Genomic DNA, 40,995 nt, shown 5'->3' with positions numbered 1-40,995 from the left:
GACGAACTATCGCACTGAAACGCATGCAGAATGCACTGGATGAAACCATGATTGATGGAATACGCACAAACATTCCACTGCACATGGAAATTGTCCGCGATGCCAACTTTGCCAAAGGCGGTGTTAACATTCACTACTTGGAGAAAAAGCTCGGACTGTAACGTCCAGCCTACTCCTCTGAAAGCCCGCTACTGCGGGCTTTTGTTTCAGGAAAACACCTTATGTCATGGTTGCAAATTAAGATCCCTCCTCGCCAGAACAGGCCGAGCTATTTGAAGACCTGCTACTTGAAGCTGGCTGCGCAGCCGTTACTTTTCAGGATGCCGAGGACAACCCGATTTTTGAGCCTGATCTGGGCACCACGCCCTTATGGCAGTCCACAGTCGTCACCGGACTCTTCTCCGCTGAGCATGATTTGGAAGCTACACTGAGCTATATACGTTCCGGCTTGAGTATTCTCCTGCCTGATGAACAACAAATCCCACAGGTATGTGCCGAAATTCTTGAAGACAAGGACTGGGAGCGTGCATGGATGGATACCTACCACCCAATGCAATTCGGTCAACGCTTGTGGGTCTGCCCCAGTTGGCGGGATGTTCCCGATCCGACAGCCGTTAACCTGTTGTTAGATCCTGGCCTAGCCTTCGGCACAGGCACCCACCCGACCACAGCGCTGTGCCTGGAATGGCTGGATACTCAAAAGCTTGAAGGTCTTCAAGTGATAGATTATGGCTGCGGCTCAGGTATTTTAGGGATTGCGGCACTGCTGCTGGGTGCAGAAACTGTCATTGCGGTGGATATCGATCAACAAGCACTAATGGCAACCCGTGACAACCTGTCACGCAACCAGTTACCGGATAGTAAATTAACCGCCTACCTGCCGGAGCAGGTTCCGGAACTACAAGCCGACCTGCTGATAGCCAATATACTGGCTGGCCCTCTGGTTCAGCTCAAACGGGTATTTGCACAACTACTCAAGCCCGGTGGTAAACTACTACTATCTGGCCTGTTAAACCATCAAGCTACCGAAATCCACCAAGCCTATAGCGATAGCTTCATTGTTGATGAGCCGGTAGAAAAAGATAACTGGATCCGTATTACAGCCACCCGCCGGTAAATAGTCATGAGCAAGCTGGTCGCACAATGCCCTTCCTGTCAAACACGTTACAATGTCACACCGGGGCAGTTGAAAGTTGCTGATGGACGAGTCAGATGCGGCCAGTGTCTGACCGTATTTAGTGTGCTCAATAAAATCGAAACAGCCAGTCAAATTCAAACCAAACCATCCAGCCCTGACATCAGCCTGAAATCACAGCCAGTTAAGCCTAAACATAATGCAGACCCCCTGACACTCCTCCGTCAGATGCGCTCCGAGCCGCCAGAATTGACACCCGCTGCCAACCTGCCAGCGCCCAGACAGACATTAGCTGTTGCAGGATCTGTTCTGGCTCTGGTGTTATTAGCTAGTCAGTACCTTTGGTTTGAGCGAGCCAAACTGGCACAAGACCCGCTACTGTATCCGCTGTACGCCTCGTTATGCGTACAGTTCGATTGCACACCGCCGAGTAGCCAAAGCTTAGCATGGTTGCAAACGTCACACTTGCTAGTACGCCGTCAGCCAGAGCAACCAGACACTTTGGAAGTCCTGACAGGACTGATCAATACCGGCCCACTAGCTGCTCGTCTACCTGTAATGCGTTTACATTTTACCGATGCCAGTGGGCGCATAGTAGCCGCCGATGATTTCTCTCCCGACATTTACCTTACTGACAAACAAATAAACCGATTGCAGCCGGGACAACAGCATCAGATCCGCTTGCTACTTCAACGTCCTGCCCCAGGACAGCTGGGTTACGAGCTGGCCTGGCTACCCGCAGCAGCTCACTGAAACGGGAAGCAGATCAAAAAATCATCAGATTCGACTTGGAGCACTCGCGCTTAAGGGGTATCATTGTCCCCCTTCCGAGAAACGACCCTGTTACGGCACGCAAGTGTCGGATGATTTCTGACCCATTAAGGTATTGCATGTTCCGGATCGGCCCCTACAGCATCAACAGCAAGGTGATCCTGGCTCCCATGGCAGGAATTACTGACCGGCCATTTCGGCAGCTATGCCGTCGGCTGGGCGCGGGTATGACTGTATCTGAAATGGTCATATCCGATACCGCTTTCTGGAAAACCCGGAAATCGGCCTACCGACTGGATCATACCGGTGAAGTAGCCCCTCGCTCTGTGCAAATTGCCGGGTCCGATCCGGCCATGATGGCGGAGGCTGCTCGAATGAATGCCGCGCGTGGTGCTCAGATTATTGATATCAACATGGGCTGCCCGGCAAAAAAAGTCTGCAACCGGGCTGCAGGATCTGCATTAATGCGGGAACCTGAGTTGGTGAAGGATATTCTGGAAGCGGTGGTCAAGGCGGTTGAGCTTCCGGTTACGCTGAAAATGCGTACAGGCTGGTGTCAGGATAGCCGCAATGCAGTGGAACTGGCCCAGATGGCGCAAGCTATAGGCATTCAGGCCCTCGCGGTGCATGGCCGAACCCGTGCTGATGGCTATCGGGGTGATGCCGAATACGACACGCTTGCACGTATTCGTGACGTCATCGATATACGCTGTTTGCCAATGGCGATATCCGCTCTCCTGAGAAAGCCAAAGCAGTGCTGGAAAAAACCGGTGCCGATGCGGTTATGATAGGACGTGCAGCACAAGGTCAACCCTGGCTGTTTAGGGAAATAAGCCACTATTTGCAAACCGGTCAGTTGTTGCCTTCAGCCAGTCTAAATGAAATCAGTCAAATCATGCAGCAACACCTGCAAGAACTGCATCTGTTTTATGGTGAGCTACTCGGTGTGCGAATTTCCCGCAAACACATCGGCTGGTACATGCAACACTTTGAGCAGGGACAGGCTTTTCGGAAGCATTTTAATACAATCGAATCAGCAGAACTCCAGAGCAGCGCCCTGGCTGAGTTTTTAGCGGCCCAGTGCCGCGCTGCTGCCTGACATCAGGATAAGTTTATGAACGCAATGGATAACAAAGTTGTGAAAAACGCCGCTCTCACACAGCAGACAACACCACCGCAAACACTACGTGACAATGTTCACCAGTCCATGACTAGCTACTTCAAGCAGCTTGACGGGCAACCCGTTACCGATGTGTATCAAATGGTACTGTCTGAAATTGAAGCCCCTCTGTTTGAAAGTGTTATGCGCTACACCAAAGATAACCAGACCAAAGCCTCTGAGTTGCTCGGTCTGAATCGTGGTACCCTGCGAAAGAAACTCAAGCAATACGGTCTCCTGTAATTTCTGAACCTACAATCTGGTCTGAATAACTTATGTCACAGCTCTCTGTCACCCAAGTTCGCCGTGCGCTGATCAGCGTATCCGATAAAACTGGCATTACTGAATTCGCCAAAGCGCTCAGCGATAGAGGCGTAGAAATTCTGTCCACTGGCGGCACCTATAAACTGCTGCGTGAGCATAAAATCCCAGCTATTGAAGTATCTGATCACACCGGCTTTCCGGAAATGATGGATGGACGCGTTAAAACGCTGCACCCAAAAATTCACGGAGGTATCCTCGGGCGTCGTGGTCAGGATGATGCCATTATGGCGGAGCATGCCATCGCGCCGATCGATATGGTTGTCGTCAACCTTTATCCCTTTGCCGAAACCATTGCCCGCCCGGACTGCGATCTGGCCATGGCGATAGAAAATATCGACATTGGTGGTCCGACTATGGTGCGTTCGGCGGCTAAAAATCACAAAGATGTCGCCATAGTGGTGAATGTCCAGGATTATGACGATATTGTTCACGAACTGGATGCATCCCAGGGACTCACCCACGCAACACGCTTCGATCTTGCCATCAAAGCCTTTGAACACACAGCCGCCTACGATGCATGATTGCCAATTACCTGGGCACAGTAATTGAAGGTGATGAACTGGAACCCGCCAGTTTTCCGCGTACCTTCAATACACAGTTCATCAAGGCTCAGGAGATGCGCTATGGTGAAAACCCACATCAGAAAGCGGCCTTCTATGTTGAAGCCAACCCAGCTGAACCATCCATCGCCACCGCACGCCAGGTACAGGGCAAGGCGCTGTCCTATAACAACGTAGCTGATACAGATGCGGCTCTGGAGTGTGTGAAACCTTTCCGCGAGCCAGCCTGCGTGATAGTCAAACATGCCAACCCTTGTGGTGTAGCTATCGGCGACAATCTGCTGGAAGCCTACAACCGGGCTTTCCAGACCGACCCGACCTCAGCCTTCGGCGGCATTATTGCCTTCAACCGGGAGCTGGATGGAAAAACGGCTCAGGCTATTGTGGATCGCCAGTTCGTTGAAGTCATTATTGCACCAACAGTCAGTGCGGAAGCGTCAGAAATTGTCGCAGCCAAGCCGAATGTACGCTTACTGGAGTGCGGTGAATGGAGTGAGCAGCGCAGTGCCGCCTTTGACTACAAACGTGTCAACGGCGGCCTGCTGATTCAGGACCGTGATATCGGCATGATTGATGTTTCACAACTGAAAATTGTCACTGAGCGCCAGCCTTCTGAGCAGGAAATTCGGGACCTGTTGTTCTGCTGGGAAGTGGCAAAATTCGTCAAATCCAATGCCATAGTCTATGCTCGCGATGGACAGACCATCGGCATAGGTGCAGGCCAGATGAGCCGTGTTTATTCAGCCCGTATCGCCGCCATCAAAGCCGCTGATGAAGGACTCGAAGTCAAAGGTTCGGTCATGGCTTCGGATGCTTTCTTCCCCTTCCGTGATGGCATAGACTCAGCGGCAGAGGCTGGCATTTTGGCAGTAATACAGCCAGGCGGCTCCATGCGCGATCAGGAAGTGATCGATGCGGCCAATGAACACGGTATGGCGATGGTCTTCACCGGTATGCGCCATTTCCGTCATTAATCCGGTTCAGGAGACAAGATGAAGGTATTAATTATAGGCTCCGGCGGACGTGAACATGCACTGGCCTGGGCCGTTGCGCGTGACACACAGGTAACACAGGTGTTTGTCGCACCAGGCAATGCCGGTAGTGCGACTGAAGCCAAGGTCAGCAATGTCGATGTGGATGCCATGGATACTCAAGCCTGATCAATTTCGCCCAGGCCAACCAGATAGATCTGACCATCGTCGGCCCAGAGGCCCCGTTGGTTGAAGGTGTTGTGGATCAGTTCCAGGCCGCTGGCCTGAAAATTTTTGGTCCCAGTGCCGCTGCGGCCCAACTGGAAGGTTCCAAAGCCTTCACCAAGGACTTTCTGGCGCGCCAACAGATTCCTAGCGGCAGCTACAGTAACTTTACTGAAATCGAACCTGCGCTTGCCTATCTGCACAAGCAGGGAGCCCCGATAGTGATCAAGGCGGACGGACTGGCGGCGGGTAAAGGTGTCATTGTCGCTATGACGTTGGAAGAAGCCGAAAACGCTGTAAAGGACATGCTGGCAGGTAACGCCTTCGGTAATGCCGGACACCGGGTGGTGATCGAGGAGTTTCTGGAAGGAGAAGAGGCTTCCTTTATTGTCATGGTGGATGGTGAACATGTATTGGCGATGGCGACCAGCCAGGATCACAAACGTGTCGGAGATGCCGACACCGGCCCCAACACCGGTGGAATGGGCGCTTATTCACCAGCCCCTGTTGTTACTCCAGCCATTCATAATCGCATCATGCAGGAAGTGATTCTGCCCACTGTTAAAGGCATGGCGGCTGAAGGCAATCCTTATACCGGGTTTCTCTATGCGGGCCTGATGATCAGTCCAGCCGGTGAGCCCAGGGTGATCGAATACAACTGCCGCTTTGGTGATCCGGAAACCCAACCGATCATGATGCGCCTGAAAACCAGTCTGGCGGAACTCTGTCTGGCCGCTCTGGATAAACGACTTGATCAGGTCACGGCTGAGTGGGATGACCGTCCCGCCGTAGGTATTGTGATGGCAGCCGGAGGATACCCCGGCGACTATCGCAAGGGGGATGAAGTTGAACTACCGGCAAGTGATACCAGTGACTGTAAAATCTTCCATGCTGGCACCGCACTGAAAGGCCATCAGGTGGTTACTGCAGGGGTCGGGTACTCTGTGTTACTGCCCTGGGAAACAGTGTCAGTGATGCACAGCAACGTGCTTATCAAACAGTACGCCAGGTTCGCTGGCAAGATGCCTTCTACCGTCATGATATTGGCTATCGTGCTATAGCCCGTGAACAACAGGACTAGCCTGCAGGAGAAGATGATGGACTGTTTATTTTGTAAGATTGTCAACAACGAAATTCCGGCAGATATTGTCTACCAGGATGAGAAAGTCATAGCCTTTAAGGATATCAATCCACAGGCTCCCTTTCACGCCCTCATCATTCCACGCAAACATATTGCCACGCTTAACGACATCACAGCAGAAGACTGTGAAACCGTTGGACACCTGCAATGGGTCGCTGCAAAGCTGGCTACAGATAATGGCTTTGCCGAAGACGGCTACCGTACCGTATTCAACTGCAACAGCCATGCAGGGCAGACTGTCTACCACATTCACCTGCATCTTCTCGGCGGCAAACCGCTGGGATGGCCTCCTTATCAAGACACCCTGAAGGTTAACCTTAATAACTAAAGTGACTCTTATGCTGCAGTGCGTCATAATAGCCAAAAGTCTGCTATGATGACGCACAGTGACTAACCAAGGAGTCAGACAATGACTGAGAAGAATCCATCCGCTAACTTGCGTAAAGAACGCCCGCCAGTGCATGATCAACTGGAGTTTTTCATTGAGCAGGCACGCCAGGCAACCCCTATCCGCACCGCCGTTGTCCATCCGGTTGATCACAATAGTCTGATGGGTGCCATAGAAGCCGCTGAGCAGGGCTTGATCGAACCATTGCTGGTCGGTCCAGAGCACAAAATTCGTGCCGCCGCTGAGGCTGAAGGCATTGACCTTTCCCCTTACGAAATTGTCAGTACCGAGCATAGCCATGAAGCGGCTGAACGCGCCTGTGGACTGGTCCGTAGCGCAGAAGCCGTTGCGCTGATGAAAGGCAGTCTGGTACTTCTGAACTACTTGCTGCGGTTATCCATAAAACCAAAGGCATACGCACAGAGCGTCGTCTCAGTCATGTTTGGGTGTTCGACATCCCTAATTACCATAAGCCACTGGTTATCACCGATGCCGCTATAAACGTTGCACCGGACCTGCTGACCAAGCGCGACATTATTCAGAATGCGATCAATTTCTGTCACTCTCTGGGAATCCACAAACCCAAAGTAGCTATTCTGGCCGCTGTCGAAAAAGTAAAACCGGCCATGCAGAGCACCATTGATGCCGCGGCGCTGTGCAAAATGGCTGACCGGGGCCAGATTACCGGTGCCATTCTGGATGGACCACTGGCGTTCGACAACGCCATATCCCTGCAGGCGGCGATTGACAAACATATAGACTCTCCTGTTTCGGGCGAAGCCGATATTCTGTTGGCACCTGACCTGGAATCAGCCAACATGATTGCCAAACAGCTGATCTATCTGGCGGGCGCCAAATCTGCAGGGCTTGCCGTGGGCGCCAAAGTGCCGATCATACTCACCAGTCGCGCCGAGGGCACACTGGGACGCTTAGCCTCCTGCGCCATGGCTTCGCATATGGTTCACCATCCGGAAAAGGACGCCTGAAATGAAAACGCTGCTGACCGTTAACGGTGGATCGTCCAGCCTGAAATGTGGTCTTTACCAGGTCAATCAGGAGGGTCTGGAAAATCTCTGCGTAGTCAAACTTGGCAATCTGCTGGGTGACGGCGTTCGCTTTAGCGCTGCCGATGCCCAGGGAAATCCACTGGATACCCGAACCCTGGATATGGGCGACTGTGGACGGGAGCAGCGTCATCAGGCCGCACTCAATGAAGTACTTAACTGGCTGCAGGTACAATACCCTGGCCATGAGTTGATCGCGACAGGTCACCGTATTGTGCACGGTGGCAATGACTTCAGCCAACCAGTATTAATGACTGATGAAACCAGCAGCCAACTGTTGCAGTTTATTCCACTCGCGCCACTGCATCAGCCATACAATCTGAAGCTGATAGAGGCGATTAAAAACCTGCTACCCTCCTTACCAGCGGTGGGTTGCTTTGACACCATGTTTCATACCAGCCAGTCACGCCTTGAGCGTCTCTATGCTATTCCTAAGCATTTAACCGATGAAGGTGTGACCAAATATGGCTTTCATGGGCTGTCTTATGAATTTATTCTGCATCAACTGCAGCAAATGGATAGCAGTCAGTTGAAAACCGTTGTGTGTCATCTGGGTGCGGGTGCCAGCATGTGTGCTATCAGTGATGAAAAATCCGTGGCATCCAGCATGGGCTTTACCGCGGTGGAAGGCCTGCCAATGGGAAGTCGCTGCGGTAATATAGATCCGGGTGTCATTCTGTATCTGATGCGCGAATATGCCATGGATATCGATGCCATTGAAAAGCTGCTTTACAAAGAAAGCGGCTGGTTTGGGGTATCCGGTGGTATCAGTTCCGACATGCTGGAACTGCACAAAGCCGGTCATCCGGACGCAGAAGAAGCCATCGATTTATTCTGCTTGAGAATAGCAGAAGAAGCCGGGCGCCTTGCTGCTGCCATGGGTGGTATAGAGCAGATCGTATTCACCGGTGGTGTCGGCGAAAATGACGCTGATGTGCGTAGCCGTGTGATTGAACGCTGTCGCTGGCTCGGTGCCGAACTGGATAGCGAGGCCAATCAGAAAAATGCCCTCATCATCAACACCGACAGCTCAGCGCTGGCATTGCGTGTTATTCCCACAGATGAAGAGATGATGATTGCCATGCATACACTGAGCAAAATTAACTAAGACTTTATTTAAGGCTGGTCCGGCGCATGCCGGACCGCTTAGTCAGCTCAGAGTGCGCGTTGACGCAGCATTTCGTAAAGACACACCCCTGTCGCCACCGAAACATTCAGGCTGCTGATGCTGCCCAGCATGGGAATTTTGATCAACTGGTCACAGTGCTCCCGGGTCAGACGACGCATCCCCTTACCTTCAGCTCCCATTACCAGGGCAGCCGGCCCTTTCAGATTAGCCTCAAACAGTGTTTGCTGAGCCTCACCCGCCGTGCCAGTGATCCACACACCTGCCTGTTGCATAGCCTGCAGGGTACGAGACAGGTTAGTCACCTGAATATAGGGCACGATTTCCGCGGCGCCACAGGCCACTTTACTGACGGTGGCATTTAACGGTGACGATTTGTCTTTCGGTGCTATCACCGCCAGTACACCGGCCGCTTCAGCCGTACGCAGGCAGGCACCCAGGTTGTGTGGGTCAGTCACCCCATCCAGCACCAGAAACAACGGGTTTTCCGGCATCTGCGCCAGCAGTTTATCCAGGTCAGATTCATCTCCGGTAGTCATCGCTTTGCAGTCAGCTACTACACCCTGATGCACACCCTCTACCATCGCATCCAGTCGTTTTCGAGCACTACGCTGTACGGTGATACCTGCCGCTTCGGCCTGTTCCAACAAGCCGTTCAGGCGATCATCGTTACGCCCTTCCTGGACAAACAACACTTTGATCCGCCCTGAATCACGTTGTAACACGGAACTGACGGCATGAAGCCCAAACACTCGCTCTGAAGACATGAAAACTCAACTCTTAAAAATAAAGGCTGATTTTAACAGAAATTATTGCTTTGGTTGCAGTTGTCGAAAGTAACTAGGTATATTGCTTACACCACTAGTGCAAGGAATCTGTATGTTTGGAATTATCGATCTGCCGTTATTTATTCTTGCAGGACTATTACTCAACCTGGTTCCTGGCCCCGATACCTTAGTTGTCATCTCCCGTACTGCCATGTATGGCTGGCATGCTGGTTCAGCAACTGCTTTCGGGGTAGCCGCTGGCACTTTAGTACATATTTCAGCGGCTACCTTAGGTCTATCAGCTTTTGGCAACCTCAGCTCTGGCTTTCACCCTAATCAAATATATTGGTGCTGCTTACCTGATCTATCTAGGAATAAGTCTGTTATTCAAACAAGGTAGCCAAACTATAAAAAGGCTTCCCGGACAACTCATCAGCCAAACGGTACCCTTGCACCGGGTATTTCTACAGGGCTTTATGACCAATGCACTAAACCCCAAAGTGGCACTGTTTTTTCTCGCATTTGTTCCCCAGTTCATTGCACCTGAAGCCGATAATAAAGTACTAGCCTTTCTACTACTCGGCTGTATATTCAACCTCAACGGCACGCTCTGGAGCCATGTACTGGTATTCACCACCGCCTTCGCGCGCCAGCGCATCCGTATCGGATGCAGAGTTTCAACTGCACTGAATAAGTTGATTGGCGTCCTGTTTGTTGGCTTTGGGCTCCGCCTGGGGTTTTCTGCCCCCTGATAAAACTACAACACGGCTTGAAATACCTGCTGGCAAGGTCAATACTAAAGCCCATCACCTATCACTTGCTATAAGGAGTAGAGTATGGGCTTTGTACTCTCAAACATGCAACTGACCAGCAGCGCCTTCCATGCGGGTGGAAAGATTCCTGCCAGGCATACCGGTGAGGGGGAAGATACCTCGCCAGCACTGGCCTGGGATCAGGTACCCGAAGGTACCCAGGCCTTTGCCCTGATTTGCCATGATCCGGATGCCCCCTTGGTCAAGCAGGGCAGCTACGGCTTTGTACATTGGGTCGCCTACAACCTGCCCGCATCGCTTCGCAGCCTGGCTGAAGGCAGCACCGAAGGCACCGCTGGTATCAATGATTTTGGTAAGATCGGCTACGGTGGTCCAATGCCTCCTGAAGGACATGGGGTGCACCATTACTACTTCTGGATTCTCGCTCTGAATCAGCCTCTGGATCTACCGCGGGACTAAGCATGGCGGAGTTGCTGGAAAAAACTGAACCCTATTTACTCGGCATCAACCGATTGGTAGGCACCTATCAGCGTGACTGACTCTGTCACGCTGAACCCTTCAGCGGGAAACAACATCAGTGCCTTCACGTACCATAGAGCAGCCTCCTTTGCGCGCCCGATTGTTAAAACTTGCACCATCAATACCTATGCAGACGTTGGGATAGATCATTCCCTTGACTGTCACCATGGCATCACTACCGGTCTGTTTACGGACGTTCAGTCGCGCCTGAATGACCTTGATCCGCTCGGCTTTCTGCTCATAAGAGAGTAGTGTGGCCTTAACTTTACGACCTACATCCGTAATTGAGGGTTTTTGCTCTGAGCTTGCAAATGAGGCGAGCACTTGTTGCAGTTTTTCACAGTTCTTCAGGCAGTTTTTGTATTCCACCTGAAGCTGCTCTTCCAGCTTGGTTTTGCAATTGATTCTGCCGACTCTGGCTTGCGTCGGGACATTCGCGTCACTTCCCAGACAGTTGACAACTATTTCGGTGCGGGCAAGGGTTTTGCCACCAATGATGCAGCCTTTACTACCCGGCTGTGTCAGATAAACCCACCCTTGGCAGACAGATCGCTTTGCAGCACAAACTCACGAATAACAATATCGCCACCGGCACGAAGATAAGCCAGATTGGTATATTTAGCTCTGATATTGCCGCCCGCACTGAGGCGCGCTTTGAGAATCAGCTCATTATGCTGATCACGCCCCAGATCCTCTCCCGCCACACCACCAACAATGGTCAGATTCCGACCGGCAATTACCGTTGCTTTTTCAACCATACCGCAAATAATGATATCGCCAGTCGCCTTGAGAGAAAATCCGCTGGTTACATCACCTTTCACTTCCACCGATCCATCAAAATCGATACTGCCACTCTCAAGATTAATCGTATCAATCCATAATGTCGGATCAACACATACGCCATTTTCGATCAGTATAGGATGACCTTTCACCGCTGCAATTAACTGATCCGGATTATCCGGATCGATAATCGCACCTTCTGCAGCCGCATTGAATTCCAATACATAACCCTGCTCAGTGGGTAGCATTTCACCCAGTACGCTCAACCCCGGCACGCCTGACGTGGGCGGCAAGCGCCGCATCAGAACGGCACCCTTTTCAACCACTATAAAGTCCTGCACCTGATGAAAATCGACCTGATCCTCTTCAGAATAGCCTTCAAGCAGTTTCTTGCAATCCTCAACCAGCACTTCAAAGCGACTATTCAATCCCGGCTCTGGTTCAATACCACGTGCGACACAAATACGCTCCGCCTGACCCGCCTCCAATACCTGATCCAGTGCGGTTTGATCCACACAGGTTTCATCTATTCCCTGGGCATGCAGCTCTTCAACCAACCACTCACGGGTTATTTTTTTCCCACCATTAAGCTGGCACTGCCGTGAGATAAACAGCCATTTTATCGGGTTTAATCACCCATTCCAGTTCAGCATCACGTCGATTGGCAATAGTCATACTGCCAGCTTTACCCTGATTGACTTGAGTGATCAGCTCATGCATAGCTGAACTGGATGTATAGAGCTCACCATACCCCTGTGCTTGCAAAAGTGCCTGAAGCAGGGGTAAGTCTATTTTATGCGCAGTCGGAGAAGGCTCCAGTGTTGCCAGTACGGACTGGTTATCTGGATTGAAAGTGAGCAGAACTGCTGAAACCAGGGACTGATTTTCAGCAGCGTTATCCTTAGGAGGTTCTGCTGCTAATGAAGACATAGGCCTTTGTAATTATTTTAGTGGCTCAAATCGACTGATTTCATCAGCCGTCATAATCAATGTATAGCATAGCAACTGATCAAAAATCAAACAGCAACAACTAATACAGGAACCTATTAAGTTATTAACTTCCCCTATCTGCAGTGAATGTTCACCCAGACTTCCCCGCATCAACTCAGTCAATTTTTGGCCAGGCAAAACCCTTATCAACGCAAGGTTTGGCTATATACCTGGCCCAATTGTGACACGGCCTGCTCTACCTGATCTGCCGCTTCTGCACTGAATCCCAATACTAACCCCTGCTGTTGTGTCAGAGGGTCGTAGGCCGATAAAGGACGGGCACCTATACCCTCCTTATTGAGTTGCTGGCAGAGCGGCTGATCCGGGCAATCCGGCGGCAAGGCCTGTACCAGGTGCATCCCGCCCCCGCATCGATCACCGGCAACGCAGACAAGGGGGAAGCTGAAATGGCTGTCAGCAGTGCTTCACGACGCTGTTGATAGAGTTGACGCATTTTTTTCAAATGCCGACTGTAATAGCCCTCAGCCATGAATTTACCGAGAGTATGCTGGGGCAGACGTGTCAGCCCACCATCCTGATAGCCACGCAGCTTGAGCATACCCGGCACTAAAGCCCGCGGCAGCACCAGATACCCCAGACGCAAGGATGGAAACATCGTGCGGCTGAAGGTACCGGTATAGATAACACGCTGCTCTTTACTTAAGGCATACAAGGCCGTTATCGGCTGCCCGGTAGCAAATTCGCAGTCAAAGTCATCTTCAATAATCCAGCAGTGCTGCTGTTCAGCCCAGTTCAGCAGCGCCAGCCGAGCCTGCAAGGTCAGCGTATGCCCAAGGGGAAAATTACGTGAGGGGGTAACACACAAACACTTTGCCTTCAGTCCGGTTGGCAGTCCTTGCTGTAAGGACTGCCAACTAATCGATTCGACCTTAGCACCGGCTGCGCGCATGACCGCAGCGGTACCGGGGTAGCCAGGTGACTCCACTAACACTTTGTCATTCGGGCGCAACAGTAACTCAGCCACAAAATGCAGAGCTTGCTGCGAACCTGAGGTAATCAGCAATTGCGATGCATCCACCTGCATACCCCGGCGGGTAGCCAGATGTTTTACCAGTTCATCTCGCAACAACTGATCTCCGGCCAGTGGCGTGTGTTGCAGCTGATGCCGCGAGAGCGACTGATTCAGACAGCGCTTCCACTGCTGTAGCGGAAAAGAATCTAATGCAGGAACCGCCGGCTGCAAACGCTGAGGAGCCCGTGTTTCCGGTATACGAAATGCCTGCAGAGCATCCAGGCGGTCATTTAAGTCAGGGAGAGGGGTTGTATACAGATGTCTGAGTTAGTTGCAGGCGTGTGACGCAGCAGATGGGCTGGCAAATCAATAACAAAACTGCCAGCACCCTGGCGCGCTTCAATATAGCTTCGGCTTGTAACAACTCAAAGGCGCTCTTCACTGTATTACGAGACAAATTCAACTGATGGGCAAGGTCCCGCGTAGCAGGCAGTTGTTCACCACTTTTCAACTCAGCGGCAAGTATGGCTTGCTGTAACCAGACAAACACCTGACGATAGCGTGGCAGGTTGGAGTTAGTCAAAGGATCAAAAGGGGTCAGTGGTAAGCGGGTCAAAATTGGGCCTGTTAGTTTTGCATAAAATAGATACTTATATATCCATTTTAACCCTCCACACTGAAATACCAAGATATATCAGCTTCCAGACAGCCGTCGGGAGGTAAGGCTGAAAAATACCCCGAACAGAGTTCGGAGCATTATGTATGTGAGCCTGGATTAAGCTGCAACAGCCTGCATATTGGCTTTTCTTGAACGACGACGCAGTGCCAGTCCACCAAACAGCACAGAACCAAACAGCCATACTGCTGCTGGAAGAGGTACTTCAGAAACAGAAGGCGGATACGTGAAACCAACCGTGAAGCTGGTGATCGCTGCTGTACCGGTCATGATGAGGTTATACAAAGTTCCACTTGTCATGGTAAACAGCGTAGGTATAAAGGTATTCGCTGCATTACCACTGGTCAACTGAGTTTCGTTAACACCATCAAAGATAGACATAGACCAATCAGCCAGCGTGGAGGACACGCTAAAATCAACCAGAGCCTGGGAAGCACCTGTCAATTGCGTATCCCAGGCTATAGCAACAGCTTCACCTGTCTCAAAGTTACTACCAAAAGTGTATTGAATGGTGGGAGTCGTGACTTGTGTCAGAAGACCACTTCCCGTCGAAGTTGCATTACCAATAGACACACTTGCCGCCGATGTTGCAAAAGAGGCCAGCATCAGCATGGCGCCCAATAATAGTTTTTTCATAGTTGAATCCTCAACTTTTGCATTTAAATAAACTCATGAATACTAAAGGCTCGGGCTGGTCGATAGTTTTCATGTTGTCCTCTACTGGTGATACTCTTCTGGCGTAGAGCCAGTCTGTAAAACCACTAAGGAGTTATACGATAGAACTCCACATCGCTCTGGTAAGTTTGCTATCGCACTTATCAAAGAATAGTTTGCAGCCAGGTGACAAATGGATCTATCAACCTTGTATAAATTGGATCTTTTCCTACCCACTCCACCCCCCTACACTGGCTTGTCACCACTGCAAAGGAAATTACTATGAGCGTATATCCGATCAACGATCGAAACCGTGTTATCCGCAGCCCCAAGCGGGCCAATTATGACCAGGCCGTTATTCATGCCATTATTGATGAAGCCCTGGTATGTCACCTTGCCTGTGGCAGTGAACAAGCATCTTATATTCAACCCACCCTACACTGGCGTATGGATGAGACGCTGTACGTACACGGCTCTGCCAAAAACGGGCTGTTTCAGCGTCTGATTAACGGAGCGGAAGGCAGCATTGCAATTACACTGCTGGATGGGATCGTATTTGCACGCTCGGCCTTTCACCATTCGGTGAACTACCGTAGCGTCATTCTGTATGGAAAAGCCCGTTTAGTGACCGATGAGGCGGAAAAGTCTGCAGCACTGGATGCGTTGATGGAGAAGTTCCATACCGGCCGTTCAAAAGAGGCTCGTCCTGCCAATGCGACGGAGCTGAAAGGCACCAGTGTATTGGCATTTACGCTAAGCAATATTGCCGCCAAAATCAGAACCGGCGGACCTGTCGATGATCCGGAGGATATGCAACTTCCGGTTTGGGCCGGTGTTCAGCCGATACAGCTGCAACTGGGCGAAATTATCTACGAATAATTAGTTTACTGGCAGGCTTTGGCAGAGGAAACTATAAGCCAAGACAGCAACCAAGGTTTTGGCTAGGCAGTATCGGTATGACTGAAGTAACATTGCAACTGGACGATACACCGGTAGCCACCCTACCCGCCCATACGGAAAAAAGTCTCTTTGAAACGCTGACCGATGCGGGTATTTTGCTGCGCAAAGCTTGTATTAACGGCGCCTGCGGTGTTTGTCGCTGTCGTTTAAACTCGGGTGCAGTCGATTACCGGGGTCGGCGCCCCTATGGACTCAATGACAACGAGCAGGCCGATGGCTGGATATTGCCCTGTATCGCCTACCCGAAAACTGACCTGAAGCTGATGCTCCTTAGGCGGCAGACACCCAAATAATGCGCTCTGCACGCCTGACCTCGATCAGCAAACCCGAAACACCTAGCGGTACCTATCACGTTCGGCGTACCAGCGTTTTTTATCTTCATACATCCGCTCATCGGCACGTTTCAGTACCTCTTCCGACGGCACCTGATCGGAGCCTGCCAGACCAATACTGAATTCAATATGCACATCTATGGCTTCACCTTGATCGGTTGGCAAAGACACTGCCTGCCCCTTGACGTTGTGGTCGATACGCTTTATCAAGGCCTTGGCGCCTTGACCCGACTCATCGCTACAGAGAATGACAAATTCATCACCACCAAACCGAAACAGGCGGTCATGCTCTCTGCAGGTCGTACGTAGCGCATCGGCAACACGGCAAATCAACTGATCACCCGCCATATGACCGTATTGATCGTTGATCTGTTTGAGACCAATCAGATCAATCACAATAACGCTAAAATGTGCATTCTCATTGTCACGCAGTCTCGCCTGAGCAGCGGCGATTTCTTGTTCCAATCGACCCCGATTATAGATGCCAGTCAGTGCATCCCGCTCGGCAGCGGATTTCAATTCCAGAGAGAGCAACTTATTGGCTATAGTGGTACTGAGTTGCTTCAGTAACAACCTCATCGATTGTCGCTCTTCCTTCGGTAGCGTCTGCCCATGAATCAGCAACAGGCCTTGAAAACGATCAAAACGCTGCTTCAACGGAAACACATGACTATCATCACCCTGATCTGCAATGTTAACGAACTGCCCCTTAGGTAAATACTCGCACACGCGAGACAACTGGTAACACAATAGAGCACGCTGCTCCTCGTCCAGATCCGAGGTATAAGCGGAAAAATGCAGGGTAGATTCCTCAGGATCTTTAAGTACAAAACCAAAAGATTGATTCGGATAGAGGCCTTGCAACACTTTCAAGGCCTCGTCGGCCAAGAGCTCAAGGGTTTCGAACTGATCACCCAGATCGGACAGTTTGAGCATGGTCGAAAAAATGACATTCTTCTTTTCGGCATCGGTTTTAGTACGAAATAGCCGCTGGTTCTGTATAGAAAAAACCCAGGCAACACCAAAAATATAAACCTGCAGTGCGATCATAGTAATGATTTCGATGCCCAACGGTGCCTCAGGTGACCACTTTATCCCAAACAACAAGGCCCCAACTAACAGGCCCAAGCCATAACAAGCGGCGGCGCGTATAAATTGAGAAATGCCTCCGGTCATGGTGTTGTTGAGAACAACAGCGGCCAGCAAGGTAAAGCTGACCCAGCCAGAAAATTCGATAGCTACCGTCCACAGAGACAGCATAAACGCATCGAATAGCATGGCAGGAATTTCGATGCCCTTGTGAGACTCGCGTAAACGGTCGAACCAATACACACTATGGGGGTACAGCAGAAAGTAAACAGCCGCAAGGAGATAGAGCCCGGCGGACCAGTCACGAACATAAATCAGCCAGGAAATGGCAACAAAAATCGCACTAAACCCAAGAACTCGTGGCATATAATTGATGCGCGTTAACCGCGGCATGCGATTACGACGCGAATCTCTGGCAACCGCAGTCAGGGTTCTATCTCCTGGTTATTATTTTTTGAACACGCATCCTTTGGCATAACAATCTTCAGCTTTTTAATCCGCCGGTAAACGGTGGGCCGAGACACGCTCAGCTGTTTCGCAACCGCCGAAATATTCCAACGCTGCTGACGTAATAGAGCCAGTAAACTTTCTTGCTCAGAAGAACGTAAGTCACTAACCACTGTGCTTGACTCGAAAGGTTCGTGAAGCGTTTGTAACGGAAAGGAGACAACCGGACGTTCAGACTGATGTATTGTGATGTCCTTAGGCAAGTGGTGTACAGTGATTTCATCATCCTCGCTAATAGCCTCTGCAAAGGTCAATACACTCACAAGCTGCCTTATATTGCCTGGCCATGCATAAGCGAGTAATGCACTTACAGCATCCGCTCTTAGCCGGACATTGGGGTTAATCTGCTGCAGCAAGGTTTTGATAAGGTACTGCTTGTCGGCTCGTGCTCTCAATGTAGGCAGGGTTAGGGTTGCACCGTTTAATCGATAGAATAAATCTTCACGGAAGCGGCCGTCAGCGACAAGCTGCTGAATATTACAGTGGGTCGCCGCCAGCACTCTGATGTCCAGATCAATTGGTGTTACTGCACCCAAAGGCAATACCTGGCCTTCTGCCAAGACCCGCAGCAACCGGGTTTGTAGATGTAAGGGCATATCCCCAATTTCATCTAAAAAAAGGGTGCCTCCATTAGCTTGCTGGATGATCCCTTTGGCTCCTTTGGCTCGCCCGCCAGTAAAGGCACCAGGGGCATAGCCAAATAACTCACTTTCAATTAAGGATTCAGGTATAGCGGCACAATTGACCGCCATAAATGCACAGTCAGCTCGATGACTCGTGGCATGAATCGCCTGCGCCAACACCTCCTTACCCGTTCCTGTTTCACCGAGAATGAGCAAACTTACATTTTTATTACGTAAGCGTTTTGCCAAGCCCAGGGTTTGACGCATGGCTGGATCATCGGCACATAGGCAGTCTAACCCAGGAACTGGCTCAGCTTGCCGCGTAGCATTGGGGGCCATGAAGAACCGACTCGCTGTAGGCGAGTTCGGTTCAATAAGTGTGCCATACAGGGTTTGCTGAGCACCCTCAACCAGAAAGGCCCGCGTGCCATCATGACAAGCGTTAATGGATAGGATGTCCTGCCATTGGCATCCAAGCAGCTCAGGTAATAATAATTTTGGCTGATCGATTTTGTTGAGTTGCATGAGCAGGTCGCGTGCGGCCGTGTTAGCCGCCAGTACCTCGCCTTGTTCATCCAGAGCAAACAGCAACTGCCCGCTTACCTGTACAAGTTCGCGGGATTGATCACACTTAAACACCAAATGATGACGATAACGCCTTAAAAAATAAACATCTTCAATTAAACGCGCATAGAGCTGGGTGAGGTGCAAGGCAAAATTCTGGCTCTCAGGTGTGCGGGAAGAATTTAGAGCAGAGATATCCAGAACCGCAAGCAACTGACCCGACGGATCTTTTATCGGAGCGGCGGTACAGGTTAAGCTGATGTGCGAACTATCAAAATGATCAACCCGATGACAGGTAAGCGCTTGCTGCTCCTGGATGCAGGTACCCACTGCAGAGGTACCTGCATATTGCTCACTCCAGTCGGCGCCTAAGTAGAGCCCCGCCTTATGCAAGCGCTCATCGCGCTTATCCCCCAGGAACTGAACGGTGATACCACGATAGTCACTTAGTAACAGCACATAACCCAAGCTGGCAACCTGAGCATATAATTGTTCTACGCCGGCTCGCGCCACGTTCAAGAATTCATCAACTGAATCTTGATGCTCGCGCAGGGTTTGCTGGGTGACAATGCGTGCGGGTCTCGGCTGGCAAGGATCTAAACCATATTCACTCAAACAGCGCTTCCAGGAACGGCCGATGAGCTCACCTGTAGGCGTATAGCGTCCCGGTACGGATTGATGCCCACCATAGCTAAGTATTGTGTCTATATGACGACGCTGGCTTACGTTCTGCATGTTTTCCCTTGCTCCGCGACTATTATTTTTATGGCACGGTACTCCCGAGTTTACTCTGTAAAAGACCGGCTTTCTATCTTTCTAAATTGAGCTGATATGGCGGTGTTACACCTGTAAAGCTGAGCCAGGTTTGGCGTTACAAGTGTGACTAAAACACGTTACAGCTGTAAAAAAAATCTATAGCAATTCATCAGCTAACCACCGCCACACACTGTACACAAAAAACAAAATATTGATTTAAATTAATAGGATAAAAACAAAGATTATTGCAAAACTGAGTTTTGGCACGTTTGCTGCTCTATCTCTGTTATCAACATTACTCTGCGACGCTCCTGCCCCATGAGCCATGTTGGTGTTAACGCAGTAACAAAAACAATAGTCTGCATTGGAGAGACCTATGACTCGTACCACACTCACCCCTAATCATAAGCCGACACTTGACGCGATTGCCTGGATGGAAAAATTAGCCGCTACACTGAGCTCCGACACACCGGCGCAAGCGGCTCTATTATTTGAGCAGGACGGCTACTGGCGCGACCTGGTCGCCTTTACCTGGAACATTAAAACTCTGGCAGGCCGAACAGCTATCAGCGACATGATCGTTGCCACTATGCCAACAGCGACTCCCAGTAACTGGAGAATCGACGAGGATGCAACAGAAACTGATGGGGTCATAGAGGCCTGGTTTACCTTTGAAACTCGGGAAGCCAAAGGGCGAGGCTATCTGCGACTACGCGAAGGGCTCGCTTGGACGTTCTTAACCACCATGACCGAGTTAAAGGATTACCCCGAAAAACGCAATAAACTCCGCCCTAAAGGAGCAGAACATGGTGCCAATAAGAACCGTCAAACCTGGTTAGAAAAGCGCCAGCATGAGCAAGCAACCCTTGGGTACAGTGAACAGCCTTACTGTTTAATTATTGGTGGCGGTCAAGGGGGTATAGGCTTAGGGGCTCGGCTTCGACAGCTTGAGGTGCCGACAATTATTATAGACGCACTACCTAAACCCGGAGATACCTGGCGTAATCGTTACAAGTCGCTCTCGTTGCACGATCCCATCTGGTATGACCATATGCCTATATTCCATTTCCCGAAAACTGGCCGGTATTCACCCCCAAGGACAAGGTCGGTGATTGGTTAGAGATGTACACCAACGTCATGGAGTTGAACTACTGGGGCTCTACCCGCTGCACCCAGGCAAAATATGACGAAGATAAACAGGAGTGGACAGTTGAAGTCGATCGCAATGGCGAAAAACTGACACTTCATCCGAAACAACTGGTTCTGGCAACGGGTATGTCGGGTATCCCTAACATACCGGATATACCCGGTATGGATGTATTTGAAGGCGAACAACATCACTCCAGCAAACATCCGGGAGGAGAAGCCTACAAAGGCAAAAAATGCGTCGTTCTTGGAGCAAATAACTCAGCTCATGATATCTGCTGCGCCCTTTGGGAAAATGAAGCGGATGTCACTATGATTCAACGTTCCTCCACACACATCATCAAATCAGACTCGCTGATGGAGCTGGTTTTAGGTGGACTCTATTCTGAAGAAGCCGTGGAAAATGGCATGACAACTTACAAAGCCGATCTCACATTTGCATCCATACCTTTTGAGATCATGCCGCAGTTCCACATCCCGGCTTACCAGGCTGTAGCGGAAAAAGATGCTGAGTTTTACCAACGCTTAACAGATGCTGGCTTCCTGCTTGATTTTGGTGAAGATGGCTCAGGCCTGTTCATGAAATACCTACGCCGAGGCTCAGGCTATTATATTGATGTCGGAGCATCAGATTTAGTGGCTGACGGAGAGATCAAGCTGAGATCAGGCGTTTCAATTGAACGCATCAAACCCAACTCAGTGGTGCTGACCGACGGCACGGAACTGGACGCAGACTTGATTGTATATGCCACAGGTTTTGGGTCGATGAATGGCTGGGCTGCTCAAATCATCTCCCAGGAGGTTGCGGATAAAGTGGGCAAATGCTGGGGTATGGGCTCGAACACCACCAAAGACCCCGGTCCATGGGAGGGAGAACTGCGCAATATGTGGAAACCAACACAGCAGCAAGCGCTGTGGTTTCATGGCGGTAATTTGCATCAGTCCCGACACTACTCTCAATACCTGTCGCTGCAAATAAAGGCGCGTATGGAGGGAATCGAAACGCCTGTGTATGGTACAGAACCGGTGCATCATCTGAGTTAGGCAACAGCACAATAAAATAACAGAGAGTGGGCAGCAAAGGTTTCTGAAAGCTGGTGATGCGTGTAAAACGATTACTTCCAACACCGGCTTTGACCTATCTGGTTATGTTGACTAACCTTAAACTGTTGTATTTACAAAAAAGATAATTGGAGCTATACATGTCAGCAAGCAAAAAGAAACTCAAAAGTGCCATTAAAGCCACCAAGGCCAAAGTGGCCAAGCAAGAAAAGAAAGTGCAGAAGCTGAAGAAAAAACTGAAAAAAGCCTGAAGAGAATTTAGATACAGTTGGCTTGCAGATCTTAGCACCAACCTCTGAATATCTTCCGCCGCAGTTAAAGTAAGCCCGGCCATGCCGGGCTTACTATCTGTCAAATATCTTTGACCAGGCGCAGCGCATCATAAATCGCTGCATGGGTATTACGTGCTGATACAGCATCACCAATCCGGTATAAGCGAAACTGACCTGCAGGGTTAGAAACGAGCGTCTGCTGCGCTCCCGCAATCAAGGCTTCATAATCCACCGCACCCAGGTTAACTGACTGGGGTTTGAGATCAAAGTACAGCTCATCCAGTGGCAAAGTGCCATGATTGACGACCACCTGATCGACATGACGGGTGTTGAGTACACCGCCGTAATCACTGTCTAACCGAGCCAGCAATCCCCCCTCATGACGCTCTACCGACTCCAGTCGGTAAGTCACGGTGAAGGTTACATCCTGTTTTTGCAGACTGCGCATATAAGGCACCAGATTCATCGCCATGACTTCTGGCGCAAAGGTTCGGTCGGGGGTCATAATCTCGACTTTGGCACCACTGGCGGCAATAACTTCAGCCGCCTGGAGCGCAGCATGGTCCCCGGCATCGTCATAAATCAATACATTTTTACCTGGCTTCACATCACCGGCGATAATATCCCAGGTAGACACCACCAACTCATTGCCCTGCGCTAATACCTCGGTATGCGGCAAGCCACCGGTTGCAATAATCACTACATCCGGGGCTTCGGCCATTACATCGTCGACCTCAGCCCAGGTGTTAAAGCGGAAATTCACCCCCAGGGTTTCACATTCAGCCATACGCCAATCTATGATGCTGATCATCTCACGTCGTCGCTCATTCTGAGCCGTTAAACGCACCTGACCACCGGGTAAAGCGGCGGCTTCCATCACTGTCACCGCATGACCACGTTCAGCCGCCACGCGTGCCGCCTCCAGTCCAGCCGGTCCGGCACCCACTACCAGTACCTTCTTATGCTCAGTTGCGGGTGGGATATCATGCGGCATAGTCAATTCACGCCCGGTTGCCGGGTTATGAATACAGTAGGCATCCCCGCCCTGATAAATCCGGTCAAGACAGAAGTTAGCCCCAACACAAGGACGAATACGCTCTTCTTGCCCGGCGAGTATTTTACGCACGATATGTGGATCGGCCATATGCGCACGTGTGAGGCCGACCATATCCAGCTTGCCAGAATCTATGGCATAGCGTGCGGTAGCGATGTCCGGAATTTTGGCGGCATGGAAGGTCGGCATGCCAGTGCGTTTACGCACTTCACCGGCAAAATCCAGGTGCGGCGCATTGCGCATCCCTTGTACCGGAATCACATCGGTTAGACCGGCATCGGTGTCGATATGACCCCGTATTACATTCAGAAAGTCGACCATACCACTGTCTTTAAAACGGTCAGAAATCAGCAGCCCCTCCTCCACACTCAGGCCACCTGGCAGCTGCTCATCGGCGGTATAACGCACACCTACAATAAACTGCTCGCCGACGCGTTTACGTATTTCGCGTAAGACATCAAACGTAAACTTGAGACGGTTATCCAGAGAGCCGCCATAAGGGCCATCCAGGGTATTGGTCAGGGGTGACCAGAACTGATCCATTAGATGTCCGTAGGCCTGTAGCTCGATACCATCCAGCCCCGCCGCATGCATGCGCTCAGCCGCATCAGCATAATCCTTGATGATCCGCTCAATATCCCAATCTTCCATTTTCTTTGGAAAGGCTCGGTGGCTGGCTTCACGATGATGCGATGGTGAAACCACATTCAGCCAGTCGCCCTTGGCCCAGTGGGTACGACGGCCCAAATGGGTTAACTGCAACATCACTGCCGTGCCATGCTCATGACAGGCATCGGCCAGATCACGCATATAGGGCACGACTTCATCTTTGTAGGCGAGAATATTATTGAATACAGGCGGGCTGTCTTTCGATACCGTCGCCGAACCAGCCGTCATGGTCAGGGCAATACCGGCTTTTGCCCGCTCCGCATGATAGGCACGGTATTTGGCCTTGGGCATGCCATCTTCTGGGTAGGCCGGTTCATGCGCGGTGGTCATGATGCGGTTTTTCAGCGTCAGATGTTTAAGCTGATAGGGTTGCAACAAAGGATCTTTAGACATGTGAACGGCCTCCGGCTGTGGTTTCACCCAGGTTTTTAAACCTATATGCGTTGAGATTAGTCAAAATGTACACATGTGTCAATTATAAGTACATTGGTGAACATTGGATTGCCATGAACGACCAAAGACCGTATTCTTCGCGACATGAATATGCCTGAAACCGGCTGGCGCGGTTCGCCAGAAATATGGATAGATATTGCCTATGACACGCTGATAACGCGTGGTGTGGAAGCTGTGCGTATACAACCCTTAGCCAAGCAACTGGGGTTATCACGCACCAGTTTTTACTGGTTTTTCAAGGATAGGGAGGCATTATTAGACGCGCTAATACAACGCTGGCGAGATAAAAATACCGGCAACCTGATTCAGCAGACGCAAGCCTATGCTGAAAGCATTACCGAGGCGGTACTGAATCTGTTTGATTGCTGGCTCGATCAAACACTGTTTGATGATGCGTTTGAGTTTGCGATGCGTAACTGGGCGTTGCAATCAGAAGAGGTGGAAGCAGAAATCGAACAGGCAGATCAACGGCGACTACAGGCGATCCGTGAGATGTTTGAGCGGTTCGGCTTTGCTGATCAGGAAGCCGATATTCGGGCACGAACCATTTATCTGACCCAGATTGGCTATGTCTCCATGCGCACGCATGAAAGCCTTGCCATACGTATGGCACGTATTGAAGATTATGTACGGGTTTTTACCGGTCAATCAGCACCTGAAGGCCAACTTAAGCGTTTTTATCACCGGCATGGTTTTTTACTGGAATAGAAAGTCAGACCCTGACTATGCAGGGCCTGAGCACTAATCAACCCTGTAAGCTGGCGAAGACCTTGTCACGGATATCTTCAACACTGCCAACACCTGCTACATACACATAGGTCGGTGCGGTAGTTGCATCCTGCTCAGCCCAGCTTTTGTAATAGTTGATCAGCGGCTTGGTCTGATCATGGTAGACATTCAGGCGCTGCCGCACGGTGTCTTCCTGATCATCTTCACGCTGCACCAGATCCTCACCGGTAACATCATCCTTACCTTCAGTTTTCGGTGGATTAAAAGTTACATGGTAGGTCCGACCAGAGTCAGGGTGAACACGACGACCACTCATACGACCGATGATTTCCTCATCATCTACATCGATCTCAACCACAGCATCAATTTTAACACCCGCTTCTTTTAATGCATCCGCCTGCGGAATCGTTCTCGGAAAACCGTCGAACAAAAAACCATTAGCACAATCTGTTTCGGTAATACGCTCTTTGACCAGGCCGATAATGATGTCATCAGACACCAAGCCGCCCTCATCCATAACCTTCTTTGCTTTTACGCCTAGTGGGGTACCGGCTTTAACCGCCGCACGTAACATATCACCTGTGGAGATCTGCGGAATGCCGAACTTTTCCGTAATATACTGTGCCTGGGTACCTTTACCGGCACCAGGTGCGCCGAGCAGAATAATTCGCATTGAGGGTTTTCTCCTGATTTATTTTTAATAAGTTACCATTCCGGCTTTTTCACATGAGCTGGAACGCAAGTAAAATAGTAACAGAGGGTAACGTCATGGGTTACCCAGCCACAATTCGACGTTAGCACTAGCCTGTATTGCGCATACCGGCCGAAATACCGGCCATGGTAACCATTAATGCCTGCTCCAGACGCTGATCTGGCTGATTTCGGTCACGGTACAGCAGCTCAACCTGTAAAAAATGTAGCGGGTCCAGGTAAGGATTTCGCACCTCAATCGATTGACGAATGATCGGATTCCCCGATAAGAGTTGAGTTTCCTGTTTAATCTGCTTAATCAGCTCAATACACTGTTTGAGCCGGTCGCGTAAACTGGCGCCCAGCACCCCAAGTTCATCCGAGGTCAGGCGTTTCTCATAATAAGCAGCAATACTGGCATCACTTTTAGCCAGCACCATTTCAAGCATATCGATATTGGTGCGAAAAAATGCCCAATCACCATAGAGTTGCTGTAGTCGAGGCAATTCACCACGTTCAATCGCCTCACCCAGCGCCGTATCAGAACCCAGCCAGGCGGGTAACATCAGCCGTATCTGCGTCCAGGCAAAAATCCAGGGGATAGCTCGGAGGCTTTCTACACCGCCATCTACACGCCGTTTGGCTGGTCTTGAGCCCAATGGTAACTTTGCCAGCTCCTGTTCCGGTGTTGTGGAACGGAAATAAGGCACAAACTGTGGGTCTTCACGAATCACAGAACGGTAACCACGCAAACCGGCACCAGCCAACTCATCCATATACTGACACCATGAATCGTCAGCCGGCGACCCCGGGCAGAGAGTGGCCTGAAGCACGGCACCGGTATACAACTCCATATTGCGAATAGCAATTTCAGGCACACCAAATTTAAACCGGATCATCTCACCCTGTTCAGTGACGCGTAGTGCACCAGCCACCGACCCAGGTGGCTGTGACAAAATAGCGGTATGACTTGGGCCACCCCTCGACCAACGGTACCACCACGTCCATGAAACAGCGTCAGATGCACACCCTCCTGCTGACACACACGGGTCAAGGCTTGCTGCGCACGATACTGCCCCCAGGCAGCTGCTAACTGGCCCGCATCTTTGGCTGAGTCAGAATAGCCAATCATCACTTCCTGACGGTTTTCAGTATAGGCTTTATACCAGTCGATATTGAGCAAGGCCGCAATACAGTCCGGCCCACCATCGAGGTCATCCAGGGTTTCAAACAGTGGCACGACACGTATATTCCAATCGATACCCATCTCTTTCAACAACAGGATCACGCCCAGTACATCCGAAGGTTTACTGGCCATAGAGATGACATAAGAGCCCAGAGAGTCCGGTGTGGTACCCGCCACTACCCGGCAGGTATCCAGCACTTCTTTAACCGCATCAGAGGGTTGCCACTGGTGCGGAATCAGTGGGCGTCGGGACTGGAGTTCACGCAGCAGAAAATCCTGCTTATTACTTTCTGACCAGTTGGCATAGCTTCCCAACTGATAAAAATGGGTGAGTTCATCAAACACTTCAGTATGACGATCAGCGTTTTGGCGAATATCGATTTTTACCAGCGCCAAACCAAAACAGGATACCCGGCGGATGATATCTTCAAGGAGTCCGGCTGCAATATTTTCCATACCACATTCGCTCAAGGACCGATGACAAAGCAGTAAGGGCTTGAGCAATTCCTGATCATCTGTGATCCACTGGCTGGTATCCGCTGGTAAGCCGCTCAATTGAGCCGCTATACCACTCCGTGTGGCTTCCAGTCGATTACGCAACCCACCCAGAAGCACCCGATAGGCTCTGCAGCCTGTTCACCCACCTGCTCACGCAACTCGGGTGTGGCACGATGCATCGACAACTCTTTTCTGAGCTCATCGATATCCTGCGCAAACAAATCAGCCGCCATCCAGCGTGACAACTGCAAGACTTCTGTGGTTATTCTGGCTGTAACATTCGGATTGCCATCACGATCACCTCCCATCCAGGATGAAAAGCGCACCGGTGAGCTGTCTAACGGGAGCCGATGACCCAGGGTAGTCTGGAGGGTCTGATCAAGACGTTTACAGAACCGGGGGATAGCTTTCCACAAAGAGTTCTCTATGACGGCAAAGCCCCACTTGGCCTCATCAACCGGGGTTGGACGCTGACGGCGAATTTCATCGGTATGCCAGATCTGCGCGATCAATTGATCCAGCCGCTCATTCACTGGCTCATTTCTGTCCAGCCGTTTGAGACAGTCAGTAATCGCATCGTATTTCTGAATCAGCGTACGTCGGTTAACTTCAGTAGGGTGAGCCGTGAGCACCAGATCTATCTGCAGCTGGGACAGCGTCTCGGCAATTTGCTGTGCTGATTTTCCACAGTTGCTATGCAACTGCTGAATCAGTTCAGCCAAATCATCAGGCTCATTCTGCTCATCCGCATCGAGCTGGCGTCGCACGCGATGATGCTCTTCAGCAATATTGGCCAGGTTAAGAAACTGGGTAAACGCACGTGCCAGAGGCAGGACTTCATCTTTATGTAACCCCTCTATCGCGGCTAATAGCTCATCATGCACGGGCTTTTCAGCACTGCGACCTTCTTTAGCCAAATGACGTATCTGCTCGACACGTGCTAAAAACCCTTCACCCAGATCCTGCTCAATGGTTCGCCCCAGGCTATCACCCAGCATACGTACATCATCACGTAAGGCTTCATGCAGATTAATGCTCATCGGCTGTTTCTCTCTGTTTGGCTTGATTCCAGAACGCATCCAGCTCTTCCAGCGTGTAGCAGGAGAAATCCCCACGCTGCTGGTTAACCTGGGTTTCAACATAGCGGAAACGCCGTTCAAATTTACGATTGGTACTGCGCAGGGCCTGCTCAGGATCAAGTTTCAGGTGCCTGCAAAGATTGACCTGGGCAAACATAAGGTCACCGGCTTCATCCAGCATGTCACTGTGACGACCACCACGGATAGCCTGGCGCAGTTCAGCGATTTCTTCCTCAATTTTGTCCAGCACGCCCTCTGCATCAGCCCAGTCAAACCCGACATTAGCGGCACGCTTCTGCAATTTAGCCGCACGATTCAGCGCAGGGAGTGCCTGAGGGATTTCATCCAGCACAGAGTGTTGCTGGCGGGCCCCACGCTCCTGCTGTTTGATCTCTTCCCAGCGCTGATTAACCTGAACTGTGTCAATCGATGCCAGTGGCTGATCCGCTTTGAGTTGTCCATCCGGAAACACATGCGGATGACGTCGAATCAGCTTGCTAACCAACTGATCAATAATATCAGCAAACCTGAACAACTCGGCTTCATCTGCCAACTGGGCATAGAACACCACCTGAAACAACAGATCGCCCAGCTCGTCTTTTAGATGCGGCCAGTCTTCCCGTTCCAGGGTATCGATCACTTCATACACCTCTTCCAGGGTATGCGGCACAATCGAACTGAAAGTCTGTTGTTGATCCCAGGGGCAACCTTGCGGGCTGCGCAGCCGCGCCATAAGAAACAGCAGATCATCCAACGTATACATCAGTGTTTCCCGTCTCTTTCTCGGTGTACATCGATAACATTAGGCAACTGATTAAGCTTATCCATCAAGCGTCCCAGCATCTCTAACCGAGAAATTTCCACGGTCATCGACAAGCGGGCTATATTACTCTGCTTATCGGTTTTGGTATTGGCCGACAGAATATTTAATTTTTCGTTGGCCAGAATCATCATCACATCCCGCAGTAATCCAGAGCGGTCATAGGCTTCAACCATCACGTCAACCGGATAGGTATTTTCACCTGCTTCATCCCAGTCAACCGATACGATTCGGCGTGGCTCAGTTTCCCGTAATGTTTGTAAGTTGCTGCAGTTTTCATGGTGGATCGATACGCCGCGCCCTTGGGTGATAAAGCCAACAATCGGGTCGCCCGGTACCGGCTTGCAACAACTGGCCATAACGGTCAACAGATTACCGACACCCTGAATACTTACCGCATCAGCGCTGCCCTGCGCGTGATGAATGGCATGGCGATGCTGACTTGGCAGTAGCTGCAGATCCATCTGCTCGTCGTGCGTAGGTTCAGTCTGTTTCTGTGCTTCATTAAGCAGTTGCGACAGGCGCAGATCACCGGCACCTATCGCCGCAAACATGTCCTCGACTAGCTTGAAGTTCAAGCCGTGTGCGATCAACTTCAGATTCAGCTGGTGAATATCTAAAGCCAAGCGGCGCATTTCTCGCTCGACCATATCCCTGCCGGCTTCAGCATTCTGATCCTTGGCTTGCTGCTTGAACCAATGAGCCACTTTAGCGCGAGCTCTGGATGTAGTCACATACCCCAGGTTAACGTTCAGCCAGTCACGCCGTGGACGTTGTTCACTACTGGTAAGAATCTCTATCTGGTCACCGGTTTTCAGTGCATGATTGAGCGGCACTATGCGGCCATTCACCTTAGCTCCCCGACAGCGATGACCCACTTCAGTATGTACACGGTAAGCAAAATCGACCGGTGTAGACGCTGATGGCATATCAATAACATGGCCATCTGGCGTGAAGACATACACACGGTCCTGCGTTACATCCCCGCGTAGAATTTCCCGCAGGCCTTCGCTTTCTCCGAGGTCGTCATGCCACTCCAGCACTTGTCGCAACCAGGATATTTTTTCTTCATAACCATCACGGCGCGCCCGTACATCAGTGCCTTTATACAAGTGGTGAGCACAGACTCCCAGCTCCGCCTCTTCATGCATTTCAAAGGTACGGATCTGTATTTCCAAGACCTTGCCTTCCGGCCCAAATACAGCTGTATGTAGTGAACGATAGCCATTGGACTTGGGCGATGCGATATAATCGTCAAATTCATTGGGAATGTTACGCCATAGACCATGAACGATCCCCAGTACCGTATAGCAGTCACGGATTTCCGGCACTAAAATACGCACAGCACGCACATCGAATACCTGATTGAACTCAATATTCTTGCGCTGCATTTTGCGCCAGATGCTGTAAATATGCTTGGCCCGGCCATGCACATCGCCGGCAATGGCAGCATCTTCCAGACGGCTGCGCAGCTGATCTACCACTTCATTGATGAACAGCTGACGATCCAGGCGCTTTTCATCCAGCAGGCGGGCGATATTTTTATAGTCATTCGGTTTGAGGTAGCGAAAAGAGAGATCTTCCAGTTCCCATTTGATGTGCCCGATGCCCAAGCGATGAGCCAGGGGCGCGTAAATATCAAAGACTTCACGGGCAACCAGGTAGCGTTTTTTACGGCTTTCATCTTTAACCCGACGAATCGCGCAGGTACGTTCAGCTATTTTGATCAATGCCACGCGGACATCATCAATCATGGCTACCAGCATTTTACGCAGGTTATCTACCTGCCCTTCGCTATCACCAAGAACCGTAGAATCATGCCGCGGGTTTTTACGACTACCGATTGCTGCCATCTGCAACACACCCTGAATCAGGTTTCTATACTGGCACCAAACTCATTTTTGACTTTAGCCAGGCTGAGTTTTTCCTCTCGCACAGCCCGATAGAGTACAGCGGCGACCAGCGTTTCCTGATCCTGCTGAAGCTCAGCCAGTATTTGTGCCATCTCAAGTCCGATGATATAGCAATTTTTATGCGATTCAGTCCAATCATCATTTTCAGTACGGGAGACTTCAAGTGCTGTGCTAACTGTTTCACAGGCCCGGCACAATTGCTCAGCATCGGCGATATCTGTTTGCATCTGCAAACGTTGCAGCCATAATTCCAAATCAATTGAACCATCGTCTCTAACTGGATGTTCGTCACGTACCTTAACCATTAGGGTGGTTACTCCTTCCCTGACAGTTTAATGAGGATCAAAAACACCCGTGGACAAGTAGCGATCTCCACGGTCACAAATGATACACACAATAGTGGCATTTTCCACTTGCTCAGCAAGTTTCAATGCGCCAGCAACTGAGCCACCGGAGGAGACGCCCGCAAAGATCCCTTCTTCACGAGCCAGACGCCGCATCATTACCTCAGCTTCTTCCTGAGTTATATCAAATACTTGATCTACCGCGCGCTCTCAAAAATTTTCGGCAGATAGGCCTCTGGCCAGCGGCGTATACCAGGAATAGCCGCACCTTCTGCGGGCTGTAGACCGGCAATACGGATAGCGGGATTCTTCTCTTTCAGAAAGCGGGATACCCCCATAATAGTACCCGTAGTTCCCATGGAACATACAAAATGTGTAACTTCACCACAGGTTTGCTGCCAGATCTCAGGAGCGGTCCCTTGATAATGCGCTTCAGGATTATCCATATTAGAAAACTGATCAAGCACCTTTCCAAGCCCTTCGGCCTGCATGCTTAAAGCAAGATCTCGAGCCCCTTCCATGCCCTCTTCTTTACTCACTTCAATTAACTCGGCACCGTAGGCACTCATAGCCGCCTTGCGCTCACTACTCATATTAGCGGGCATGATCAATTTTAATTTATAGCCTTTTATAGCGGCAGCCATAGCCAAAGCGATACCGGTATTACCCGAGGTTGCTTCAATCAAGACATCACCGGGTTGAATTTCACCGCGCCGTTCGGCCAACTCAATCATGCTCAGAGCTGGACGGTCTTTGACTGAACCAGCCGGATTGTTACCTTCCAGCTTACATAACAGCGTATTGTTATTCGGGACCGTAATGCGCTGCAAGCGGACCAGCGGTGTATTGCCGATACAGTCTGCGATGGTGGGATAGCCTGTTGATATCATCATTACAATCCTGTGCAAGTAAAAAAGGAGTCACTGTGTATATATTGCAAACTAGCGATGGTAGCGGCTTGCCGGTCTTGACTCAACTCTCGGCAATAGCCATTGCCACAACATAGGCCTTCTCATCGGTATAAGACAAATGCCAATATCGAATGTTCAATTCGTCTGACAAGGTCTGAGCATAGCCATTGAGTGTAACCAGCGGTTTACCCAGCGCATTTTTATCGATTTGCAACTGCTGCCAGCCAACACCCTGACCAATCCCAGTCCCCAGGGCCTTTACCACCGCTTCTTTAGCAGCAAAACGCTTGGCCATAAAACGCTCTGGGTGCCTGGACTGCAAAAAAAGCTGATATTCAGCCTCAGTCAGTACCCGTTTAGCCAGCCCAGGAGTGCGAATCAGAGCCTTCTGCATACGTGATATCTGAATAATATCAACACCCAGCCCGTAAATCATTTTAAGCCTGAGTGCGTTGCCAGTTCGGCGCGCTGCCGTGCCGCCAGCATTAGTGCTTTCATCTCTTTAACCGCATCTGTCACACCGACAAATAACGCATGAGCAATTAATGCATGGCCTATATTCAGTTCATTAAGTTCCGGGATTTCGGCAACAGCCTCAACATTGTGGTAGTGCAATCCATGCCCGGCATTTACGATAAGTCCCTGACTAAAAGCGTAGCTGGCCGCGTCTTTAATGCGTATCAGCTCTTCCTGCTGTCGCAAAGGCGTGACAGCATCTGCATAGGCACCCGTATGTAATTCAATAGCTGGAGCAGCGCAGCGAATAGCAGCATCAATCTGGGCATTATCCGGGTCTATAAATAAGGACACTTCTGCCCCAGTTGCTCCCAGGGTTTTACAAAAGTGATCAACCTGAGATTCATGTGTCACGACATCCAGACCACCTTCCGTCGTCAGCTCTTCCCGCTTCTCGGGTACAAGACAGATATGTGCGGGTTGAATGTCCAGCGCAAATTCCAGCATCTCCGGGGTCAGTGCCATTTCCAGATTCATCCGGGTTTGCAGCATCTCATTTAGCAAACGGATATCACGCTCCTGAATATGGCGACGATCCTCACGCAAATGCACAGTAATACCGTCAGCACCTGCTGCTTCAGCCAGCATGGCCGCATACACGGGGTCGGGATAACGTGTACCACGCGCCTGGCGCAGGGTAGCGATGTGGTCAATATTGACACCCAGCAACAGCTGCTTGGGGTAGTTCATGCCGTTCTCCTGGTTTTTATAAACAATTCACGACTTTTTAAAGGCTTCACGCCCAACAAAGGAGCCAAGGCTTCGCGCATCAACCGTTTGGCTGCACGCCTGACATCCACCGTTTCATAACGATCTTCAGCAATCGCCAATAAATCAGTGCCAGTATAACAGCCCCTATCGGCCGTAACTTCAATCATGCCTTGCTGGGTATCATACTGATAATAACAACCGGGATGGCAGTGGCTGAACCCTATGCCATAACCCAAATTTTCCAGCAATTGCCGCTCAAACGTTCGCAGAGCGCCTTCCAGATCAGCCGACTGCTGTAACTCCTGAATGAGATAGGTGTAATAAAGATACAGACGTGGGTGTGGATCAGCCGGCTGCAACAGGCGCTGCAGCAACTCGTTGGCATAAAGCCCGCAAAGCAGTGCTTTGCCAACCAGCGGCGCCATGACTTGAGGCACTTCAGCCTGACTCAGATTTTTGAGCTCATGTCGACCCGCCCAACTAACATGCAGTGCCTGAAAGGGTTGCAGTGTAAAACGTCGCGCTGATCCAGAACGACGTGCCCCACGAGCGACCACACTGATCCGACCATGCTCCAGAGTAAACAGGTCAACCAGCAGGCTGGTCTCCCGATAAGGGCGAGAATGCAGAACAAAGGCTGCAGCCTGTTCAGCATGCTGAGACATTACTCGTGCCTGTATCCCAGACTGTGTAGTGCACGTTCATCATCGGACCAGCCACGGCGCACCTTAACCCAGAGATTCAGCATCACTTTACACTCAAACATAGTTTCAATGTTGAGACGAGCATCACGGCCGATATTCTTCAATACGGCGCCTTTATCACCAATCACGATACGTTTCTGACCTTCCCGCTCGACCAGGATAAGCGCACTGATGGTCAACAACGAGCCATCATGCTCAAAGGCTTCGATCTCGACCGTAATACCATAAGGAACTTCATCACCCAGGTTGCGCATCAGTTTTTCACGCACTATCTCAGCCACAACAAAGCGGGAACTGCGATCGGTAATCTGATCCTCCGGATAGTGATGGGGTCCTTCAGGCAAATAACGACTGACTAACTGTTCCAACTCAACCACATTATGCCCTTGTTTGGCAGACAGTGGCATGATCGCCGTGAACTCACGCTTATTGGCAAGCACGTCAATCTGCGGCAGAAGTTCATGTTTCTCTTTTAACTGATCGATTTTATTCACCGCCAGTATAACCGGACAAGTTACGTAACGGAGCTTCTCCAGTACGATATCATCCTCTTCTGTCCAGCGGGTCCGGTCTACCAGAAACACGACCAGATCAACATAGCGTAAAGCGTCAGAAGCCGTTTTATTCATAAAACGGTTCAACGCTTTGCCCTTTTCATCATTATGCAGTCCTGGCGTATCAACATAGACCACCTGATCCGCACCTTCAGTTTTAATACCAAGAATCTGATGACGGGTTGTCTGCGGCTTGCGTGAGGTAATGCTCAGTTTCTGCCCAAGGATTTTATTCAGCAAGGTCGACTTGCCCACATTGGGACGACCCACAATAGCGACAAAGCCGCAACGCGTTACTTCAGTCACGGCGATTCTCCTGTTTTAACTGCATCAAGGCGGCTTTAGCAGCATTCTGTTCCGCCTGACGACGGCTATTGCCTTGACCTTCAGTCGGGTTACTTAACAAGCTGGTATGACAATGTATATTAAAGGTTTGTGCATGCGCTTCACCTTCGACACTGACCAGTTCGTAGTCGGGCAGATCCAAACGACGTGATTGCAAAAATTCTTGCAAGCGCGTTTTGGAATCCTTAATTGAACCATCCAGATCCAGCTCATCCAGACGTTTTTCATACCACTTGAGCACATAAGATTCAGCGGTTGCAAGGCCCGCATCACGATAGATAGCGCCAATAATAGCCTCCACGGCATCGGCCAGAATGGAGTCACGTCGAAAACCACCACTTTTAAGCTCACCGGATCCCAGGCGCAGGTAATCACCTAAACCGAGCTCACGGGCGATTTCAGCGAGTGTCTCCCCCTTAACCATCATAGCTCGCAGACGGCTTAACTGCCCTTCACGAGCACCAGGAAAGCGCTGATAAAGATCAGCTGCAACCACAAAATTCAGCACAGAATCGCCAAGAAACTCCAAGCGTTCGTTATTGCGCTTACCACAACTACGGTGAGTAAGCGCCAATTCAAACAAAGACTCATCGGTAAACTGATGCCCTAAACGCCGGGCCAGCTCTTCTACAGGTTTTTTCAAGGCTTTCTGGCTTCGTAGTTATCCTGGAACATTACAACCGCATCCACATTACCGAACATGGGCACCCTGACCTCATAGTCCAGGTTAAAAAAGATCATGCCAGCATCCTCAGTAATTGTTAACGCATCCTGACTCGGCAAAGACACTTGGTTAATATGAAAGCGACGATTAAGGTTGGAACGTATCTGTGTAATCGGCCTTGCCAGCTCTTCACGATCTTCACTGGTCGCCTTCACCACTGAGGAAATGGTTCGATACTCCCAGTAAGGCGAAAATAGCTTAAACCCAACAGCAAAAATCACCCCGAGGACGATCAGCACACTCAGAACACCAAAAAAAGATGCACCATTTTGTCTATTGCTAGTATGAAGTTCCATTATCCTATTCCTATCTGATTTTACGCATCACACTGAGATCGGGTAAGCTGAAGAAGTTATCCCAGTGCATCCAGACGACCACCGCTTTACCTACCAACAAGTTTTCCGGTACAAATCCCCAGTAACGGCTGTCATTACTGTTGTCACGATTATCACCGCTGGTAAAGTAATATCCTTCCGGTACCACCCACTGCCCTGTCATCGAGGGTCGCCCCACATCCTGATAGGTTGTGTAGCTATGTTCTCCCAATGTTTCATTGAATAGCAGTATTTCAGGATTAACCGGGGGCAATCTGGCAAGTAGATCAGCTTCGACTTCCTCACCATTAATATAGAAGGTTTTATTCTCATAGCTAATCACATCTCCAGGAACCCCTATCACCCTTTTAATATAGTTGATAGATGGGTTATTGGGGTAGCGGAAAACCACTACTTCACCCGGCTGTGGTTCATTAATGGAAACCAGCTTAGTATGAGTGACTGGCAAGCGCAGTCCGTAGTGAAATTTGTTTACCAGAATGAAATCGCCAATTTGAAGCGTGGGCAACATGGAGCCAGAGGGGATCTGAAAAGGCTCAAACAGAAAAGAGCGCAACACCAACACCACAGCCAATACCGGAAACATCGACTTACCCAAGTCTGCCCAACCTGGTTGCTGCAACATTTTAGCCCGGGTAGTTTCAGGCAAGGGCTGACTTTGAGCAGCTTCAGCCGTTGCAAGACGCGCTTTGCGATGCGGTGCAAAGAACAGTGCATCAATCAGCCATAGAATACCCGAAAGCGCTGTTAAGCTAACCAATACCAGCGAAAAATCAAAATCCATGTAAACCTCAGCTATCTACTTTAAGTACAGCAAGAAATGCATCTTGGGGAATCTCGACCCGTCCGACCTGCTTCATGCGCTTTTTACCTTCCTTTTGCTTCGCCAGCAGTTTCTTTTTACGACTGACGTCACCGCCATAACATTTGGCCAGTACGTTTTTACGCAAGGCTTTGACCGTGGTACGGGAAATAACCTTACCACCAATAGCCGCCTGTATAGCAACATCAAACATCTGCCGGGGAATCAACTCTTTCATCTTTTCGCACAATACACGGCCTTTATATAAAGCATTATCTTTATGCAATATAACGGCCAGTGCATCAACCTTTTCACCATTGATCAAAATATCCAGACGACAAAGCTTGGCTGAATCGAAACGTATGAAATTGTACTCTAATGAGGCATATCCACGGCTAACTGATTTCAAACGATCAAAGAAATCCAGTACTACTTCAGCCATCGGCAATTCATAATGCAGCTGCACCTGATTACCAACAAATAACATATTTTTCTGCACACCACGTTTTTCCACACACAGTCCGATCACCTGCCCAGATAATCTTGCGGCACTAAAATGCTGGCCTGTACTATGGGCTCACGCATCTCTTTCATAGCTGCAGGATCAGGCATTTTTGATGGGCTGTCGATATAAATCACTTCACCATTATTCAGCTCAACCTCATACACAACGGTCGGTGCTGTAGTGACCAGATCAAGATCATACTCCCGCTCCAGGCGCTCCTGAATAATTTCCATATGCAGCATGCCGAGGAAGCCGCAACGAAAACCGAAACCCAGCGCATCGGAACTTTCCGGTTCAAAAAACAGAGAGGCATCGTTCAAAGTCAGCTTATCAAGGGCCTCACGAAAGTCTTCATAATCATCAGCACTGGTTGGAAAGAGGCCAGCATAGACTTGCGGCTGCACCTTCTTGAATCCAGGCAGGCTATCCACATCAGGGGTTTTTGACAATGTCAGCGTATCGCCAACCGGTGCCCCGTGGATATCTTTAATGCCAGCGACAATGAAACCCACCTCACCGGCTTTAAGTGAATCGGTTACCAAACGCTTAGGTGTGAAAACACCGACACTATCAACGCTATGCACCTGACCGGTCGACTTCACCAGAATTTTATCTTTTTTGCGCAACTGGCCATGTTTGACCCTTACCAAGGAGACCACACCCAAGTAGTTATCAAACCAGGAGTCGATGATCAGTGCCTGCAGAGGTCCATCCAGATTACCTACAGGTGGAGGCACCAAACGTACCAGCTCTTCCAGCACTTCATCTACCCCCATGCCACTTTTGGCAGAGCACGCAACAGCATGGGTTGCATCAATACCAATCACTTCCTCAATTTCCTGCTTAACCCGTTCCGGTTCTGCCTGAGGAAGATCCATTTTATTCAGCACAGGCACTACTTCTAGCCCCTGCTCTATGGCCGTGTAACAGTTAGCCACTGACTGGGCTTCAACACCCTGAGCTGCATCGACTACCAGCAATGCCCCTTCACAAGCGGCCAGTGAACGGGAGACCTCATAAGAAAAGTCAACATGTCCGGGGGTATCAATAAAATTCAGTTGGTAGGTTTTACCATCCTTAGCAGTGTAATTTAGCGTGACACTTTGCGCCTTGATGGTGATACCGCGCTCACGCTCAATATCCATAGAGTCCAGCACTTGCTCAGCCATTTCACGCTCGGCAAGGCCACCGCAGACCTGGATAAAGCGATCAGCCAGGGTGGATTTCCCATGGTCAATATGGGCGATGATGGAGAAGTTGCGGATATGGTCCAGATTACTCACGTGTCAGTGTCTCAAATCAGTTTCCGGAAGGGGCAGAAGTGCCCGGACAGGGGCCGTAGTTTACCCTATTCCAGTGATTTCAGCCATCTACACAAACACAATCCACTAGCCATCCAAGCTGAACAACTAGCGGATTTAGCAATTACAATACAGGTGCTACTCAGGGCGTCAGTCGCAAAGGTATAAACATCGCACTGCCTCGGCGAACAATACGCATGGGTACAGCCCGGTCTTGTGGCAATTCGGCTACAACTCGAGAAAATTGATCAGGTGTCTCAATATTTTCTCCATTTAGCATGGTAATCACATCACCACTGATCAACCCAGCCGCTGCACCTGGCCCCTCATTGACCTGCGTAACTACAACCCCGGCATTCAGATTCCAATTTGAACGCTGCTCCTGAGTAAGCGCTGAAACCACCAACCCCAGTGAGGTATCAGAAGCCGGTGGTGTACCTGACTCTCCCCGACCACGCCCAGCCAGCTGGTCATCGTCAGGTAATGATCCGATCGTTGCGATAACCCTCTCACGCCGTCCATCACGCACCACCTCAACACGCACTTTTTCACCCGGCTTTATGCGTCCCACCTGATGTGGCAGATCGGATGATAGGGCGATATCATTACCATTGAACTGCACTATGACATCTCCCTCTTTCAGACCCGCCGCCTGGGCTGGACTGTCAGACATCACATTCACAACCAGTGCGCCTGCAGGTTTATCCAAACCAAAAGATTCAGCCAAATCACGGCTTACCTCTTGAATAACAACACCAAGCCAACCACGAGTGACGCTGCCAGTATCACGCAGCTGATCCGCAACTTCCATGGCGACATCCATAGGAATGGCGAAAGATAGCCCCATAAAGCCGCCGGAGCGGGTATAAATCTGAGAATTAATACCGATCACCTCGCCATTCAGGTTGAACAAGGGACCACCTGAATTGCCGGGATTAATCGCCACATCGGTCTGGATAAAAGGCACATAGGTATCATTGGCAAGTGAACGCTCTGTTGCACTCACAATACCGGCAGTTACACTATGGTCAAAACCAAAGGGTGAGCCAATAGCCAACACCCACTCTCCAACCTCTACCGCTGAAGATTCACCTATTTTTACATAAGGCAGATCACTGGCTTCAATCTTCAGCAAAGCAACATCCGAGCGCGCATCGGATCCAATGACTTCAGCTTCTATTTCCCGACGATCACTCAAGCGCACAATCACTTTATCCGCATCATCAACAACATGATGATTAGTTAAAACATAGCCATCATCAGAGATGATAAAACCTGATCCCAATGATCGTGGTGCGGGATTCCCTCTACGTGGCGCCTGGGGTATCTCAGGAAAACCGCGGAAAAAATGCCGGAAAATATCAGGTATTTCCTCGCCATCCGGTCCACGAAACTGACTAAAAGGATCCTGACTTTCTTCCGGAACCTTCTGGACAGTACTGATATTCACAACAGCGGGAGCAGCCTCTCTAACCAGGGTTTTGAAATCAGGTAATTGTTGCGCCCAAGCCAGCGCTGGCAGCAACCACAAGACCAACAGAAGCAGGAATATTGACTGTGCTTTTTTCATAGCGAGACCTTTAATCAGCAATTATACATTCACTCTCAATAAAATCGGGTAATAGCTTGGGTTCGACAGTAATTTTGCCGAAATGATCCGTGCCAGCCAAAAGCCACTAAACAGCCCGACAATAGCTGCAAGAATCACCACCAGCTCTTTGTCAAATAACCAGGAAGCAAGTAAAGCTGCACCAATAAGCATCAGCAAAGGCATCAGGTACAATAACACTGATGATTTAAGTATGGCCCCTTCGTGTAAACCAATAATCACCGACTGCCCTGCGA

General features: G+C 50.2%; 31 protein-coding genes and 11 pseudogenes. 17 read left to right on the top strand and 25 right to left on the bottom strand.

The annotated features are described in order from the left end of the window. The 11 genes and pseudogenes from LH51_RS19745 to LH51_RS00615 form a co-directional block, all read left to right on the top strand. Positions 1 to 161: pseudogene (locus LH51_RS19745) on the top strand (acetyl-CoA carboxylase biotin carboxylase subunit); the annotation flags it as partial. A gap of 119 nt (positions 162 to 280) precedes the next feature. Next, positions 281 to 1,117: a 50S ribosomal protein L11 methyltransferase gene (prmA, locus tag LH51_RS00655; protein WP_327123868.1), complete on the top strand. Its 837-nt coding sequence runs from the start codon at positions 281 to 283 to the stop codon at positions 1,115 to 1,117. A 6-nt stretch (positions 1,118 to 1,123) separates the two neighbouring features. Then, positions 1,124 to 1,888, top strand: coding sequence for a zinc-ribbon and DUF3426 domain-containing protein (locus tag LH51_RS00650; RefSeq protein ID WP_036518780.1), 765 nt, complete (start codon positions 1,124 to 1,126; stop codon positions 1,886 to 1,888). A 137-nt stretch (positions 1,889 to 2,025) separates the two neighbouring features. Next, positions 2,026 to 3,005: pseudogene (dusB, locus tag LH51_RS00645) on the top strand (tRNA dihydrouridine synthase DusB). A 24-nt stretch (positions 3,006 to 3,029) separates the two neighbouring features. Further along, the gene (fis, locus tag LH51_RS00640; RefSeq protein ID WP_052063314.1) at positions 3,030 to 3,308 is read left to right on the top strand and encodes a DNA-binding transcriptional regulator Fis; all 279 of its coding nucleotides are present in this window, start codon (positions 3,030 to 3,032) and stop codon (positions 3,306 to 3,308) included. A 32-nt stretch (positions 3,309 to 3,340) separates the two neighbouring features. After that, a pseudogene (gene purH, locus LH51_RS00635) lies at positions 3,341 to 4,923 on the top strand (bifunctional phosphoribosylaminoimidazolecarboxamide formyltransferase/IMP cyclohydrolase). An 18-nt stretch (positions 4,924 to 4,941) separates the two neighbouring features. Beyond that, positions 4,942 to 6,226 (top strand): annotated as a pseudogene (purD, locus tag LH51_RS00630) (phosphoribosylamine--glycine ligase). A gap of 16 nt (positions 6,227 to 6,242) precedes the next feature. Next, on the top strand, positions 6,243 to 6,614 hold the full coding sequence (locus LH51_RS00625) for a histidine triad nucleotide-binding protein (protein WP_200881818.1): 372 nt from the start codon (positions 6,243 to 6,245) through the stop codon (positions 6,612 to 6,614). 81 nt (positions 6,615 to 6,695) lie between these two features. Then, positions 6,696 to 7,175, top strand: a complete 480-nt coding sequence (locus tag LH51_RS21820; protein ID WP_235263362.1) for a hypothetical protein — start codon at positions 6,696 to 6,698, stop codon at positions 7,173 to 7,175. Next, positions 7,070 to 7,660, top strand: a complete 591-nt coding sequence (locus LH51_RS21815; protein ID WP_327123866.1) for a bifunctional enoyl-CoA hydratase/phosphate acetyltransferase — start codon at positions 7,070 to 7,072, stop codon at positions 7,658 to 7,660. Before LH51_RS21820 ends, LH51_RS21815 begins: the two co-directional genes overlap by 106 nt. Before the next feature lies 1 nt (position 7,661). Further along, complete coding sequence (locus LH51_RS00615) at positions 7,662 to 8,846, top strand: acetate/propionate family kinase (protein WP_036518770.1); 1,185 nt, start codon at positions 7,662 to 7,664, stop codon at positions 8,844 to 8,846. A gap of 47 nt (positions 8,847 to 8,893) precedes the next feature. Here LH51_RS00615 and rlmB read toward each other — a convergent pair whose 3' ends face one another. Next, on the bottom strand, positions 8,894 to 9,631 hold the full coding sequence (gene rlmB / locus LH51_RS00610) for a 23S rRNA (guanosine(2251)-2'-O)-methyltransferase RlmB (protein ID WP_036518767.1): 738 nt from the start codon (positions 9,629 to 9,631) through the stop codon (positions 8,894 to 8,896). A 112-nt stretch (positions 9,632 to 9,743) separates the two neighbouring features. Here rlmB and LH51_RS00605 point away from each other — a divergent pair. After that, a pseudogene (locus tag LH51_RS00605) lies at positions 9,744 to 10,383 on the top strand (LysE family translocator). Positions 10,384 to 10,467: 84 nt separating this feature from the next. After that, a pseudogene (locus LH51_RS00600) lies at positions 10,468 to 10,943 on the top strand (YbhB/YbcL family Raf kinase inhibitor-like protein). Positions 10,944 to 10,962: 19 nt separating this feature from the next. Here LH51_RS00600 and LH51_RS23255 read toward each other — a convergent pair. The 6 genes from LH51_RS23255 to LH51_RS00565 form a co-directional block, all read right to left on the bottom strand. After that, a complete protein-coding gene (locus LH51_RS23255) occupies positions 10,963 to 11,448 on the bottom strand; it encodes a FapA family protein (RefSeq protein WP_081960593.1) in 486 nt (161 codons plus the stop codon). Beyond that, positions 11,445 to 12,311: a DUF342 domain-containing protein gene (locus LH51_RS23250; protein ID WP_268746496.1), complete on the bottom strand. Its 867-nt coding sequence runs from the start codon at positions 12,309 to 12,311 to the stop codon at positions 11,445 to 11,447. Before LH51_RS23250 ends, LH51_RS23255 begins: the two co-directional genes overlap by 4 nt. Further along, a complete protein-coding gene (locus LH51_RS00585) occupies positions 12,289 to 12,633 on the bottom strand; it encodes a hypothetical protein (RefSeq protein WP_036518761.1) in 345 nt (114 codons plus the stop codon). The genes LH51_RS23250 and LH51_RS00585 overlap by 23 nt, the downstream gene beginning before the upstream one ends. A 343-nt stretch (positions 12,634 to 12,976) precedes the next feature. Then, positions 12,977 to 13,897 (bottom strand): aminotransferase-like domain-containing protein, encoded by a 921-nt coding sequence (locus tag LH51_RS00575; RefSeq protein ID WP_052063312.1) that lies wholly within the window; start codon positions 13,895 to 13,897, stop codon positions 12,977 to 12,979. A 64-nt stretch (positions 13,898 to 13,961) separates the two neighbouring features. Beyond that, positions 13,962 to 14,282, bottom strand: a complete 321-nt coding sequence (locus LH51_RS00570; RefSeq protein ID WP_036518757.1) for a GntR family transcriptional regulator — start codon at positions 14,280 to 14,282, stop codon at positions 13,962 to 13,964. Positions 14,283 to 14,441: 159 nt separating this feature from the next. Continuing rightward, on the bottom strand, positions 14,442 to 14,978 hold the full coding sequence (locus tag LH51_RS00565) for a VPLPA-CTERM sorting domain-containing protein (RefSeq protein ID WP_036518754.1): 537 nt from the start codon (positions 14,976 to 14,978) through the stop codon (positions 14,442 to 14,444). A 300-nt stretch (positions 14,979 to 15,278) separates the two neighbouring features. On the opposite strand from LH51_RS00565, the gene LH51_RS00560 reads away from it, so the two are divergent. Further along, the gene (locus tag LH51_RS00560) at positions 15,279 to 15,875 is read left to right on the top strand and encodes a pyridoxamine 5'-phosphate oxidase family protein (protein ID WP_036518751.1); all 597 of its coding nucleotides are present in this window, start codon (positions 15,279 to 15,281) and stop codon (positions 15,873 to 15,875) included. A 77-nt stretch (positions 15,876 to 15,952) separates the two neighbouring features. Next, entirely contained in the window at positions 15,953 to 16,249 is a 297-nt protein-coding gene (locus LH51_RS00555) for a 2Fe-2S iron-sulfur cluster-binding protein (RefSeq protein WP_036518748.1), read from the top strand. 42 nt (positions 16,250 to 16,291) lie between these two features. Here the strand turns inward: LH51_RS00555 and LH51_RS18610 are convergent, their stop codons facing one another. Continuing rightward, the gene (locus tag LH51_RS18610; RefSeq protein WP_160173659.1) at positions 16,292 to 17,743 is read right to left on the bottom strand and encodes a sensor domain-containing diguanylate cyclase; all 1,452 of its coding nucleotides are present in this window, start codon (positions 17,741 to 17,743) and stop codon (positions 16,292 to 16,294) included. A gap of 59 nt (positions 17,744 to 17,802) precedes the next feature. Then, entirely contained in the window at positions 17,803 to 19,806 is a 2,004-nt protein-coding gene (locus LH51_RS00545) for a sigma-54-dependent Fis family transcriptional regulator (RefSeq protein ID WP_036518745.1), read from the bottom strand. Between the two features lie 397 nt (positions 19,807 to 20,203). Here LH51_RS00545 and LH51_RS00540 point away from each other — a divergent pair. After that, positions 20,204 to 22,017, top strand: a pseudogene (locus LH51_RS00540) (NAD(P)-binding domain-containing protein). A 369-nt stretch (positions 22,018 to 22,386) separates the two neighbouring features. On the opposite strand, the gene LH51_RS00535 reads toward LH51_RS00540, so the two are convergent. Further along, on the bottom strand, positions 22,387 to 24,423 hold the full coding sequence (locus tag LH51_RS00535; RefSeq protein ID WP_036518742.1) for an NADH:flavin oxidoreductase: 2,037 nt from the start codon (positions 24,421 to 24,423) through the stop codon (positions 22,387 to 22,389). A 144-nt stretch (positions 24,424 to 24,567) separates the two neighbouring features. Between LH51_RS00535 and LH51_RS00530 the strand changes: the two genes are divergently transcribed. Then, positions 24,568 to 25,191 (top strand): TetR/AcrR family transcriptional regulator, encoded by a 624-nt coding sequence (locus tag LH51_RS00530; RefSeq protein WP_200881817.1) that lies wholly within the window; start codon positions 24,568 to 24,570, stop codon positions 25,189 to 25,191. A gap of 37 nt (positions 25,192 to 25,228) precedes the next feature. Here LH51_RS00530 and adk read toward each other — a convergent pair whose 3' ends face one another. From adk to LH51_RS00455, 15 genes and pseudogenes are all read right to left on the bottom strand, one after another. Then, on the bottom strand, positions 25,229 to 25,885 hold the full coding sequence (adk, locus tag LH51_RS00525) for an adenylate kinase (RefSeq protein ID WP_036518739.1): 657 nt from the start codon (positions 25,883 to 25,885) through the stop codon (positions 25,229 to 25,231). Between the two features lie 127 nt (positions 25,886 to 26,012). Further along, positions 26,013 to 28,626, bottom strand: a pseudogene (gene ppc, locus LH51_RS00520) (phosphoenolpyruvate carboxylase). Continuing rightward, the gene (mazG, locus tag LH51_RS00515; RefSeq protein ID WP_036518736.1) at positions 28,616 to 29,428 is read right to left on the bottom strand and encodes a nucleoside triphosphate pyrophosphohydrolase; all 813 of its coding nucleotides are present in this window, start codon (positions 29,426 to 29,428) and stop codon (positions 28,616 to 28,618) included. Before mazG ends, ppc begins: the two are co-directional and overlap by 11 nt. Beyond that, positions 29,428 to 31,703 (bottom strand): annotated as a pseudogene (relA, locus tag LH51_RS00510) (GTP diphosphokinase). Before relA ends, mazG begins: the two are co-directional and overlap by 1 nt. A 27-nt stretch (positions 31,704 to 31,730) precedes the next feature. Beyond that, positions 31,731 to 32,632 (bottom strand): annotated as a pseudogene (gene cysM, locus LH51_RS00505) (cysteine synthase CysM). An 82-nt stretch (positions 32,633 to 32,714) separates the two neighbouring features. Beyond that, positions 32,715 to 33,089 carry a holo-ACP synthase gene (gene acpS / locus LH51_RS00500; RefSeq protein ID WP_036518733.1) on the bottom strand — a complete coding sequence of 125 codons (375 nt, stop codon included), beginning with the start codon at positions 33,087 to 33,089 and terminating at the stop codon, positions 32,715 to 32,717. Continuing rightward, a complete protein-coding gene (gene pdxJ / locus LH51_RS00495) occupies positions 33,086 to 33,859 on the bottom strand; it encodes a pyridoxine 5'-phosphate synthase (RefSeq protein WP_036518730.1) in 774 nt (257 codons plus the stop codon). Before pdxJ ends, acpS begins: the two co-directional genes overlap by 4 nt. Then, on the bottom strand, positions 33,856 to 34,545 hold the full coding sequence (gene recO, locus LH51_RS00490; RefSeq protein ID WP_036518728.1) for a DNA repair protein RecO: 690 nt from the start codon (positions 34,543 to 34,545) through the stop codon (positions 33,856 to 33,858). Before recO ends, pdxJ begins: the two co-directional genes overlap by 4 nt. Further along, on the bottom strand, positions 34,545 to 35,444 hold the full coding sequence (era, locus tag LH51_RS00485) for a GTPase Era (RefSeq protein ID WP_200881816.1): 900 nt from the start codon (positions 35,442 to 35,444) through the stop codon (positions 34,545 to 34,547). The genes recO and era overlap by 1 nt, the downstream gene beginning before the upstream one ends. Beyond that, positions 35,437 to 36,126, bottom strand: coding sequence for a ribonuclease III (gene rnc, locus LH51_RS00480; RefSeq protein ID WP_036518724.1), 690 nt, complete (start codon positions 36,124 to 36,126; stop codon positions 35,437 to 35,439). Before rnc ends, era begins: the two co-directional genes overlap by 8 nt. After that, positions 36,123 to 36,503, bottom strand: a complete 381-nt coding sequence (locus LH51_RS00475; protein ID WP_036518722.1) for a DUF4845 domain-containing protein — start codon at positions 36,501 to 36,503, stop codon at positions 36,123 to 36,125. Before LH51_RS00475 ends, rnc begins: the two co-directional genes overlap by 4 nt. A 10-nt stretch (positions 36,504 to 36,513) precedes the next feature. Continuing rightward, a complete protein-coding gene (gene lepB, locus LH51_RS00470; protein WP_036518720.1) occupies positions 36,514 to 37,326 on the bottom strand; it encodes a signal peptidase I in 813 nt (270 codons plus the stop codon). Positions 37,327 to 37,333: 7 nt separating this feature from the next. After that, a pseudogene (gene lepA, locus LH51_RS00465) lies at positions 37,334 to 39,132 on the bottom strand (translation elongation factor 4). Between the two features lie 160 nt (positions 39,133 to 39,292). Beyond that, the gene (locus LH51_RS00460; RefSeq protein ID WP_052063313.1) at positions 39,293 to 40,720 is read right to left on the bottom strand and encodes a DegQ family serine endoprotease; all 1,428 of its coding nucleotides are present in this window, start codon (positions 40,718 to 40,720) and stop codon (positions 39,293 to 39,295) included. A 21-nt stretch (positions 40,721 to 40,741) separates the two neighbouring features. Beyond that, on the bottom strand, positions 40,742 to 40,995 hold a 254-nt coding region (locus tag LH51_RS00455), incomplete at its 5' end, for a SoxR reducing system RseC family protein (RefSeq protein WP_036518717.1).

The sequence above is a fragment of the Nitrincola sp. A-D6 genome, assembly GCF_000764495.1.
GTDB lineage: Bacteria > Pseudomonadota > Gammaproteobacteria > Pseudomonadales > Balneatricaceae > Nitrincola.
The sequence above is the reverse complement of the archived record's forward strand: the minus strand, read 5'-3'. Positions and strand labels throughout refer to the sequence as shown.

What these genes read in the sequence shown, in the direction of transcription:
- LH51_RS00650 (WP_036518780.1), top strand. Translation starts at nt 1,124, where the DNA reads ATGAGCAAGCTGGTCGCACAATGCCCTTCCTGTCAAACACGTTACAAT.
- fis (WP_052063314.1), top strand. Translation starts at nt 3,030, where the DNA reads ATGGATAACAAAGTTGTGAAAAACGCCGCTCTCACACAGCAGACAACA.
- LH51_RS00625 (WP_200881818.1), top strand. Translation starts at nt 6,243, where the DNA reads ATGGACTGTTTATTTTGTAAGATTGTCAACAACGAAATTCCGGCAGAT.
- LH51_RS21820 (WP_235263362.1), top strand. Translation starts at nt 6,696, where the DNA reads ATGACTGAGAAGAATCCATCCGCTAACTTGCGTAAAGAACGCCCGCCA.
- LH51_RS00615 (WP_036518770.1), top strand. Translation starts at nt 7,662, where the DNA reads ATGAAAACGCTGCTGACCGTTAACGGTGGATCGTCCAGCCTGAAATGT.
- rlmB (WP_036518767.1), bottom strand. Translation starts at nt 9,631, where the DNA reads ATGTCTTCAGAGCGAGTGTTTGGGCTTCATGCCGTCAGTTCCGTGTTA.
- LH51_RS00585 (WP_036518761.1), bottom strand. Translation starts at nt 12,633, where the DNA reads ATGTCTTCATTAGCAGCAGAACCTCCTAAGGATAACGCTGCTGAAAAT.
- LH51_RS00565 (WP_036518754.1), bottom strand. Translation starts at nt 14,978, where the DNA reads ATGAAAAAACTATTATTGGGCGCCATGCTGATGCTGGCCTCTTTTGCA.
- LH51_RS00560 (WP_036518751.1), top strand. Translation starts at nt 15,279, where the DNA reads ATGAGCGTATATCCGATCAACGATCGAAACCGTGTTATCCGCAGCCCC.
- LH51_RS00555 (WP_036518748.1), top strand. Translation starts at nt 15,953, where the DNA reads ATGACTGAAGTAACATTGCAACTGGACGATACACCGGTAGCCACCCTA.
- LH51_RS18610 (WP_160173659.1), bottom strand. Translation starts at nt 17,743, where the DNA reads ATGCCACGAGTTCTTGGGTTTAGTGCGATTTTTGTTGCCATTTCCTGG.
- LH51_RS00545 (WP_036518745.1), bottom strand. Translation starts at nt 19,806, where the DNA reads ATGCAGAACGTAAGCCAGCGTCGTCATATAGACACAATACTTAGCTAT.
- LH51_RS00535 (WP_036518742.1), bottom strand. Translation starts at nt 24,423, where the DNA reads ATGTCTAAAGATCCTTTGTTGCAACCCTATCAGCTTAAACATCTGACG.
- LH51_RS00530 (WP_200881817.1), top strand. Translation starts at nt 24,568, where the DNA reads ATGAATATGCCTGAAACCGGCTGGCGCGGTTCGCCAGAAATATGGATA.
- adk (WP_036518739.1), bottom strand. Translation starts at nt 25,885, where the DNA reads ATGCGAATTATTCTGCTCGGCGCACCTGGTGCCGGTAAAGGTACCCAG.
- mazG (WP_036518736.1), bottom strand. Translation starts at nt 29,428, where the DNA reads ATGTATACGTTGGATGATCTGCTGTTTCTTATGGCGCGGCTGCGCAGC.
- acpS (WP_036518733.1), bottom strand. Translation starts at nt 33,089, where the DNA reads ATGATTTACGGGCTGGGTGTTGATATTATTCAGATATCACGTATGCAG.
- pdxJ (WP_036518730.1), bottom strand. Translation starts at nt 33,859, where the DNA reads ATGAACTACCCCAAGCAGCTGTTGCTGGGTGTCAATATTGACCACATC.
- recO (WP_036518728.1), bottom strand. Translation starts at nt 34,545, where the DNA reads ATGTCTCAGCATGCTGAACAGGCTGCAGCCTTTGTTCTGCATTCTCGC.
- LH51_RS00475 (WP_036518722.1), bottom strand. Translation starts at nt 36,503, where the DNA reads ATGGAACTTCATACTAGCAATAGACAAAATGGTGCATCTTTTTTTGGT.
- lepB (WP_036518720.1), bottom strand. Translation starts at nt 37,326, where the DNA reads ATGGATTTTGATTTTTCGCTGGTATTGGTTAGCTTAACAGCGCTTTCG.
- LH51_RS00460 (WP_052063313.1), bottom strand. Translation starts at nt 40,720, where the DNA reads ATGAAAAAAGCACAGTCAATATTCCTGCTTCTGTTGGTCTTGTGGTTG.